Raw genomic sequence first — 57671 nt, 5'->3', positions numbered from 1 at the left:
TTGGCTTAAGAAGGTTTTGATACGGCGACTGCTGCTGCGCATGCTTTTCAGCGGTAAAGCGAGTGCCTTCCAAATAGTTCAGCAGGGTAAAAGGCTGGCTCAATAACTGTTCACAAGATTTACGCGCTTCTTCCATATCTCGATATTTAAGTTCAGGATTTTTCGCGATTTGTTCTTTGCTGTGTCGTTTCATCATTGGAAAGCCTAAAATTTTAAAAGCTTGTCCAACAAATGGAATGAAAATGAGTTCCCATTTGGTGAAGAAACGCGTCAGTGGCATACGGGTTAAACCAAAATATTGGTTAACTGTTGTATCGACCCAACTCTGATGGTTACAGGTCATGAGATAGCGACCATGCAAATTTAAGTCGAGGCCTTCATCGATGGTGATATCCCATTTTGTGTTGGGTAAAACGTGATCAATTAACCAGTTATTGACCGTGAGCCAACTGTTGGTAATTTTTATGTTGGTTTCATCAACCTTTTTTGATTTTTTAAAGAGTTTGGTTAGACCAAGGGCTAGTACAGGAGGACCATGGAAAAAAGTACTGCCTGTCATAACTGAACCGACGGTAAGTCCTTTGCTAATTTTTTTTAGTGTCGGTTGCTTATTTGTTTGAGATGACATATAAAAAGTCCTAGCGGAAATTGTCCAAATAATGATTGATTCTAATAAATATAGTTCGAGTTGATTAAATAAAAAAGGGCATCTGCAGAACTGTGAAGAAATTGTGATGGAATTAACAAATAAATCTCGTATTCATATTACAAATTGTAACTAAACGTTTTATTATTAACAAAAAATCAATGGTTCAGCCATTTGTTTTACTTCATCATTTCAACCATACAACAAAACACAAAGAAGGAGGCATGCAATGCGTGCACTAGTAATTTCGGCAGTAGTTGGGGCAATGGCACTTACTGGTTGTCAAAACATGGAATATGACAAAGCAGCAATCGGTACTGGTCTAGGTGCTCTTTTAGGCGCTGGTATTGCTTATTCTAATGCTGATAAAGACAAAATGGGTCAAGCAGCAGCAATTGGTGCTGTAGTTGGCGCGGGTGCTGGTCTTCTTCTTGATAAGAAAGAACAACGTCTTAAACAAGAATTGGCTGGTACTGGTGTTGATGTAGGTCGTAATCCAGATGGTTCGATCAACCTTGTTATGCCATCAGTAACTTTCGCAACTAACTCTTCAACTATTCAATCTCAGTTCCAATCTGCGTTGAATGACGTTGCTAAAGTATTGCGTGAAGACGGTACTGCAAACAAACTTGCAATCGTTGTACACGGTCACACAGATAACACAGGTTCTGATGCGATCAACAACCCACTTTCTCAAAACCGTGCAAACTCAGTGAAAAACTACCTAGCGTCTCAAGGTATTTCTTCAACTCGTATTACTGCACGTGGTTACGGTTCAACTTCTCCAGTAGCGGATAACTCAACTGCTGCAGGTCGTGAACAAAACCGTCGCGTAGAAATCTCAGTTTACGAAACTAAATAAGTTTTAGTTCGAAACGAAAGGCCACCCTTGGGTGGCTTTTTTTATGGCATTTTTAATGACCGATAAAATACATTTTGCATTAGGCAAGATCGTTTCAGATGACTATAATCATCCTCGAATTAATAAGAGGAAAGACTATGTCACTGGCAAGTCAGTTGAACGACAAGCAACTTGAAGCAATGAAATACACTCAAGGACCCTTGTTAGTACTTGCAGGGGCAGGTTCAGGCAAAACATCGGTGATTACCCGTAAAATTGCCTATTTGGTGAAGCATTGTGGTATTCCTGCGCACCGTATCACCGCGATGACCTTTACCAACAAAGCTGCGCGTGAAATGAAAGAGCGTGTGACGAAGCTGATGAGCCGTGAAGAGGCAAAAGGGCTGTCGGTTTCTACATTCCATAACTTCGGGCTAAACATGCTCCGTTTGGAATTAAAAAATACACCACTAAAAAATAACTTTTCTATTTTAGATGCAGATGACTGCAAACGCATTTTGATGGATTTAATGCATCGCGACAATTTATCCGGTGCAGAAAGTAAAGAGCTGATTGCCAAAGCCATGAAAATGATTTCAGATTGGAAAAACGATCTGATTCCACCTGAGCAAGCGCATACCACCTGTGAAACAGCAGAAGACGTTCAGTTTGCACATCTGTATCAACTGTATGAGCGTAATTTACGTGCATACAATGCTGTGGATTTTGATGATTTGATTGTCATGCCGACGCGCTTATTACAAGAAAATGCAGAAGTGCGTGATCGTTGGCAAAATCGAATCCGCTATTTATTGGTCGACGAATATCAAGATACCAACACTGCGCAATATATCTTGGTGAAATTACTCGTGGGTGTCATGGGACAGTTCACTGCGGTAGGTGATGATGACCAATCGATTTATGCATGGCGTGGTGCTAAGCCTGAGAATATGGCTTTATTGAAGGAAGATTTCCGTAATCTGAAAGTGATTAAGCTTGAGCAAAACTATCGCTCGACCAGTCGTATTTTAAAAGCTGCCAATACAGTTATTGGCAATAACCCACATATTTTCGATAAAAAGCTTTGGTCAGATAAAGGCCATGGTGAAGTGATCCGCGTGATTACTTGTCGTAATGACGATGATGAATCAGAACGCGTCGTAAAAGACTTGATTACGCACAAGCTGATGAACGGTAAAAATTGGAAAGACTACGCCATTTTATACCGTGGTAATTTCCAAGCGCGTGCTCTAGAGACACAGCTACGCCAAATGCAGATCCCGTATAAATTATCGGGTGGTCAGTCTTTCTTCGCTCGTGCTGAAATTAAGGACTTGATGAGCTACTTACGTTTGATCATCAACCCTGAAGATGACAGTGCATTTTTACGAATTATCAATACGCCAAAACGTGCGATTGGTCCTGTGACTTTGGAAAAGCTTGGCTTATTTGCGCAGGAAAGTAATTTATCCTTACTCAGTGCAGCAGGGGATCAGCGCTTAAGCATGGCGATTCCGAAAAAAGCCACAACCCAATTGGCCGAATTTGCGGACTTTATTTCGACCTTTACTCGTGAATTATTAGAAGATGATGAACCTGTTCCGATCATTCGTCGCATGATGATTGAAGCAGGTTATATCGACTATGTTAAAGAATCTGCAGCTACTCCTGCGCAGGAAAAAACCAAACTGGATAATATTGAAGTGCTATATAGCAGTATTCAAAGTTTGATAAACCGCGCTGAAGATGTAGATGAAAAGAACATTGAAAGTGTGATTCGTAAAATGGTGCTGCTCGATATGTTAGAACAGCAACAAGAAGAAGAAGACACCGATAAAGTCAATTTGTTAACACTTCATGCGTCGAAAGGTCTGGAATTTCCATTCGTTTATTTGATTGGTCTGGAAGAAGAAATTCTACCGCATAAAAATTCCATTGCTGCCGACACGGTCGAGGAAGAACGACGTTTGATGTACGTGGGGATTACTCGTGCACGTCAAGGCTTAACCATGACTCTAGCAGAGCAACGTAAAGCCGGTGGTCAAATGCGACAAATGACACCAAGCCGTTTCTTGGACGAACTGCCACAAGATGAATTGGAGTGGTTAGGGCGCAAGAAAAAGCTGGCTGGGGATATCGATCCTAAACAGCAAGCACAGCATTATTTAGAAAATTTACGCGCGCTGATTAAGCGTTAAAGCTTAATGCGTAGAATATTTTATTTATTTTTTTGAAATTCGTTTTATTGAAACAGGAATGAACCATGAAAGTTCAAGTTAAAGTTCTCGACACACGTTTAGGTACGGAATGGCCAATGCCAACTTATGCAACAGCAGGTTCGGCAGGTCTAGATCTCCGTGCATGTGTAGAAGAAACCACCGTAATTGAACCGGGTCAAACTGTTCTGGTAAAAACAGGCCTATCGATTTATATCGAAGATACGCAGTATGCAGGTTTAATTCTGCCACGTTCAGGCTTAGGTCATAAACACGGAATCGTGTTGGGTAACTTGGTTGGTTTGATTGATTCAGATTACCAAGGTGAATTGATGGTATCTGTTTGGAACCGTAGCCAAACTGCATTTAGCCTAGAGCCGGGTGAGCGTTTAGCACAATATGTTTTAGTGCCAGTTGTACAAGCTCAGTTTGATATTGTAGATGAGTTTGAAGCCACTGAACGTGGTGCAGGCGGTTTTGGTCATACAGGTAAAAACTAATCAGCGCGAGACTTTTGATCCAGTGTGTTGACAAGTAAATGCCTAAAATCAAGTAGCTAATAAAAAACCATCCTCGTGATGGTTTTTATTTATATCATTTTATTTAAATTTTAATTTATTCAAATTCAAATCTATATTTAGAGTATTTTGGATCTTATTAGGATTTTTAATTCTGATGAGTTTACTTGGTTTATATTTTAGGGGTGAGGGTAAAGAATAATTAGAATTTTGTGTATTGGTTTAAATTTGATCGATTTACTATATTTATACACATTTAAATAAATAATCAAAAATATTTGAAAAGTAAAATATTTAAGACTAAATGATAAATTGATATTTTTATTAATGTAAGGTATTGATTTAATTTTAAAAATAAATTAGTGGATAAATGTGAGTGTAATTTTTAGATCAGTATTTAAATATTATTAATTGATTGTTAACTAAATTTGTTATAAAAAAAGCTACACTTTTTTTCAGGATTTTATCCTTTAATTAAAAGCTTAAATTCTCAATAGAATTTTAGATTTTTTAATTAATAAAGATGTAATTAGAAGAACATAGTATGGGTTCACTGTTTAGTCACTTTCCGCAACATATTTTTCGTGCATATGACATTCGCGGGAAAATATCGCTCTTAAATGCTGATTTAGTTCAGTCAATTGCTTGTGGCTTAGTCAAACAATATTTAGATGTAGGGCAAAAGAGACTTGCCATTGGCTATGATGCGCGTTTAACCAGTCCAACCTATGCAAAAATAATTCAAAAAGTCTGCCATGATGCTGGCCTTGAAGCGGAAATTATTGGCTGCTGCTCAAGCCCGATGTTGTATTTTATTGCGGGACAATTTCAAGGCAATGGCATTATGGTGACGGCGAGCCATAATCCAAAATCAGATAATGGTATCAAGTGGATTATCAAAGGTGAGCCACCTTGTCCGGAGATGATTCAACACGTTGCAGTCGAAGCACGAAATTGTTTTTCATCGGAACGCGTGCACTTGATGACTGAACTTGAGCCACACGAAATCAAACCTGAATATTGTTTGGCCTATCAGAAATTTATTTTAGATGACATTCATTTACAGCAACCGCTTAAAGTTGTGATCGATGGCATGCATGGTTCAGCTGGGCATTGTGCAGCCTTATTATTAAACAAATTAGGCTCTGATGTTTTGGCATTACGTTGCCAAGCTGATGGCCATTTCCCTGATCATGCTCCAGATCCATCACAGCTCAAACATTTAACTCACCTTCGCCAAGCCATACAGTTGCAAAAGGCCGATATTGGTATTGCGTTAGATGGTGATGGTGATCGTTTAGTACTGATTGATGAAACTGGCAAAGTGGTTTCTGCAGATCGATTATTATGTTTATTTGCTGAAATTTGTTTGACTCAAAAACCACATGCAGAAGTGGTATTTGATGTGAAATGTTCAACGATGATTCGCGATACTGTGTGTGATCTAGAAGCACAGCCTGTGATGATTCGAACAGGTAGTAGTTTCTTGCGAAAATATATTTCCCAATCTAAAGGCAAAGCGGTTTTTGGTGGTGAATACGCAGGGCATTATGTTTTTAATGATGGTCGTGGTGGTGGCTATGACGATGGTCTATATGCTGCTTTAAGGGTCTTAGAATATATTCAAGCTCAGGGACTGACATTGTCACAAGCTTTGGCGAAATATCCAGAGCGCTTTAGTACCGAAGATTTATATGTCAGTACGCATCAGCATGATCCAGCGGAAGTTTTAAAGCAGGTTGAAGCTAATTCTGCGCGAATTCCGGCACAAATCAGTAAAATTGATGGAATACGCCTTGATTTTGATGATGGATTTGGCATCATTCGAGCATCGAATACAGGTGAGTATTTCACTTTACGCTTTGATGCCAACTCATCAGCACGCTTAAAAGAAATACGAGATCTGTTTGTTTCCATGTTAGTTGAGCACTATCCAGACATTGCTCATGACATTCCAGATGCTCAATAAGGAGAGGCAAATGCCACATCAACATACTGGCATCGACAAAGCACAAATCCTGACGGAAGCTTTGCCGTATATTCAACGTTTTGCGGGTAAGACGCTGGTAGTGAAGTATGGTGGTAATGCCATGACCGATCCTGAGCTTGAGAGCTCATTTGCACGTGATATCGTACTGCTGAAAACGGTTGGTTTAAATCCGATTGTGGTACATGGCGGTGGTCCACAAGTGGATTCATTCCTCAAACAATTAGGCCGTGAGTCTGATCGTATCGACGGTATGCGCGTGACTGATCCTGCAACGATGGAAGTTGTCGAGATGGTCTTGGGCGGCAGCGTGAACAAATCGATTGTGAACTTAATCAATAAACACGGTGGCCGTGCGATTGGTTTAACCGGTAAAGATGGTAATTTGATCCGTGCGCAAAAATTATTGATGGAAAAAACTGCCGAAGATGGTTCAGTAAAACAGATTGATTTAGGTCTAGTTGGCGAAGTGGTTGGTGTGAAAACTGACGTACTTGAAATGTTCACCCAAAGCGATTTTATTCCTGTGATTGCACCATTAGGTGTAGACGAAGACGGCAATACCTATAACATCAATGCTGACTTGGTTGCAGGTAAAGTGGCGGAAGCATTGGGTGCGGAAAAGCTAATTCTATTGACCAATATCACGGGTGTTTTAGACGAAAATAAAAATCTGCTGACTGGGTTAACCACCCAAGAAGTCGATCGTTTGATTGAAACTGGCGTGATTTACGGCGGCATGATTCCGAAAGTTGGCTGTGCATTAGATGCAGTCAAAGGTGGCGTAATCAGCGCACATATTGTTGATGGTCGTGTACCTCATGCAACATTACTTGAAATCTTTACGGATCATGGTGTGGGTACATTAATCACCAATCGAACCAATGTGAAAAAAGCTTAAGATACTTAGCATTTTTTGATATAAAAAAGCCTCTTTTGAGGCTTTTTATTATTTATCAGTTGGCTAAGTAACTTTTGAAAAGATCAAATAATGTATTTGCCCTGTTGGATTATAAAAACTCTTATAATGGCGCCTATTTTAGATTTACAACAACTAAAACTGTCATGCACAATAGAGAAATCATAGATTTACTGCTGAAATGATCAATATGTGCCAGCTGCTCGGAATGAATTGTGCGACTCCCACCGATATTACTTTTTCGTTTCGGGGATTTTCGCAGCGAGCAGGAATTACCTCAGATCATTGTGATGGCTTTGGTATCGCTTTTTTTGAAGATAAAGCATGTCGTTTATTTGTCGACAATCAATCTGCTGTAGAGTCTCCGATTGCTGAGCTGATCCGAAACTACCCGATTAAATCTCGCAATGTGATTGCACACATTCGTAAAGCGACACAAGGCAAAATTAATCTTGAAAACTCACATCCATTTAGTCGTGAATTGTGGGGCAGACAGTGGATTTTTGCACATAATGGCGACCTACATGGCTTTCAGCCTGAGCTCACAGGGCGCTTCAGCCCCGTCGGCAATACCGACAGTGAATTGGCCTTTTGCTATTTGCTCGAGCAAATGGTGAAACGTTTTGGTTATACCGAACCTACACTCGATCAGGTGTTTGATCTGTTATTAGAAATTTCTCCGAAAATTGCAGAACATGGCACCTTTAATTTTTGTTTGTCGAATGGACAGGCGCTATTTAGTTATGCGATTACCAAGCTGCATTGGCTGGTTCGAGAGTTCCCATTTCAACCTGCACAGTTGATTGATATTGATGTTGAAGTCGATTTTAGTAAAGTCACCACGCCTGAAGACCGTGTTGCCGTGATTACCACTGAACCCCTAACGCAAAACGAAGTTTGGACAGCATTTGAGCCGGGTGAAATGATTTTATTTCAACATGGCCGTCCGATACGTGCTGCAAAGACGGTTGTTGAACGTTTAGAACGTGAGCGGCTGGACCCATCTTTAAAACGCGTCACGCGTGCAGATCAGTATTAATTTTGAATGAAAGATATTCATTATAAAAATGAATATCTTACACTTTATTGAATTAAGGGTGTTTTCTAAGATATTGAATTGATTAAAAAATATCTTAGCTTTATACTCGGGATTAAATAAATTAACATAATAAAAACAATTGATTACAATATAAATGGCAGTATTTCAATTAAAACCAACCTTTTTACTTCATTTTTATTTAAGTTCTTTAATTATATGATGAAATTTACGTGATAAGTCCTTCATATTTATAGGTGGTCGTAATGAAAATGAAATGGGTTCCAGAATACAATACTGGTATCGATGTGATTGACGATCAACACAAACGGATTCTTGACTACATCAATGAAATTGATGGCATTGACGCAAATACAGATCGTGATCGTGTAAAACAAATTCTGGAAAACATTATTGATTACACGCAATCACATTTTACCTTCGAAGAATCTTTACAAGAAGAAGCGGGTTATAAATATCGTGTGCCACATAAACGCGTACATGATTTATTTATTAAAAAAATTGAATCTTACCGCGACCGTTTTGAAATGGGGCATGCGATTGAAAATGAATTACATGAAGTGCTTTCAAAATGGCTGATTAACCATATTCAGCACGATGATGCTGATTATGTCGGTGCGGTTAAAGAAAATATGATGGGTATCATCAAAGAAAAAGAAAAGAAAAAAGGCAAAAATTGGTTTGCACGTTTCTTTTCATAACCTCAAAAAATGAAATAAAAACAATTAAATTCTAATAATATCATTTGCGCAGCAAATCACCTTTAAGGTGATTTGCTTTTTGTTTTTGATTTTCAAGGCACAGCAAGGCAAAATAGCGCTAGAATTTTCAAAGGAATTTGTCATGCAGGACAATGCGATGTCGAAATGGTTATCGCCACTGATGGCGTTCTGTCTATCTTTTATCATTATTGCAACTTTAGCACCGGTAACAGGTATTCAAATTGAACGTCAGCTAGATTTCTGGCTGTTGTGGCTAGGTACAATGCTTATTTTAGCTTTACCGCTATGTTATTTGGAAATTGCTTTAGCAAAACGTTCAAAAATTACAGCAGTTCAAGCACTGTCTTCGCTAACACGTGATGCAGATGCTTCGCCAAAATGGCGTTTGGTGGGTTGGCTTGCCGTAGTATTTATTCCATTCCTCGCAGGTGCCATGCTTTCAGCCGCATCGCAATATGTGGCAAGTTTTACAGCCAATGGTTTTGCTTATAGCGTGATTTTAGCTGTCCTTGCAGTGATTGCATTTGCATTGTCGTTTGTACCACGCCAATTTTTAGTGATCTTGACCACTATAGGTGTGATTGCTGCAGTGGTCTTGGCGAATGTTATGGGAACGGCATTGCCAGAATGGAAAATGACTGCGCTCGAATTTAGTGAGTGGGGCAATGCAACAGTCTTGGCGCTCGTAGCAAGTGGTTTGGGGATGGGCTTGTACTGGCAGTCAAGTTTACCAGCCGTGAAGCAACAAGAGATTGCAAGCAAAACGGTATTTCCAATTTGGATCGCTCAACTTTTGGCAGTGATTGCTTTTGCCTTTTTCGCAGCAAAAGCACAAGTATCTGCTTTAGCACTGGTTGTGGGTTTAGTCGCAGCTTCAGCATTGCTGATTCAAATGGCACGTGAACAATTACAACAACGCCAATTGGCCGTAGTAGTGCAATGGGCGATTTTATTGGTTGCGGTTTTTGTATGGGCACTGAGCACTGTTGTTCCAGTATTTAATATTGCCTTGTTGATTTGGGGCTTAATTATTTGTCTGATTTATGCGATTTTCGCAGGGTGGATTATGAAGATTAGTCATCTACGTAAGTCAATGAACTTCAGTCATGAAACCTTTTATAATATTTGGCGTATTGCCGTACGTATCGTAGTGCCCTTGTCAATAATATTGGCATTGGTGGCTGTGATTGGGCAGTTATTCTAATGACAGCTCAGTTACAAGTATGGGTCGCTTATGCGAGCGTGGAACAGCAGATATTAATTCCGCTGAGCTTTAATCCCGGTATGACGGTTGAAGATGCTATTGTGCAAAGTGGCATTCGAAAACAAGTGGATTTACCCGAAGAATTAACACTAGGAATCTTCGGGGCGCGTGTAAGCGATTCATCTCAGTTACTTGAAGCAGGTGATCGCGTCGAAATCTATCGTGCATTAACCATTAATCCGAAAGATATTCGTCGTAATCGCGCCAAGAAAAATCCCGTCGGCCGTTATTGTCGAGGCAATCGTTTCAAGCAATTGTACTTATAAAAAAAACCCCTAAATTTAGGGGTTTATTTTTATCTTAAAGCGATTATAGTGGTGGCGCAGTTAAAATCGCTTCTTTAGAACCTGGTAAGCCCGGTTGAGACTCTGGAATGGTTTCTAAGCCTTCAATTTTTTGAACGATACCGTTTTGGTCAAAGAAGATTTTTAAGTGTTGACCATGTGCAGCAGGAATCTTGGCTTTTTTAGCATATGTTCCTGGGGTATACTTATAAATGTAGTCCCAACGTAACGGATTCATTGGATCGGCAACAGTTGGACTACCTAGCAAAAAGCGAACTTGTTGGTGGCTCATTCCCACTTGAATTTTAGCCGCTTGTGCTTGAGTTAAAGGTGTACCTTGTGGAATATCAACTTTATAAACGCCCAAGGTTGAACAGCCTACGAGCAATGAAGTGACGAATAACGTCAGCATGATTTTTTGCATTTTGCTAAACTATCCCAAATTAATTATGATGCATTTGATCCAAGGATAGATCATACTGCATCTACACTTTGTTGCATATTCCAACTTTAATTTTGTTGAGAGACCTTTTTTCATGCCTATTTCAAATCAAGATTTACGTAAAGCTGGACTTAAAGTTACACTTCCACGAATTAAAATATTGGAATTGCTTGAAAATTCAAGACAACATCACTTAAGCGCAGAAGATATTTATAAGACTTTACTTGAACAGGGTGAAGATGTGGGTTTAGCAACTGTGTATCGCGTGTTAACACAGTTTGAAGCTGCAGGTATTATTCAACGCCATCATTTTGAAAACAATCATTCTGTTTTTGAGATTATGCAAGAAGATCACCATGACCATATTGTGTGTCAAAACTGCAATAAAGTGGTGGAATTTACTAATGATGTGATTGAGCATGAGCAACATCAAGTGGCAGAAAAATTTGGTTTCCAACTTACAGGTCACTCATTAAATCTTTATGGCTATTGTGATGCGCCTGAATGCCAAGAAGCATATCGTAAAAAATAATCCGATACGGATGAGAATGAATAAAAAAACAGACTTCATGTGAAGTCTGTTTTTTTATTTCCGAAAGCGTTTAAGCAAAATTAATGTTGACCATCAAAGGTAATATTTGAATTTGCACGCAGTAAATGCTCACCGCCTTCTTCAGACAATTTAATCTGTAGACGCAGGTCATTCGGTGAATCGGCATGTTTTAGCGCATCTTTGTAGCTAATTTGCTTGGCTTTATAAAGGTCATATAAGGCTTGGTCAAAGGTTTGCATACCTAGTTCACGAGAACGCTTCATCAGGTCTTTAATTTCATGCACTTCACCCTTACGGATTAAGTCTGAAATTAAAGGTGAGTTGATCAAAATCTCAATGGCAGCACGACGTGAATTACCATCAATGGTTGGAATCAATTGCTGCGCAACCATTGCTTTTAAATTCAAAGACAAGTCCATGAACAGCTGACTATGACGATCCGCTTCAAAGAAGTGAATGATACGGTCGATGGCCTGGTTGGCGTTGTTGGCATGCAGAGTAGCAAAAACTAAGTGACCCGTTTCAGCAAAGGCAATCGCATAGTCCATGGTTTCACGTGAACGAATCTCACCAATCAGAATCACGTCAGGTGCCTGACGTAGCGTATTCTTTAAGGCAACTTCGAAAGAGTCGGTATCAATACCCACTTCACGTTGGGTAATGATACAGCCTCGGTGTTGGTGTACAAATTCAATCGGGTCTTCAATTGTAATGATATGACCTTTGCTATTTTCATTACGATAGCCAATCAAAGATGCCAAAGAGGTTGATTTACCTGTACCCGTTGCACCTACGAAAATGATAATGCCACGCTTGGTCATCGCTAATTCTTTTAAAATCGGCGGTAATTTCAACTCATCCATCGTTGGAATAACGGTTTCGATACGACGCAGAACCATACCTGGCTGGTCACGTTGTTGAAAGGCGCTGACACGAAAACGAGCAGATTTACTGGTATTACTAATGGCAAAGTTACATTCGCGCGTTTCGGCAAATTCCTTACGCTGTTTGTCAGACATAATCGAATGTAAGATTTGACCGACAGTCGGGCCCGGTAGCTTAGTCGAGCCAATTGGCAAAATTTGCCCATTGATCTTAATCGAGGGTTCAACATCGGCTGTAATGAATAAATCCGATGCTTTTTTCTCCACCATATAATCAAGTAAGCCGTTAAAATCCATAACGATCGCCCCAAAAAAATAAAAAATTACAAGAAAGATTCGGGTTGCTTCGCTGCAGTCCGTGCAGTCTGCGTACTAATAATGCCTTTTGCGACAAGATTTTTTAGGCTTTGATCGAGTGTGGTCATACCGTAGTTGGCACCCGTTTGAATCGCAGAATACATTTGCGCGACTTTGTTTTCACGAATCAAGTTACGGATCGCAGGAATACCGATCATGATTTCATGCGCAGCCACACGACCGCCACCATTTTTCTTGAGTAGGGTTTGTGAAATTACGGCTTGAAGTGATTCAGATAACATGGCACGAACCATGTCTTTTTCTTCAGCAGGGAATACGTCAATCACACGGTCAATGGTTTTTGCGGCAGAGGTTGTATGGAGTGTACCGAAGACCAAGTGACCGGTTTCAGCAGCTGTCAGCGCCAAACGAATGGTTTCAAGGTCACGCATCTCACCGACTAAGATAATATCCGGGTCTTCACGCAGTGCGGAACGAAGTGCTTCGTTAAAGCCGTGCGTATCACGGTGTACTTCACGTTGGTTGACCAAGCATTTTTTTGATTCGTGTACAAATTCGATCGGGTCTTCGACCGTTAAAATATGGTCATAACGGTTGTCGTTGATGTAATCAACCATCGCAGCAAGCGTGGTTGATTTACCCGAACCTGTTGGACCGGTCACCAATACGATGCCACGTGGATATTCACAAATATCTTTGAAGATTTGGCCCATGCCAAGATCTTCAATGGTTAGTACTTTTGAAGGAATGGTACGGAAAACGGCACCAGCACCACGGTTTTGGTTAAATGCGTTCACACGGAAACGAGCCACACCAGGTACTTCAAATGAAAAGTCAGTTTCTAATTTTTCTTCGTAATCACGACGCTGTTTATCGTTCATGATGTCGTAAACCAATTTGTGCACTTCTTTATGTTCAAGAGCAGGAAGGTTGATACGACGAACTTCACCATCCACACGAATCATTGGTGGCATACCAGAAGATAAATGTAAATCCGAAGCGTTATTTTTGGCAGCAAAGGCCAATAGTTCTGTAATGTCCATAAAATCCCCGAGATAAAAATTAAATCTTAATTATTTTGATAGAATAATAAGGCTTTCCCACAGCTTAACCAACACTTAGTTGCAGGGCAATGCAAAAAAAGATGAATGAAATGAGAACCCCGTCAATGAATAAACTTCAAGAAGCACGAAATCAAGTCTTGCAGCAAATTGAGCAGGCTTGCCAACTTGCGGGTCGACCACAGCAGTCGGTTGAATTGTTGGCTGTATCTAAGACGCATCCTGCTGAAATGCTAAGAGAAATGTATACAATGGGGCAACGCTCATTTGGTGAAAATTATCTGCAAGAAGCGCTTGAAAAAATTGAGGCTTTGGCAGATTTAGAGATTGATTGGCATTTCATTGGTCATGTACAGCGCAATAAAACCAAACATTTGGCTTCAAACTTTGCTTGGGTGCATGGGGTAGACCGTTTGATTATTGCGGAGCGTTTATCAAGCCAGCGAGAAGCGACTCAAGCACCTTTGAATATTTGCCTACAAGTCAATATTGATGCGCAAGATACGAAGGATGGCTGTCAGCCGAATGAAGTAGCAGATTTGGTCGCACAGATTTCTACGCTACCGAATTTACGCTTACGTGGACTGATGGTAATTCCTGCTCCAAACAATCCACAAGCTTTTGTTGATGCCAAAGTGCTCTTTGAGCATGTCAAAGCACAGCATACGAAACCTGAGGATTGGGATACCTTAAGTATGGGGATGTCAGGTGATATGACAGATGCGATTGCTGCGGGTTCAACGATGGTTCGCGTGGGGACAGCATTGTTTGGTGCGCGAGATTATTCAAAATAGGACAGAAGATTCAGCCTGCTTTCCAAAACTAGGCTTATAAAGTGTAAGCACAGCAGATAAATTTTCACAATAGATGAAACCTATGGGTTCAAAGTGAGCCTTTTAATTTGAACTTTCCATTAAAGTTGAGTACAAAATAATCAGGATGTTTTTGATATTGAAGTAATTCACACTTGGACAAATAGGGAAGTTCATGACGGCATATTATCAGTTGATTCAACGCGACGTAGATGCGCAAGGCTGTGTCACGGCACATTACCATTCGACCAATTTAGCACAAGGTGCATGGAATGCACATGAGCAACACATGGCACCAGCTACAGGCATTATTTGTGCTGAATTAGACCGTTTTTCACCACGTCATGATATGCGTATCGGGCGCATTAGCCTCGATATTTTGGGCTTAATTCCTGCTGGCGAGTTTGAAATAATCACGCAAGTGATTCGTCCGGGAAAAACCATTGAACTGATTGAATCTGAAATGCGGGCTCAGGGCAAAACCTGCATTGTGGCACGCACTTGGCGCATGATGACGCAAAATAGCCAGTCCGTGAAAGGTTTGGAGGATGCTGATGTGACTGGGCCAGAAACTGCGCCGATTTGGGACGGTATCCGTCAGTGGCCGGGGGGATATATTCAGTCGATTGAAGCAAGAAGCCATGGGCGCCGTGCAGGTCAAGGCATTGTGTGGCTGAGAACACAGCATGACATGGTTGAAGGTGAGCCGACTGCTGATTTTGTCCGTTTAATGGGCATGGTTGATACCGCCAATGGTATTGTTCCGCGTCAGGATTGGCCATTTGGCTGGGGCTTTCCAAATCTGGATCTACAAATCCATTTGCACCGTTTACCACAGGGACAGTGGTTAGGTCTGGAAACCGTGCAGCAGTATGGAGCGGATGGTGTTGGTTTGAGTAGTTCTGTATTGCATGATGTCCATGGCCCATTTGGGCGTAGTGAACAGATTTTAACGCTACGTCCACTCGGGACGTAATGATCTAGAGAATCAAAAATTATAAAGCCTGCTTTAAGCAGGCTTTTTTTAAGATACGATTTGGATGGTGCTTGCACCTGCTCCGACAGGATTGACTTGAATTTGCACAGGGATTCGTTCGTGCATTTCTTGAATGTGAGAAATTAGCACGACTTTACGCCCTTGGTTTTGTAGCTGATCCAGAGCATTCATCACCATGTGCAGACTTGAAGCGTCTAGCGTACCAAATCCTTCGTCAATAAATAAGCTTTCAATTTTTGTTGTACCTGATGCCATGCTCGCAATGGCTAAGGATAAAGCGAGCGCGGTTAAGAAAGACTCACCGCCTGAAAGCGAAGAGACCGAGCGGGTTTCACCATCCATATCATGATCGACAATGGCTAGGCTTAATGAGTTTTCAAGGCGCTTTAAGGTATAGCGCTGTGAAAGCATCGCCAATTGCTGATTGGCATATTCAATTAAAATATCGAGGTTATATTGCTGTGCCAAATCACGGAATTTCTTGCCCGTTGCATCGCCCATTAAGCTCGAAATCTTATTCCAACGATGTTCCTCAGATTGGATCTGTTGAATCTGATCGGTAAATTGCTGCTGTTTTGCTACATTGCGTTGATGTACTTCGAGTTTGAGTTTCACTTCATCACGCTGTTCCATCACTTGGGTTATTTGTTCAACCAAACTTTGTAATTGTGAGAGTAATGCTTCAAATTCGATTTCAGGCTGCAGCATTAAGTGCTGCTGTAGTTGCTCATCCAATGTTTTCTTAGCAGACTGAGCATCGCTATATGCACGTTCAGCCGAGCTAATTTGCTGTTTCAGTTGCAGCTCTTGCTCATGTGTAATTTCACTGAGCTGCTGTAACAAGGCGTCATTAAAATCAATATGCAGCGCTAACCACTGTTGAATACTCAACGCGGCTGCATTTTGTTGAGTTTGCAACTGTAGTTGCTGTGCCTGATATTTTTGCAGTGTTGCTTGTGCCGTATCAAAGGCTTGGCGTCGCTGCTCAAATTGTTGACGTACCGTATTAAACTGAGTCTGCAGCTGTTGTCGGTTTTGCTCAAACTGTAATAACCATTCATGCGGTTTTTCAACAGTTACTTGAGTCATGGTAAAAATAGCTTGGATTGCAAGATCGCTATTTTGTTTACCTTCTTCTAACAGTGTCGAAATGCGTTTTTCAGTTGCAGCAATATTCTCTAGACTGAATTTACTGCGCTGTTTTGCCTGTTCCAGCTGATGTGTTATTTGATTCAGCTGAGCATTTAGTTCATTACGTTGTTTTAAGGTGTTAAGACGTTGCTGTAATTGAATATAAATTTCTTCAGCAGCGGTGCGGGTTGACTGCTGCCATGCGTATTTTTCAGTGTCATCCAATAAAGACAAAATAGGTTGAATATTTTGTTCCGCATGCTGTATTTCTGTCAGCTGCTTTGTCGTGTGCTGAATGTATTGAGTCAAAGTATGGCTGTTTTGCTGCGCCTGTTCATGGGTTTTTAAATCAGCTTCTGTTTGCTGCAAAGATTGCTGTGTTTGTGCAATATGATGTGTTATAGCCGTTTCAAGCAAGCTCAAATCTGAGTGCAAATCGTATGGAATATTCAGTGCATTAAGTGATTGCTCAAGCTGGGTTTGGGCATTGCTCTGTTGCGTGCTGATTGCGGTGAGTTGCTGTGCATTGGCTTCAAAGGCAGTGGACTGCTGTGTGCATTTTTTTTGCAGTTGCTGCCACAGATCAAACGTTATTTTTTCATGCGCTAGTGCTTGCTGTTCCTGCTGTACTTGCAGTTTCAATAGTTCATGGGAAAGCACATCTTGGTTATATGTATAAGGGTGCTCGGTGCTGCCGCAGACCAAACATGCTTCACCTGCAACCAGATTTGCTCTGAGCTGTTCAATATTTTCTGCATGCAGTAATCGCTGCTGCTGCAGTACAGTTTGCAAATTCTCTCGAGCTGCTTTTTGTGCATGAAATTCAGTTTCAGCCATGCTGCATTGCTGCTGATTCTGTGTGAGATCACTTTGCAGTTGGTGCTGGTCTTGCAATTTTTGCTGATGTTCAACATGAATGGCGTGGTAATGCTGCCAATGACTCTTGGTGATATCTAATTGATTGATGCGATTTAATAAGTCTTCACGCGCTGTACGCAAGCCCGTAATTTTCGAGTTAAGTGCTTGGTCTTGCCCAAATTGCTGAATGAGCTGGTCAAGTTGCTGTTGTTTTTGTGCCACTTGTTGCGTGGCTTGAGCGACATCACCATATTGCTGCTCAAATTGCACATAACTTTGAATAAAACGCTGTAAAGGGCTGAGATGTGCAGACAGTGCTTCATCCAAAATTTGAAAATGTGCTGTTTGCGAGAGTAGGGTATTTTGCTGCGCTATATTTTGTTCTAACTGCTGCTGTACTTGTAACAATTGCTGTTCGGCTTGAAGCAGCGGGGCATGCTGATCTTGCAGTTTTTTGAGTTCATCTTTTACAGCAATTAGCTGATCGCCTAGCACTCGGCGGTCGGCAATTCGCGCACGTACTAAATCAATTTGATCTTGATGATCAACTTCAAATTGGTGCTGCTGTTTTTGCTGTAGATCAAGTTGTTTAAATTGAGTTTTTTCATGATTAAACTTAATTTCAATTGCGCTGAACTGCTGCTGTGCTTGAGCCAATTGAGGCTGCAGCGTTGCTATTTCAGTACTTAAATTCTTGCGTTGAATGATGCTTGGACGGATTGAGGCGAATTTTTCCAGTTGCTGCAATTGCTGCTTCTGCGGCTGCAGTGCATCGAGTTGCTGCTGTTGAACAGCCAAATATTGCTCACGTTGCTGAATATCCGCAATCAGTTTATCTTTGTGTTGAAACCATTGCTGCTGTTTGAGCAATTGCTGCTTTTCACTTTCGAATTTTTGGTAAGACTCTGTATGACTTTGAAAATTCGCCGTGTATAAGGCAAGATCTTCATCCGATAAAATTTCAATATCACCGAGTCGAACTTCCAAAGCCTTACGCTGATTGGCAATTTGCTTGGTTTTTTCAAAGGCCAATTGACCAATTTTCCCGAAAATACTGGAATTGGTTAGATACTCCAATAGCTCGCCACGTTCATTATCACGCGCTTTTAAAAAAGCGGTCACTTCTGACTGAGCCAGTAAAACGGCACGGGTGAACTGTTCAAAACTGAGTTGAGTAATGCGTAAAATTTGGCTCTCAACCGCTTTGGTTTTATCCGCAACAACAGTGCCATCTGTTAAGCATTTCAGTGAGCGCTGTACGCTTTGCAATTTACCGTTTGGGTTTTCACGGGCACGTTTAATTTCCCAACGTGCAGAATAGACTTTTTGGTCTTGAGCAATAAAACTGAGCTCGGCAAAGCCTTGGCCTGTACCACGGCGCAAGACTGTTTGCGGTGAGTTGGTCGGCAGCTCTGAACCATCTACATCGATGAGTTTGCCATCGCTGTCTTTTAAGCGCGGCACACGGTTAAACAGCGCCAAACACATGGCATCTAAAATAGTCGATTTACCAGCACCTGTTTTACCAATAATTGCCACTAAGCCTGCACTTGCTAAGGGTTCAGATTCAAAATCAATAAAATGCTCACCCGCTAAAGATGCCAAGTTTTTAATGCGTATAGATAAAATTTTCATGGCAATTCCTTAAGTGTTCGCATCATCTTCAAGTGATTTTTGTGCTTCATCGACCAAACTTAAAAAATCTTTCATTACGGTGTCATCAGCACCGTAGCCCTGTTTTTCCCAAAGGTTTTGGAATAATTTTTCAGGCGTAGGCGGATCAAGGTTGATTGCGGCTTGCTGCGGATTATTTTGATCTGAATTTAAATAACGGCGGCTGATGCGCACCAAACGATAACGGTTTGGCGCTAGCGCTTCTTCAAATTGCTGTCGTAAATTCGGTGCAGGCGGAGTGTCGGTATGATATTCAATTTCGACATATTCACGCTGATCAATATCTTCAATTTCACCGCTCGGCAAAGCGGATAATTGTGCCAAAACTTCTGGAATTGTGCCTTTGATGCGATGCAATTGCACGCTGCGCGGAATCGCTAAGGACTCTATTTGAAAGCGTGATTCATCGCTTTGAGTCGGGTCAATACTGATATCAAGCACTTGATGCTTATAATTGATTTCACTAAATGACAGGGGAATCGGTGAGCCGCTATAACGGATATGAGTTTGTCCAACTTTTTGCGGTTTATGCAAATGCCCAAGAGCCACGTAGTCAATTACATCATCAAACAGGGCGGTTGAAATTGCTTCTTCATTGCCCATAATAATCGGGCGCTCTGAGTCTGACGTTTCACCGCCTTGCATGTGGGCATGGGACATTAAAATTAAGGCTTGATCTAGAGTTTTACGTGCATTGGCTTCAGCAATTAATTGTTGATGTACATAGGCAATGGCATTTTGACTATTGGTGGTTTGATCATTGAAACCGGTGATCTCGGCAGCACGTAGAAAAGGTAAAGTCAGGCACCATGCCACTACATTTTTGTGTTCATCATAAATAGGTACCAGCAGTCGGTCTAAATCGAGCTGACCTTCGGTATTTTTATGGACCACGCCTACAGCTTTGGCATGGTATTTTTCTAATAAAGGCTCAACTTGTTCAATACGGTAGCCTGAGTCATGGTTGCCTGCGATCATCAGGGTTTGCATGTGCGGAGCCCGCTCATGTGCATCTGCTAGAAACTGATACAACTGTTTTTGCGCTCTGGAAGCGGGGTTGATCACATCAAAAACATCGCCTGCAATGAGCAGGGCATGTGGCTGTTTTTGTGCTATTTGTTCAAGCAGCCAATTGAGAAACTGTTCATGTTCGTAGTCACGTGAGTGGTTATAGAAAAATTGTCCTAAATGCCAATCTGAAGTATGAAAAAAACGAACAGTCATGCAAGCACCAAAAAATCAAAAAATTGATTGGGCTATAAAGTATCACATATGGTTATGTTTACGAGGGAGATTAATCATTCATCAGTCCAGCTAAGTCGTTTTTGACAGTTACAAAGTATCCAATCTAAACTATGCCATAACTGCATTAATGTGCATTTGCATCCACTTGCAGGAGGCAAAAAGTATTATGGGCTGGATCTATGAAATAGCCTTGCCAGTATTATCCAAGTATCACAAATTTTTCTATAGCAATTTGGCCATCTTGTACCAGATTTTTCTTAGTGATTTGGTCGAAATCTTTAACTTCAAAACTACGAGTAAATGTATTGGTAATGCAATGCATCGGTGGAGTCTGTACAGAGCATTCTAAGAGGTCACCATGAAGTCTGGGGTTACTGATTAGGGAATCCTGTAACTCGTGTAAATGACCAACCAAAAACGGCAGAATAATACACAACTTAAAGCTTGGTATCATAACTTTGAATTTCAAAATAGTAGAGCTGGTTCATTGTAATTATATTTTCTTTGATGGATTACACATTTCAAATAGTAGAGATCTGAAATTAGGTTAAAAAATACCAAGAACTAGGAATATAAAATGTTGTTCTAATCCTGTATATAGGTGAATTATTGTACAGCAGGTGTATTACCTGCATTTGGGGTAGCAGGAGATGCAACATGCCAAATAATCCTTTTGACGAAGAAAAACTTGCAAATAGTATGGTGTATAAGACTTTATTAGAGTCTACATTAGCCATTCCTTGGTGTATTGATTGGGACAGTAAAACATTTAGTTATATTGGACCGCAAATTGAAAAGTTACTCGGTTGGAAACAAAGTAGTTGGAAAACGGTAGATGATTGGGCATCACGTATGCACGAGGAAGACCGTAATTATGTACTGAATTATTGTGTTTCACAGTCGATGGCTGGTATAGATCATGAAGCAGATTATCGTGCACTTAAAGAAGATGGTTCATATCTTTGGATACGTGATGTTGTGCATGTCGTGCGTAAACCAAATGGTGATGTAGATTGTCTTGTCGGCTTTATGTTTGATATTTCCGAGCGGAAAAAACAAGAGGAACAACTACAAAAATTGCAACGTCAGCTCGAAGAATATTCATATAAAGATGGCTTAACTGGTATTGCAAATCGACGTTTGTTTGATGACTTTTACCAGCGTGAATGGTTAAACGCAATCCGCACGCAAAAGCCGCTGAGTCTAATTTTGATCGATTTAGATTATTTTAAACAATACAATGACTTGAATGGTCATGTGATTGGGGATACATGTCTGCGTCAAATTGCTAAAAGTTTGGAATCTTGTTGTACACGACCTCGTGATTTAGTTGCGCGTTTTGGTGGCGAGGAATTTGCTTGGATTTTACCAGAGACCAATCAGGCAGCAGCAGCAATGATGGCCGATAGAATTATGGATGCCGTGCGTGCTGCACGATTACCGCATAAAGCCTCAGCAGTGTCGGAACTCGTCACACTCAGCATGGGGGTAAAAACCATTATTCCTTCAGATCTGGATAATCCAATGCAATTTCTGGATCAAGTTGATAAAAACCTCTATGTAGCCAAAAGACAGGGGCGTAATCGCTACTGTGCTGCATAACATAGATTTACAGTTGTGACTTATTTTAAAGTTGCATAGATTTTTCAGTCAGTCGATATTTTATCGGCTGATTTTTTTTGGGTGTAGAATATAAGAATAAAATTCGATGCTAAATGCATGAGGCACAAAATAAAAGACCGACGATTCGAGTGATGATGAAATCGTCGGTCAAAAAATCGATTTCAAATTTAAGTGATGGCTGCTGTTCATACTTAAATTCAAAATGAAACTTATTGCTTTTAAAAAGGTCACCGAAACATTGTGGATGCCGTCCAAATCATCGGTTGCTACAGACCTTGTACCCTATATAACGTAGCCGATTACAGATTGGTTGACATGAAAATGAAAAAAAATGCATTTTTTTTTATACTAGGTGTCAACTTCTTCTTGGGTTAGGGTCATGGTGTCTTTAACACGTTATTTTTTATTGTTTTTTTTCATTTGTTTAATCATGACTTGTATTTGCGGTGTGATCGCTGCATTATTGCCACAGGGTGTAGGTGGTATTTTAACGGTCATACCCTACCTGATTGCCATGATCGTGGTGTTATTTCGGTTTTTAAATAAAAATCAGAGAGCACCGACACAGGCAGAGCATAAAAAATTTACCTTAGGTTTTAGCCTGATTTTTTGGTTATATAATTTAGCTTTTGTACTTTTGGGTATCGCAATTTTTTCAAGAAAAGATCCTGAAATTTGGCAAAATTTAATGCTTTATGTTCAACTTCCTCAGTTTATGAGTTTAATGGTGATCATGTTGTTACTGATGGCTATCCCTTTGTATTTAATCACCTATTGGTTTTATGGTCCGCAAGCACAGCGGATGGCTGCTCAAAAGTTTGGTGCATAAAGCTTGATCGTTTGGTGATCTTGTTCTATAGATAATAGTATTATTTCATATAGATAAGAACAAATTATGCATCAGCCCACAGTACTGATGACGGGTGGCAGCGGTTTTATTGGCACACATCTCATCAAGGCACTTTTAGCTGCGGATTATAAAGTGATTGGGCTCAGTCGTAAGGCTGGGCGTATTTCTAAATCACCACATTTAACTTGGGTACAGCAGCTCGATCAAATTCCTCATGACAGAATTGATTATGTGATTAATCTTGCAGGTGAAAGTATCGGCAAAGGTCGCTGGACAGAGACGCGTAAACAGCAATTATTAGAAAGTCGGGTCAAAACCACAGAAGCGCTGTATCAATATTTACGTAAACGTAAAATTTTTCCGAAATGCATTATTTCAGGTTCGGCTGTTGGCTATTATGGTATTGATATTGAAGAACAATGGACAAAAGTGTGCGATGAAAATACTGCACCACAAGCCATTTTTATGTCAGAGCTATGCCAAAGTTGGGAGCAAGTCACACGCCAATTTCCTGAACAAAATACCATTATCACACGACTAGGTGTGGTCTTGGCTGAAGGTGGCGGGATCTTACCGCAAATGTTGCGACCGATTCAGTTCAATTTGGTCAATAAAATAGGTTCTGGTCGGCAGCCTTTTGTGTGGATACACATACAAGATGTGATCCGAAGTATGCTGTTTTTAATGAAACAAGCAGAGAAAAAACATGCATTGCTTGAACCCACGCCAATCGATCCGCATATTTTTAATTTAGTTGCGCCTGAAAAATCGACGCAGGCTCAGTTTGCGCAGATTGCAGCACGTCAATTAGCGAAAAAGCCATGGCTCAATGTGCCTGCAATTGTTTTTAAAATTTTATTGGGTGAGCAATCGCAATTAATTTTAAATGGTCAATTGGTTCAGCCAGCCGCATTATTACAGCAAGGCTTTGAGTTTAAATTTCCGACGTTAAAAGAAGCCTTGCAGGATTTATTGGCTTAGTTGAATTTGACGGATTGACCATTATTCGACGCTTAACAATGCATCTTGAAACAGGCGACTCGGACTATAGTGGTCTGCATTGAATGAAGGCGTTTCCCCAGTCATCAGTTCAGCCAATAGCTGAGCTGAAGCTGGTCCCATGCATAAACCATTTCTAAAATGCCCAAAATTTGCCCAAAGATTGTCGAAATTTGGCATCTGCCCAATATATGGAATCCCTTCAGGCGAAGATGGGCGCAGGCCAGCCCAAGATTTCACAATTGGAAAGTTGGCAAGCTCTGGTACCATGTCAAAGCAGGATTTTTGAATATGCTGTAAGGTTGCATCTGTGGTCTGAATATCAAAGCCACATTGGCGCATACTTGAGCCACAAACCACATGACCGTCTTGGCGTGGAATCAAGTACATCACCTTATTCATGCACATGGTCGGCAACCAGTTCTGCGGAGTTTTAAAGAGAAGCATTTGTCCCTGCACGGGTTGTACGGGTATCTCAATGTCTAGTTGTTCACTCCATGCGGCTGACCAAGCGCCCGTGGCAATAACGAATTGATCTGCTGTATGTTGCGTACCATCTGCGGTGGTGATGGACTGGATATGATTGTCCGAACGGTTTAATTGGCGGATCGGGCAATGTTCATAAATCTGAACTTTAGGATGCTGCTGTAAATAAGCTGTTAATGACTGCAAAAGTCGCGGATTACGGATGTTGGCTAATTGCGAAAAATAAATGCCATGTGCAAAGCGTGCTGAAATGTGAGGATTAATCTGCTCAATTTGCTCGGATTGTAAATATTCCGCCTGTTGCATTGGGTCTTGGTGCAAACGGGCATAATCTAAGCCGATTTCAAAATCATCTTCATCAAAAATCAACATGCCAGTTTCATGAATTTCAAAATCAATCCCAGTCATAGGTTTTAATTTTTCATTCCATTTTTGGTAGCTCTGCTTGCCATAACGTGCGAGCGCATTGACTTCATTGGGATATCGCCAAGGATACATCGGGGAGAGGATGCCACCACCAGCCCAAGATGCGGCAGAACCTGTGCGTTGTTGGTCGAAAATCGTCACCGTACAACCGCGTTCAACGAGTTCCAATGCGCTGAGTAAACCACTAATACCCGCCCCAATAATGGCAATATTCATGTTCTTTTAACCGATGAATGTATGAGTTTGATCTTAACTTCAGCAACGCCGAAGTTTTTCTTCCAAGACTGTTTTTTAAATTTTACAGATATAAAAAAGCCTTCCTGAACGTTACCATTTCAGGAAGGCTTTGCAGGTTATTTCATGTCTTTCAACATGAGTGCTGCATCTTCAGCAAAGTAAGTCCAGATCCCATCTGCACCTGCACGGCGGCAGCTCATAAGCGATTCGATAATCACGTTTTCAGATAGCCAACCATTTTGAATGGCACCTGCCAACATGGCGTATTCGCCACTCACTTGATAGACAAATGTTGGAACACCGAAATTATCTTTGACTTCACGGACGATATCTAAATACGGCATACCCGGTTTTACAATCACCATGTCGGCGCCTTCTTGAATATCGAGTGCGATTTCATGTAAAGCTTCAGCACGGTTACCGATGTCCATTTGGTAATTGTATTTATTGCCACCTTTGAGGTTGCTTGAAGAACCTACCGCATCACGGAATGGCCCGTAAAAGCTAGACGCATATTTTGCAGAATAAGCCATGATGTTGGTATAGATATGGCCATTGGCTTCAAGGGCTTGGCGAATTGCACCGATACGACCATCCATCATGTCACTTGGTGCAACCACATCTGCACCCGCTTCAGCATGGCTGAGTGCTTGTTTAATTAAGCATTCAACGGTTTCATCATTCAGTACATAGCCGGTATCATCAATGATACCGTCTTGACCATGTGTGGTGTATGGGTCGAGAGCACCATCAGTGATGAGAACCATTTCTGGTAGTTCTTTTTTTAATAAGCGGATGGTGCTTTGGACTAAGCCATCTTCATGCCAAGCTGCTTCAGCCGTTAAGCTTTTATCTTCCTGTGGTGTAACTGGGAACAAAGCTAATTTTGAAACACCCAATTCGAGTAAACGTTCTGCCTTTCTTAGTAACAAGTCAGCAGATAGACGCTGTACGTTTGGCATGCTTGGAATATCTTGAGTTTGTTGCTGGCCTGGCAACACAAATACTGGATAAATGAGATGATCAGTCGTCAGTTGAGTTTCACGCACCATAGCGCGAAGCTGGTCATTTTTACGAATGCGACGCATGCGAGTGGCAGGAAAAGCTGGACGATTGAACGTATAGGTCATAACAATCTCATTGATCAGTATTAAACTTTGACTATTGTAGACGCATAATGAGGGTTTGGCGCACCCCGTATTATTTTTTTATTCAATGACAGCGATTCGAGTAGGCTATGACAGATGTAAATAAGAGTTGGACCGGTAATATTGACCTAAACTCGAAGAATGAAATCGATACTTTATTAAATAACATTGCTCAAGCATTTAACAGCTCCCCATTTTTTGTACACAATGCCATGAAAATGACGGTGATTGATGGTCAGATCGAAGCACGTGTCGACATGGCCAGTAATCTAATTGGAAATGTCGCATTCCAAATTTTACATGGTGGTGTTGCGGCAACTTTACTCGACAGTATCGGTGGTATTTCAGCGATGGCTGAATTGTATAAAAAGGCCACAGCTGAAGATCTAGCAGAAACGAGTAAAAAGGTATCTCGCTTAGCGACCGTCGATATGCGTGTGGATTATTTGGCGCCAGGACGTGGACAGTATTTCGTTGCACGAGCTGAAACCTTACGTTTAGGTCGTAAGGGCTGCACCATGCGTATGACCATGGTCAATGATGAAGGTAAAGCGATTGCAACAGCGATTGCATCGTATGCTTATTAAGCCATTTTTAAGTTAACACATTCAAAATGATGAAAAAATAAAGTCCAGCATTGGCAGCAGGGCATGATTTTATCCTGTTGCCGACGAAAAAAAGACTGACGAGTTACATTTTCTATTCTCAGGATATGATTTTTTAGCTTTAAAATGCCGGAAAATTGAAGAAGATAGACTTTCTCACGACACCATTATCTGACAGCAAAGTTGACATGCTTTGCAAAGCTCATGATGCCATGACCAAGTCTGCTAGATTTAGGACAAATCTATGACAGATACCGTTAGTAACCTGCCAGAAACCCCATCTACAGAGCAGCCCACCGATCAGGAATTAAAAGCACGCAGAAAAAAAGGCCTTGGTATAGTGGCTGTATTGATCGTGATTGCTTTGGTGATGTATTTGATTTGGTCAATATTTCTAAATCATTCCGTCAGTACCGATAATGCCTATGTCGGTGCAGAAACAGCGTCGATTACCTCGATGGTCACGGGGCAAGTGGCAGAGGTTTTGGTGAGTGATACGCAGCAAGTGAAAAAAGGCGATGTGCTTGTTCGCATTGATGCTCGTGATGCTGAAATTGCCTTAGCTCAAGCTCAGGCTGAATTACTTAAAGCAAAACGCCAATACAAACAAACAGCGGCGAATAGTAGCTCTTTAAACTCACAAATCTTTGTCAGTGATGATGCGATTCATAGTGCAAGCGCACAAGTGGCCAAAGCACAAGCCGATCTGAATAAAGCACAAGATGAATTACAACGTCGTCAACAATTGGCTGCTTCAGGTGCGATTTCTAAAGAAGAATTAAGCACAGCGCAGAGTGCTGTGAATACCGCTAAAGCCAGTTTTGATGTGGCTCAAGCAGGACTCGCTCAAGCCAAATCTAGTCAAAAAGCGGCACAAAGTAATAAAGCGGCGAATGATGCATTAATTCAAGACAGCAATGAAAACTCAACCCCAGATGTTTTAGTTGCGCAAGCACGTCTACAACAAGCTCAGTTGGACTTAGAACGTACACAAATCAAAGCGCCCTTTGATGGTGTAGTGACACGTCGCAATATTCAAGTTGGGCAACGCATTGCACCGGGAACGTCATTAATGATGGTGGTGCCTGTCTCTCAGTTATATGTCGATGCCAACTTTAAAGAAAGTCAATTGGCAGGGGTGCAAGCGGGTCAAAAAGTTGAACTGACGTCTGATCTGTATGGTGACAAAGTTAAATTTAATGGCACAGTAATCGGTTTTTCTGGGGGTACAGGTTCAGCATTTGCCTTGATTCCTGCACAAAATGCCACAGGAAACTGGATTAAAGTGGTTCAGCGTTTACCTGTGAGGATTCGTTTGGATCCAAAAGAGTTGGCAGAACACCCTCTCCGTGTGGGGCTGTCTATGGAAGCGACGATTGACCTGAAATCGAAGTAATTGCCTATGAATCAGCAAATGCAAATGACTGACCTGAAAGGTGGTCGTCTGATTCTCGCTGCCTTGGTCTTGGCATTGGCGAACTTTATGGTTGTGCTCGACATGACTATTGCCAATGTATCAGTGCCGCATATTACCGGTAGTCTTGCAGTATCGGCATCCCAAGGGACATGGGTCATTACCTCCTATGCTGTGGCCGAGGCGATTTGTGTGCCATTAACGGGTTGGCTCGCTGGGCGCTTTGGTTCTGTACGGGTTTTTGTGATCAGCCTGTTTGGCTTTACTGTATTTTCGATACTGTGTGGTTTATCGACCAGTTTAGAAATGTTGGTGTTTTGCCGAATTGGGCAAGGTTTGTTTGGTGGTCCGATTATGCCACTGAGCCAAACGTTGTTAATGCGCATTTTCCCTCCTGAAAAGCAATCCCAAGCCATGGGGATGTGGGCAATGACCACTGTAGTTGGCCCTATTTTAGGTCCAATTTTGGGTGGTACGATCAGTGATAATTTATCTTGGCATTGGATTTTCTTTATCAATATTCCTGTCGGAATCGGTTGTGCTATCGCAGCGATGCGCTTACTGAAAACGGCTGAAACTCCAACACAGAAATTGAAAATTGACCGCGGTGGCTTGCTGCTGTTGGTGTTATGGATCGGTGCCTTGCAATTGATGTTGGACTTGGGCCATGAACGAGATTGGTTTAATAATCCATTTATCGTGGTGCTGGCACTGACGGCATTTGTTGGGCTGATCGTTTTCACGATTTGGGAGCTGACTGAGCGGCATCCAGTGGTGAATATACTGCTGTTTAAGTACCGAAGTTTTACCATTTCGGTCTTGGCTTTGGCGTTTGGTTTTGGTGCCTTCTTTGGCAGTATTGTCCTGATTCCGCAGTGGTTACAAATTAACTTGGGCTATACCGCAACGTGGGCCGGTTATCTCACGGCAACGATGGGCGTCGGTAGTTTGACCATGTCGCCAATTGTTGCAAAGCTTGCAACCAAATACGATCAACGTGCTTTGGCGAGTTTTGGTTTAAGTATCTTGGGCGGAGTCACCCTTATGCGCGCCTTTTGGACCACGGATGCAGACTTTATGGCTTTGGCTTTACCGCAAATATTACAAGGTTTTGCCGTGCCATTTTTCTTTATTCCCTTGTCAAATATGGCCTTAGCATCTGTACTGCCACAAGACATGGCATCTGCAGCAGGTTTGATGAACTTCTTAAGAACCATGGCAGGGGCAATTGGAGCCTCGATTGCAGTAACCATTTGGGATGATCACACCAAAGTCGCACGCAGTGAAATGGTCAGTAATTTACATGTTACTGAGGTACAAAACACCTTGGTGAATCATGGAATGAGTTCAGAAGCTGCTTTGGGATATATCTCCAGTTTAGTGGATAAGGAAGCCTTAACGCTTTCAGCCAATCATGTGTTTTTAGTTCTGGCAGGTGTTTTCATATTCGCTGCACTGATCATTTGGCTCTGTCCACGACCTAAAGCAGGTGTAGGTGGCGGTCATGCACATTAAATAACATCAAGTATAAAAAACCGCTCATTCGAGCGGTTTTTTATTGCATACGGCGTTGATTGGAAAAAATTAAAGGTCCGAGCGCGCCCGTTTAAGTGCAGATTGCCACTGAGCCAAATGAAATTCACGTTGATCAGCATTCATTTTTGGTTCAAAAGCACGTTCTAATTGCCATGATGCGGCAATTTCATCAAGATTTGAAAACACACCCGCTTTGAGTCCGGCCATCGCGGCAGCACCCCATGCAGTTGATTCTAAAAGTTTAGGACGCAGTACAGGCACATTTAAGATATCGGCCTGAAATTGCATCAGCATATCATTGCTACTGGCACCGCCATCGACTCGGAGTTCTTTAAGTGGACTAGACAGGTCGGACTGCATGGCGGTCAATACATCCGACACTTGAAAGGCAATGGCCTCTAGGGCGGCACGAGCTATGTGGGATTTATTTGTACCACGTGACATTCCACAGAGGAGGGCACGGGCATCACTATCCCAATGCGGAGCGCCTAGCCCAGTAAAGGCAGGAACCAAAACCACGCCATCGGTATGCTCCACTTGGCACGCGAGTTTCTCAACATCACTACTTTTTTGAATAATCCCTAAACCGTCTCTTAGCCATTGCACGATTGCGCCAGCCATAAACACACTGCCTTCTAGTGCATAATGGGCTTGACTTTGAGCTTGCCATGCAAGGGTTGAGAGTAATTTATTGTGGCTATATTGAACTTCAGTGCCGGTGTTAAAGAGCATGAAACAGCCGGTACCATAGGTATTTTTTGCTGTTCCTGCGTCAAAGCATGACTGTCCAAATAACGCAGATTGCTGATCACCTAAAATGCCGGTAATGGGAATGTTTGCGCCAAGTAAACCTGTAGCGGTATCTGCAATATATTCATCTGAACTGATGATTTTAGGGAGGACCGACAGGGGAATATCGAATAATTCTAAGAGTTCTTCATCCCAAGCTTGTTGCTGTAAGTTCATCAGCATGGTTCGTGAGGCATTGCTGGCTTCAATCACATGCTCTGCACCTTGCGTCAGGTTCCACACCAACCAACTGTCAATCGTGCCAAAAGCCACATGACCTTGCTGAGCGAGTTCACGTAGACCCTGAACGTGTTCGAGTAACCAGACCAATTTTCCCGCACTGAAGTATGGGTCTATACGTAAACCAGTTTTTCTATGAATGATGTCATTTAGGTTTTGTTGGGTCAGTTGATTACACCATTCAGTGGCACGACGGTCTTGCCAGACAATTGCAGGGGCAAGGGGTTGTCCACTTCGTTTGTCCCACACGACGGTGGTTTCACGTTGGTTGGTTAAACCTATGGCTTTAATGTCTTTTGCTAGGATACGAGCAGAAGCGAGTGCTTGTTGCACGACGGCAATTTGGGTACTCCAAATTTCTTGAGCATCTTGCTCCACCCAGCCCGAATGAGGAGTTTGAATGTGGGTTTCCCGTTGAGCTGTAGCTTGAACTTGTCCATGTTCGTTAAAAATGATCGCACGACTTGAAGTCGTTCCTTGATCGAGTGCCAATAAATAGCTCATATATTTTTCTTTTGCGGTCTTGAAAAATAAAATATTAACGCAATTATGTAATTAAGCGCAGATCAATGTGTAATTGTTTCGAAATTGCATCGCAATTTTTTGAAGTTATGCTATGATGACGCTACTTTGGGGATGTTTCTGGCTTCGACGCTGGTGATGAAACTCATAGATGCATGTCGAGAGCGCATTTTCTCTCGTAAATCAAATTTGCATATTTTAGTCGCAAACGACGAAACTTACGCTCTAGCTGCCTAAGGGCAGCTTGTCCGCATCCCTGAATACTTGTGGTTAGGGGTCCCGACTGAAGCGAACGCACACAAGTCCGTATAAGATCAAGCCTTGGGGTCTTATACTAAATCTTAAAGGATCGCGATTTGTACCCTGTTCGTCGGGTCACAAAGAGCTAAATCAATAGACGATATCTAAGCATGTAGTATTCTCGAGCGTAGTGCTGGCGGACGCGGGTTCAACTCCCGCCATCTCCACCAAAATTCAATTCAGAGATGTTCGTCTGAATGTAAAAAAGCCCTTAAATTCAATGTTTAAGGGCTTTTTTATTGGTTGTATTGTCCGATTCTGTCCTAAGCTGTGTGACCCAATTTTTGCCTTCTGCGGGTAATTATTGGGAAAATTTCCCCAATTATTTTTAGTCTAGATAAAGGGTATATGCAGATGAAACTCACGGATACTGAATGCAGAAAAGCACAGCCCCAAGATAAGCGTTATCGTATTTCAGATGAAAATGGTTTGTCATTATTGGTGACACCTGCAGGGCAAAAATACTGGAATGTACGTTATACCGTTCATGGTGAGCGTAAGTCGGAGTCACTCGGTCTATATCCAGACATGAGTTTAAAGAAAGCAAGGGAGCTTGCACTTGAGCTGAAATAAATGTATTACAAGTCAGTCTATTACAAATATATCAAGCTTTTTTTTAAAGTGGTCGTTGAGAATCAAAGAATAAATAGTCATGATCTAAAAATGATAATCTGCTTTATTCAACACTCTTGAGATAACAGTGCAATCTTTAATCCCTTAGGAAAATTCGGTTCAAATTGGATGGTATAAGCATATTGTTGCAGCATTATTTTGACCAAAGATAAGCCCAGTCCATGACCTTTCTGCTGAGACGATTTACGCCAAAAACGTTGCCCTAAGTAACGAATGTCTTCGGCATTTAAATGTCGGCCGTTATCTTGAATGTGTAAAGTGTTTTTCTGCATGCTCACCTCAATCACATCAGCGTTTGCATGCAATAAGGCATTTTCAAGCAGATTTTTAAGAACAGAATACAAGACAAATTCAGGTAATATCAAATCACCAAGACTGTGCCAATCGACCTGAATTTTAGCTGTTGCTTCAGGATAAATTAGTGCTAAATCATCAAGTACTTTGGCAATAATGGGCTGTACCTGAATGCTTGCTTTGATCTGTTCAATAGATTGATCGGTATTCGATAACATCAGTAATTGCTCAAGTAAATCAGCATAGCGACGGACACTTTGATTTGCTTGATCCAAGCTATATTGCAATTTCATATTGCCGTCCGTTTTCGCTATCAGTTGTGCCAATTGCACATTGGTTTTAATTGCGGTTAAAGGACTCCGTAATTCATGCGCAGCGTATGCACTAAAGACTTTTTCATTTTCAAGACTTTGATGCAGTTTATGGACTAAGCGATTCGAATTTTGCACAAAAGGGTAGACCTCTGAGGGCATGGTATTGGCATCTAAGCTCGTTAAATATTGGCTTGCTTCATTGAGCGATAAATTAGACTGACTTAAATCGCTTACAACCTGATCCAAGGCTTTAAATTCCCGACGAATAATCAAAACAATTAAGCCGATACACAACAATAATGACAAGATCAGCGGAATTAAGACCGATTGCAAAATCTGTTTTAGCAAAGACTCCCGCAAAAACATACGCTCTGCAGCCACCACTTGAATCTCACCACGGCGTAACACATAACTGCGCCATTGCGTCTCACCTTGTTGCCAAGTACTAAAACCAACTGCTTGCTGACTTAAATCTTTCGGTGCACCGCGTGTTTTGGCAATGACATGCTGTCCTACACTGATGTCAGAGCTAAATAATGATACTTCGCACGCGATCAATTGTTCTTGGTCTGTGGAATGAAGTTGTTGGGCTAAGGCAGACTCATCCAAGCTTTGCACTGGTAATTGTTGAATTAGCCGTGCCACCATTTGTGCGGAGGCATGTAGACGTTGATCTAGAGTCTCCTGTAGACGTTTTTGTAAGTCGATATACAGCCAAACAAATACTACACTCCATAAGCCGATCATCAAGGCCAAAAGACTGCTGACCAAGCGCCATTTTAAGCTGTGTGATTTTTGCATGGGATTGACTCAGCAATTCTAAACATATAACCGACACCACGAATGGTTTGAATATAGTCCGCATTCAATTTTTGCCTTAGGTGATAAATATGGACATTCAGGGCATTACTTTCAATGCTATCTTGAAAGCCGTATAACTTGTCTAACAGCACTTCGTTTTTAAGTACTTGATTTGGATGGCTCATCAAGGTTTCAAGCAAACTGTATTCACGGCGTGAAAGCTGAATCATCTGATCTTGATAATGGACTTCTTGAGTGTCTTTATTGAGCTTTAAGTGGTCAAATTGAATGACATTCGATGAAAAACCGCGGTGACGTCGGGTGAGTGCATGAACCCGTGCAATTAGTTCATCCAGTTCAAAAGGCTTGGTTAAATAGTCATCGGCACCGACATTTAATGCCTCAACACATTGTTGGGTCTGTAACCGTGCGGTTAAAACCAAAACAGGGATATGGATCTGATCTCTGCGCCATGATCGCAGTAAGTCTAAACCATCTTGGTCAGGTAAGCCTAAATCCAGCAAACATAGATCGACCGCACTGTGGCGGATAAAATAATCTGCATCACGCGCATGACTCACATGTTCTACTGAAATATTTAAAAAATCCAATGTGGCACAAATACTTGAGGCAATATATGGATCATCTTCAACCAAAACAACAAACATAGCGTTTTCCTGACTTCCTGCCTGTATTTTATAAATGATTTATCTTGTTAATGCTCCCTTAATTTATGCTTTTGCATAATCAACTGAAATAGATTTATGTCGGGTATTAAAGTCATCTATGCGTATAGGGTTAGTAGGGTTGTGTGGAATATTCAGCATTTTGAGTATGCAAAGTGCATCCGCTGATTTTTTACCTCCTGATCAAGCATTTTCTTTTCAGGCTGTATCCACAGCGCAAGACCAAGCCAGCTTCACGTGGCGTATTGCTGATGGATATTATCTGTATCATGATCAGATTAAAGTCATTGAAAATGGCAAAGCATTATCACTGCAACTGCCTCGTCCACAGCAAAAAGATGACCCTAATTTCGGCATGACTGAAGTACATTATGGGCAAGTGCAAGCGACTGTCGCCATGCAACCCAATCAAAGCTATAAAATTGAATGGCAAGGCTGTGCCGAAAGTGGCTTATGTTATCCAGTACAGCGTACAACCATTCACACCGATGGCGATGGATTATTGCCTGAAAGCAAGCTGAGTCAGCAAAGTACAACGCAAAAGAAATTATTAGATGCAGTCACATCGTCGTCATTACCCAATACTGCAATACCTGTAGAACTACAGGCGAAAAACACTGAAACTGTAACCGTTGTAACGCCAGCAAATACAGTAGAAATCAAAGAAGATGAAAATGGTTTAAGTCCCTCTTCTGAAGTGACTACTTTAACAGAACCTAGCGAAGCCAGTACGCCAGAGCTAGACGATGCCTTGATGATGCAGGCAAGTTCTGAATCTGTGACTACAACGAATGCTGAACAGCGTACGAAGCAGGCCGATTGGAACAATGATCAGTACTTCTTTTATTTACTTTCAACAGACAATATTGCACTGAATCTGATCATTTTTTTAGGTTTAGGTGTATTGCTCGCATTCTTACCTTGTTCCTTACCATTGATTCCGATCTTATCCAGTATTTTAGTGCAACGTCATCGTGGCTATCGTGCCGGCATGATTGCAGGTGTCTTTGTGGTCGGAATGGCATTGATTTATGCCTTGATGGGTTTAGCTGTGGCTGGACTTGGCTATAACTTCCAACGTTGGTTACAAAGTCCCATCTTTATTGGGTTATTTGCCGTGATGTTCGTGCTGTTTGCATTGAATTTATTTGGCATATTCCAGTTGTCTTTACCACAAGGTGTATTACAGCGTTTAGATCAATGGCAACAACGACAAAAAGGTGGAACCTTATGGGGTTCATTCATTATGGGCATGATCTCTGCGCTAATTGTCGGACCCTGTATGAGTGCGCCATTGGCAGGGGCTTTGCTGTTTGTTGCGCAATTGCCTGAACCGTGGATGGGGGCTAGTTACCTGTTTATTCTAGGTCTAGGTGTGGGCTTACCATTGTTGATTGCCTGTGTGTTTGGTGCACAGTACTTACCCAAACCGGGCGTGTGGATGGATCGTCTGAAATTCACTTTCGGTTTTGTCATGCTGTTGTTGGCGGTGTATTTCCTGCGTCCTTTACTGCCGAGTGTGGTTTATTTGACGTTGATGGGACTCTTATTCATCAGTATCACGGTTTACATTTTATGGAAGATTCGTCCGCATATTTCACAAATGCCGACGCAACTGCTGTTCATTGTTATGAGCTTAGCGACCGCAATATCGGGTGGATGGTATATCACGCAAGCATGGTCACAACTGAGTACGACACAAGCCACATCATTAGTCGCATGGCAAAAAGTACGTACCCAAGCCGAGCTTGAACAGGCACTCAATCAAGTCAAAGGAGAAGCAGTACTCATAGATGTGTATGCTGATTGGTGTGTGGCTTGTCAGCCGATTGAAAAAGAGGTGATGCCTCGTGCCGATGTACAAACAGCTTTAGATGCTGTTGCTCGAATCAAACTCGATTTAACCGAATATGAAGCAAGTCAAGATATTGTGCTGAAAGACTGGCAGATTTTAGGACCTCCAACCATGATTTTCTTAGATGTACAGCATCAAGAACAGCGTAATCTACGTTTGACGGGTACCTTTAGTGCAGAGCAACTCTTGAGCCGATTAAACCGAGGTACACCGCCATGATTTCGAATGAAGCACTGCATCTTGGACCCTTGATGTTGCCATGGGCATTATTATGTTTGGTGTTGGCTTTGCTGATCACTGCCATGGTTGGACGAAAAATCGGGCAACAAGCACAGTGGTCAACCGAAATCCAACAGCGTTTCCAAGATTCGATTTGGAGCAGTGTTTGGATCGGATTACTTGGTGCACGCTTGATCTTTATTGGATTGAATATGGAGTCTTATCTCGCATCGCCCATTGATATGCTGAAAATTCAAGACAAAGGTTTTCATCTAATAGGCGGTGTGCTGACAGGAAGTGCGTGGTTTTGGTGGAAAAACTCAGCCATGACAAAAAAAGCCAAGGCCATTTTATTACTGATCTTTGTCATGCTTATGGGGGTAGGATGGACAGTACAAAAAATCATGTATCAAGATAGCCATTATCCAAGTTTGAGTTTTCCAAGTCTGAAGCTTGCCCATCAAGATCCGTCAGAAATCATTGCGCTAAAACAATTTCAAGGTCAGCCCACGGTTGTGAATTTATGGGCGAGTTGGTGTCCGCCGTGTCATCGTGAAATGCCTGTATTACAGCGTGCGCAGGATCAATATCCTGAGGTGCATTTTGTCATGCTCAATCAAGGCGAAGAGGTCGATACCGTCCGTGCTTATCTCACAAAACATCACTTCAGTTTTAAACACGTTCTGCTGGATGCACATGGTGAAATGCCACAGGCACTGAACAGTTTTGGTTTACCGACCACTTTATTTTTTAATGCACAGGGACAGTTGGTTGAGCGTCATCAAGGCGAACTTAGTCAAGCCATGTTGCAACAATATCTCAAGAAAATTAACCCATAAATTTATTATAGAATATGTGTCATGAAGACTTTACTTAAAACCAGTTTACTCATCGGAACACTGTTGATGGTGGCATGTGGTGTCAGTGCCAATCCGAATGCAATTAAAAAACAACTAGAAAAAGAAGGCTTTCAATTTGTCAAACAAATTCCTGCACCTGAAGGTTTAAACGGTTGGGTGGGGCATGAAGACCAATATTCCAATACTATTTTTATTTCCAATGATGGCAAGTATTACATCAAAGGCGAGTTGTTTGATGCTCAAGGCAATAATCTTTCAAACACCCAAATTGAAACGCATATGAAAAAAGCCATTTTGGATGATGTATGGAAAACATTAGAAGGTTCAACTTGGATTCAAGATGGCAAAAGCGATGCACCACGTATCGTCTATGTGTTCTCTGATCCCAATTGCCCGTATTGCCATAAATTTTGGCAAGAAGCACGTCCTTGGGTAGAGTCAGGCAAGGTTCAATTACGTCATATTCAAGTGGGTGTGATTCGTGAAGAAAGCCGTGCTCAGGTGGCAACTTTACTCATGTCAAAAAATCCAACAGCCGTATTTAATGACATTAATATCAATCGTGGCAAAAATCGTCTTAAACCAGCTGAAAATATTCCTTTAGAGATTGCAGAAAAAATTGATTTTAACCAAAGCTTAATGGGCAAATATGGTTTCTTCTCAACACCATCCATTGCTTGGCGTGATAGCAAGGGTAACTTCCAGTCTGCACAAGGGATGCCGAGTGATCTCAAAGAAATCTTTGAAAAATAAGGAAAATAGATGCTCACCAAGCCAACACAACAGCGCGTCTAAGATCATGCTAAGCTCAACGTCAACGACTTAAACATCAGGGGGCGCAATGTCAAATTTACAAGATCCACGCGTATTGTTCGCTTTGGAACGTACAGCATTGGCATGGAACTGCAGTGGTTTAGCCCTGATAGCCTTTGGTTTTGTGATTGAAAAATCAAATGTATTGCTACAACTACTGCACCCTGAGCAATATCAGCACAAAATTATCTATGGACAGTGGCTTGGCATTGCCGTGATTGTATTTGGTTTATTGGTGAACTTTGCCTCAATTTTGCAATATCGTCGAGGATTGAGCTCATTAACCGAACAGGAATTTATTGCGGATTATCAGACCCAACATCCCGTGTGGCTGAATTTATTGACCATGCTGACTGGGTTTTTACTGATCATCTCATTTTGGATTTACTAAACTTGGTTGAGCTTCCATACAAAAGCATGCACAAAAATGTTTATTCCTGACAGTACAATTGATACAGCGTTTGCATAATACCCAGCACTTTAGGGTCTGCTAATTGATAATAAATTTGTTTGCCTTCGCGACGTGTCGAAACAATTTTATTGTTCCGTAAAACGGTCAATTGTTGTGATAGGGTCGGCTGATGAATATCGGTACATTCCTCAATTTGCTGAACATTTAATTCGCCATTGATCAACACACATAAAATTTTTAAACGGTCCGGATTTGATAACACTTTCAAACAATTGGAAACGGTATCAACCTGCGTAAATTCAATTTTTAAGTTATCGAATGCGATGTTCATAACGTCTAACCTGAATCATAAAAAGCAAAAGGAGCAAAGTATATCGAGATAATAACATAAAATGACTTGATTAATATATAACATTATATAATATAAGTTTAAATATTGTTTTATGGCGCATTAACTATGCATGATTTTGTGACAGCGTTTCTTGGTGGTGCTCTGTTGGGTATAGCAGTGGTGGGTTATTTGTATGTCCATGGGCGTATTGCAGGCATCAGTGGCTTGATTGCGCAGGTACTGAATCCACAGACGATTTTTAAAACGCCTGCAGTGTGGTTTCTTTCAGGCTTGATCATCACGCCATTTATTTATGGTCTTTTTGTACAACCAGAGATTATCGTGTCTGCTAGCCCAATAATGATGATTATTGCTGGTTTACTGGTGGGTTTTGGTACCCGCTTAGGTTCTGGTTGTACCAGTGGTCACGGTATTTGTGGGATCAGCCGATTATCTAAACGTTCCATCATTGCAACTATGACCTTTATGTTTGCAGGCTTTATTGCTGTATATGTCGTTCGTCACTTGATTGGAGCATTCTAAAATGAAAAACTTTTTAGCTTTTGTATTTGGTTCGCTTTTTTCAGTGGGTTTGATGTTCTCTGGCATGTCTAATCCGCAAAAAGTGATCGATTTTTTAGACATATTTGGTAATTGGGATGCAAGCCTTGCCTTTGTCATGATGGGGGCAATTGCTGTGGCATTTATTCCATTCCAAAAAGCGGTACGTAGCAGTGCACCAACCACAGTATTTAATGAGCAGATTGATTTACCAAGTAACAATAAAATTGATTCAAAGCTTATTATCGGTGCCTTAATATTTGGTGCAGGATGGGGGATTGCCGGCATTTGCCCAGCGCCAAGTTTCACCTTAATTGGCTTAGGGCATTATCAAGTTTTATATTTTATAGTGGCGATGCTTGCAGGCGTGTTGATTCACCGTAAATGGTCAGGAGCTTAACTATGCAACAACCGATTGTTCAGGATTTTTTTGATCAAGCGACCAATACATTTAGTTATGTGGTGAGTGATCCGGTAACCAAGCGCTGCGCTATCATTGACAGTGTTTTGGACTATGATGCGGCTTCGGCAACCACCTCGACAACCCATGCTGATGCAATCATTGCATATGTCAAAGTGCAAGATTTAAAAGTAGATTGGATTTTGGAAACCCATGTGCATGCCGATCATTTGACTGCAGCACAATATTTAAAATCTGTACTCGGTGGCAAAATTGCCATGAGTCATCATATTGCCTTGGTGCAAGAAACCTTTAGTGCCATTTATAATTTAGATATCAAGCAGTTTAATGCTCAACAACCATTTGATTATTTATTTGATGATCATGAGCATTTTCATATTGGTGAGCTAGAGGCATATAACATCCCGACACCAGGTCATACGCCTGCATGTTTAAGTTATGTAGTGGGTGATGCAGTCTTTGTCGGTGATACTTTATTTATGCCAGATTATGGCACAGCACGTTGTGATTTTCCGCGTGGTAGTGCAGATACCTTATTTGATTCGGTGCAAAAACTGTATCAATTGCCAGCGTCCACCCGGGTGTTCTTGTGCCATGACTATTTGCCAAAAACGCGTGATGAATATCACTGCCAAACCGATATTCAAACGCAAAAAGAGCACAATATTCATATTCATGAGGGAACTACAAAATCTGAATTTGTGCAGATGCGTCATGAGCGGGATGCAACATTAAGTATGCCTAAACTGATTTTGCCGTCGATTCAAATCAATATGAAAGCGGGCCAATTTCCCGAACCTGAAGAAAATGGGGTGTCGTATTTAAAGTTACCGCTTAATTTTTTTAAAACCTAAAAATATTGTATTTCAAATTATTAAAGACTTATTTATGTCTTTATCTTAAAAATTAATATTTATATCTTTAAAGTGAATATTCACTTTAAAGATCTTGGTATTTTAGGTATATTTATTCTATAAAGCTGACTTGTATGATCGGATTTCAAGCCAGCACTGCCTTTTAAGTATTTTTGCTTTCGTTGGCATCTGTTGAGAGAATATGTTGCTAAGACAGAGTGGACTGTTTTTTGCAATTTTAACTTTAGTTTTGCAAATCGCAGTATATTTACAACCGCTATTACCCGAAGAATTTCAAATTGCTCCGGTATGTCTCTCTATTACACATAATTTACTGTCCCCAGAAAAGCACAAACACGTACATGAGACGTATAACGAACTTGTTCATCATCTGACCCACGATCATAATCACGACGATCACAATGGACATAACCATCAATGCCAATACTGTACCGTCTATGGTGATGTTGTCCTACCTTTTGATTTTGAGATAGTTGAAATCATCGATAAGATTCAAGTCCGTCTAAGTTTCTATAAAGATGCTTTCCGACATGTATATTTCTCACTGCAAAGGCTTTACTTACTTCCACAAGGTAGGGCACCTCCACACACACTTTAAATCCTAATCAGACCAACAATTTGAATTGTTGATTTACCTCGGTATTTAAAGAGTGATTTTATGAAACTTTATATTTTTGCACCGTTTAGCGGATGCGAACAGAATCGGTTCGCCTATATCATTAGGCTAAAACAATTGATCAAATCCCAACAGATTCACAACAGTCTGCGTCATCGTACTGATCTATCTTTCCTAAAGCAGTCCCGAAATTATGGGCCGTTAGTGGTTCACCGCATAATTCCACAATAAGGTGATAGACATGGATTTAGGTTTGACAGCACTTGAATTGGCGCGAATTCAATTCGCTTTTACAGTTTCTTTTCATATTATTTTCCCTGCAATTTCCATTGGGCTAGCAAGTTTTCTTGCGGTCTTAGAATGGCGTTGGCTTAAAACACAAGATCCCGTTTACCGAGATCTGTTCCAATTTTGGATCAAGGTGTTTGCATTGTCTTTCGGAATGGGAGTAGTTTCAGGGGTAGTCATGAGCTACCAATTTGGCACCAACTGGAGTGAATTCTCTCGTATTGCGGGTAGTGTCACTGGCCCCTTACTCAGTTATGAGGTCTTGAGTGCCTTCTTCTTAGAAGCGGGTTTCCTAGGCATTATGCTGTTTGGGTGGGGAAGAGTGGGTCCTAAAACCCATTTCTTTGCCACACTGATGGTGGCAATTGGCACCTGTATTTCCATGTTTTGGATTTTATCTTCCAATAGCTGGATGCAAACTCCACAAGGCTTCAGCTTTGAAAATGGCATTATAGTGCCGCAAGATTGGTTTGCTATCGTTTTTAACCCATCATTCCCTTATCGCTTAGCGCATATGGCTCTAGCAGCATTCCTTGTATCTGGCTTATTGGTCGCTGCTACTGCAGCATGGCACTTACTCAAAGGTCGCCGTGATGCCTTAGTAAAAAAATCATTTTCTATGGCGATGTGGATGATTCTCGCACTTGCACCTTTACAGGTATTTGTGGGGGATATGCATGGTCTAAATACTTTAGAACATCAACCTGCGAAACTTGCTGCAATTGAAGGACATTGGGAAACTAATAAAGATCATGGCATGCCGTTATATTTGTTCGGTATTCCTGATATGGAGGCGGAAGAAACCAAGTATGCAATTGGCATTCCGAACCTCGGTAGTCTGATCATGACGCACACCTTAGAGGGAGAGGTGAAAGGCTTAAAAGAATTTGCCCCTGAAGATCGACCAAACTCGCTCATAGTATTTTGGAGCTTCCGCATTATGGTCGGTATGGGAGTCTTGATGATTTTGCTTGCTCTGATGGGTGCATGGTTGCGTAAAACTGGGAAATTTTATGAGTCAAAATGGCTCCACAAATTTGCCTTATGTATGGGACCTTCAGGCTTTATTGCCTTGCTTGCTGGTTGGTTTACCACAGAAGTCGGTCGTCAACCTTGGGTCGTGTATGGCGTACTGCGTACCAAAGACGCCTTGTCACCAGTATCGGCAGAACAAGTCGGTTTAACCTTAATAATCTTTGTGATCGTGTACTGCATCGTATTTGGTATTGGGATTTATTACATGCTCAAATTGATGGTTAAAGGACCACAGTTCATTCATTCTCAAGCCCATAGTGATGGTGAGGTCATTCGTGCATCAAATCGTCCAATGAGTACGATTGATGAGTCGCTTGAAGTACAACCACAGGAGAAAAACCATGATTGATTTATCCTTAATTTGGGTAGTAATCATTGCTGTAGGTGTGCTGATTTATGTGGTACTCGATGGCTTTGATTTAGGGATTGGTATCCTTTTTCCTTTAGTAAAAGATCGCCAAGAACGCGATGTGATGATGAATACCGTTGCACCAGTTTGGGATGGCAATGAAACTTGGATGGTTTTAGGTGGTGCAGGCTTATTTGCGGCATTTCCATTAGTGTATTCGACTGTGCTTTCTGCGCTGTATATGCCGATTATCTTAATGGTCATCTCACTGATTTTCCGTGGTGTCGCCTTTGAGTTTCGTTTTAAAGCGAACCGCACCAAACATTTATGGGATCAAGCGTTTATTTGGGGCTCGATCTTGGCATCATTTTTCCAAGGTATGATTTTAGGTGCTTATATCCAAGGGATTGAAACCACCAATGGTATTTATAGTGGTGGCGGATTGGATTGGTTGACCCCATTTTCAATTTTTACCGGCATTGCTGTAGTGGTGCTGTATGCCACCTTAGGCTGTGGTTGGCTGATTTTTAAAACTGATGCACGTGTTCAAAATCATATGTTTAGCCTCATGCCCAAACTGATTATCGCCTTATTTGTGATTTTTGCTGCAGTGAGTATTTACACCCCATTGGTACATGCAGAGATTGCAAATCGTTGGTTTAGCTTGCCGCAACTGTACTATTTTAGCCCTGTGCCGATTTTAGTATTGATCTTCACATTATTGGCTTTACGTGCCTGTAAAAGACGTCAGGAATTTGCGCCATTTATTTATACACTTGTCTTAGTTGTGCTGGCATATACAGGGTTTTTAATCAGTCTATGGCCAAATATCATCCCACCATCCGTCACCATTTGGCAGGCAGCAGCACCGCAAAGTAGTCAATTGTTCGCCTTGATTGGAGCATTGGTGCTGATACCGATTATTTTGTTCTATACCGCACTGTCGTATTGGGTGTTCCGTGACAAAGTTCGTGTCGGCGATGATGGCTATCATTAAGGAGAATCATCATGAAACTGAATCAAGCAGGCTGGTTTATTGTGCTATGGCTTGGTGGTGTCTTGAGTTTGGCGCTTCTCGCAGGGTTCTTTAGACTGCTAGTGCAGTGGGCTTACTAGAACCTATGCCTTAAATCTGAATCCACTATCTTGCCGGGTAAGATAGTGGATTTTTTTGAGGGACTAAAGGTGAATTGAGTAGGTAGAATATGACAATTTAAAGTGTCGAAATACATAAAATATATTTTTTTTATATTCAATACTTCTTTTGAATGATTTTTCTGTTTTTTTAGCTTCTATATTGTTAAAACTAACATGAAGCATGAAAAAATCTTAAGGAGCGTGAGTGGAACTTAAACAGCTCAAATATTTCATCACCATTGTAGAATCTGGAAGTTTAGGCAAAGCTGCACAAAAACTTGAGGTTGGCACATCGGCACTCAGTCAACAAATTGCAAAACTTGAAGATGAACTTTGCACACGTTTATTACAGCGAAATTCTACAGGTGTGACGCCCACGCCAGCGGGTTTAGCATTTTTTAAGCAAGCTCAACTTTCTCTACGTCATGTGCAATATGCCATTGAGGCGGCGCACTCATCTCGTCTGACGGGTCATGTCAGCGTTGGATTTTCACCCAGTATAGCGTCAGTTCTGGGCATACCATTTATGCAGCTCATGTCAGAGCGTTATCCTGATATTAAAATTCATTTAGTTGAAAGTCTCTCGGGAAATTTAACCAATTTAGTCAACTCAAGACAGCTCGACATTGCCATTATTTTTACCCAAGATGTCGATGCCAATTGGGCAGTACAACCGTTATTAAAAGAACAAATGTTTCTTATGGCAAATCGTTCTTTACTGAAAGAGTATGGCTTTGAACACTGCATTGAAAATGGAAAAATTGATTTAGAAAATGTGAATCGTTTGCCTCTGGTATTACCAAGCCAACGACATGGACTACGTAAATTCATAGATCAAAAGGTTGAGGGGCTGGACGTAAATTATGAAGTTGATGGTTTACACTTACTCATGAACTGTGTCAGCAACTTAAATATGGCGACCATTCAACCTGTCAGTGCACATTTTGATTATCTCAAATCAGATATTTGTTTACTCAAAGTAGTCGAACCAGTGCTGGATCGAATTAATTATCTTATTAGTATTGCAGAAGAAGAGCTTTCTCCTGCAAGTCTCGCCACCAAAGTAGCAATTAAAATTTGTGTTAAGCAGCTGATCAATAAAGGATTATGGTCAAGTGCAGAGCTATTAGACTTTTAGCCTATTTAATTTTACTAAACACCTATTTAAAAGTTGCCTATCACAGCGCTAGGCAGTTTTGGTCTTAAATTACATCAAATTCGAAAGGGAAGACATCGAATGCATGATGTAATTGTAATTGGCGGTGGGAATGCCGCTTTATGTGCAGCACTGACAGCAAGGGAGGCTGGGGCTTCAGTTTTATTGCTAGAAGCAGCACCAAAGGAATGGCGCGGTGGAAATTCACAACATACCCGTAACCTGCGTTGTATGCATGATGAACCTCAAGATGTATTAGTCGATGCCTACCCAGAAGAAGAATATTGGCAGGACTTACTCAAAGTGACTGCAGGTAAAACCAATGAGCATTTAGCGCGTTTAGTGATTCGCACGACGGCAACTTGCCGTAATTGGATGCGTCAACATGGGGTAAATTTTCAACCACCGTTATCAGGTGCCTTACATGTAGCACGGACCAATGCTTTTTTTATGGGCGGTGGTAAAGCTTTGGTAAATGCCTATTTTAGAAGTGCAAAAGATTTAGGGGTCGAGATTCGCTACAACACAAAAATCAATGAACTGATTATTGAAGATGGGACATTTATTGCTGCAATTGCTGAAGATGGCACGCGTTTTGACGGCGCTTCATGTGTATTAGCTGCAGGTGGATTTGAATCCAATCGCGAATGGTTAAAAGAAGCGTGGGGACAAAATGAAAATGGAGAATGGCCTGCAGATCATTTCATTATACGAGGCACACGTTTTAACCAAGGCAACTTATTAAAGTTCATGATTGATCAGGGTGCAGATATTATTGGCGACCCATCTCAATCACATTGTGTCGCAGTTGATGCCCGCGCACCGCTCTACGATGGTGGCATTTGCACCCGTATTGACTGTGTTTCGCTTGGTATCGTGGTTAATAAAAATGCGCAACGTTTTTATGATGAAGGCGAAGATTTCTGGCCGAAACGTTATGCCATTTGGGGGCGTTTAGTTGCAAAACAGCCAAGTCAGATTGCGTATTCAATTATTGATTCAAAATCGGTTGGGCGTTTTATGCCACCAGTCTTTGAAGGTACTAAGGCAGATACGATCGAAGAGTTGGCAGAAAAATTAAATCTAGATGTTGCGACTTTAGTTCAAACAGTGAAGGACTATAACCAAGCCTGTGTAGCGGGTGAGTTTAATCACACCGTACTGGATAATTGCCATACCGAGAATTTAACGCCCGCAAAAACACATTGGGCTGTTCCTTTAAACCAACCGCCATATTATGCCTACGCATTACGTCCAGGCATTACTTTCACCTATCTGGGCTTAAAAGTCGAAGATGATGCCGCTGTGCGCTTTGAAAATGTCGCGAGTCCAAATCTATTTGTTGCAGGCGAAATGATGGCAGGCAATGTACTTGGGCAAGGCTACACAGCCGGTGTAGGTATGTCGATTGGAACGACATTTGGTCGGATTGCAGGAAAAAATGCGGCTCAAGCTGCATTTAAACTGGGAGTTTAAAGAATGAATGCAAATGTTAAAAACTTAATACCAGTTGTGCAGCTCTCGGATCATGAACAGCAAGTAAAACAGGCTTTACAGATTTGTAATGCATGTCGTTACTGCGAGACATTTTGTGCGGTTTTCCCTGCAATGACCAAAAGACTTGAGTTTACGCAAGCCGATATTCATTACATGGCAAATTTATGTCACAACTGTGGCGCATGTTTACATGCCTGTCAGTATGCGCCTCCGCATGAATTTGGCGTCAATATTCCTCAAGCCATGGCACAAGTTCGCCTAGAAACCTATCAAGAATTTGCAGTTCCTGCATCTTTTGGTGCGATTTATAAAAAGACCGGAATTCCGCTAGTTTCTGCGATGTCGGTATTTTTTGCATTACTGATGCTCTTGGGTGTTTGGCTCAATGGCACCAATATCTTTGGTCAATATCAAGGGAATTTTTATGCAATTTTTCCGCATAACTTTCTTGCCGTGTTATTTGGCTCTGTATTTATCTTAGCTTTTATGCTTTTGGGCTTGGGAATAGCAAAATTTTGGAAACAAACTTCAAAAATTATTCCAGAAGGCGTTGCTCAACCCGATATCTTACAAGCGTCAAAAAATGTCCTGACCTTAAAATATTTAGATGGTGGACATGGTAAAGGCTGTAATGAGGAAGATGATCGTTATACACAAATCCGCCGTGTTTTCCATCACTTTACGATGTATGGATTTTTACTTTGCTTTATGGCAACCAGTGTCGCGACGATGTATCACTACTTTTTAGGCTTAGAAGCACCGTATGCCTACACCAGTTTACCGGTGATTTTGGGTACATTGGGCGGTATTGGTCTGATCATTGGACCGATCGGGCTGCTTCATCTCAATATTAAACGACATCCGATGCATGGTGATGCAAAACAAAAACCAATGGACCGTGGTTTTATCTTCCTGTTATTGCTGATCAGCATTACAGGTCTGGCGTTATTGGTATTTCGCGATAGTTCCGCAATGGCTCTCTTGCTGATTGTTCATCTTGCAACCGTTATGACTTTCTTCTTGACGATCCCTTTTGGTAAGTTTGCGCACGGCTTTTACCGAAGTGCCGCATTACTAAAATTTGCCGTCGAAGAACGTGTCGCAAAACTTAAAACGAATTCAAAAACCAAGTAAGCACCCAAACCACAACCGGACCATGGAGGTCGATGATGGCTATAGGTAAGAAAATTGAATTTTTAAATGGACTACAACGTTATAAGGATATTTTAACAATGAAGAAATTAAAATGGTTAGCCGTCGCTTGCACCAGTATTGCTGTCGTTGGCTGTGGCACAGGCAATGCCTTAAAAGATCCAGGTCATCCAAAACGTGCAGAATGTATTGCCCCTGCAAAGCCGGGCGGTGGTTTTGATATGACCTGTAAGCTGATCCAATCCGGCTTTAAAGAAACAGAAGTATTAAAAGACCCCATGCGTGTGACCTATATGCCAGGCGGCGTTGGGGCCGTTGCTTACAATAAAATTGTGAATAATGATCCAGCAAATAACAATGCGGTCATCGCATTTTCAACTGGTTCTTTACTGAATTTGGCTCAAGGTAAATTTGGTAATTTTACCGAGAAAGATGTGAAGTGGCTTTTGGGTGTAGCTGTTGATTACGGTTTAGTGGCAGTGCATAAGGATTCGCCATTAAAAACACTGGAGGATCTGATGAAGGCGCTAAAAGAAAATCCAAAAGGGATCAGTTTTGGTGGTGCTGGCAGTGTGGGTGGTCAAGATTGGATGCAAACGGCAATTTTGGCTAAAAAGGCTGGGGTAAATCCTGCCAACTTGAGTTTTGTAGCTCTCGAAGGCGGTGGCGAAGTATTAACAGCCTTGTTAGGTCAACATATTCAAGTGGGCGTGGGGAATGTGAGTGAAATTGGCTCGCATCTCGAAGCGGGTAATATCCGCGTTCTAGCAGTGTTTTCAGATAAACGTTTAGCGGGTAAATTTTCTAACTTATTAACCGCGAAGGAACAAGGTTATGACTTGGAATGGCCTGTGATTCGTGGTTTCTACATGGGGCCAAAGGTCAGTGATGAGGCATATGCATGGTGGAAAAATGCCTTTGATAAAATGATGACCAATCAAAAATTTGATGCCGTTCGAGAAAATCAGGATCTGTTGCCATTTGAATTAACAGGTGAAGAAATTAGTGCTTATGTCTATAAGCAAACGGCTGAAATGCGTCAATTATCAGAAGAATATAAATTATCAAAATAACAAATACGCTGAGTTGAATGCCTTTTCAACTCAGTTTTTTGTTTTCGAGGATAGATGATGAAATCTGAACGGATTCTTACGGCCATCATTGCGGTCTGCGGCTTTTTCTTATTAATTTACGCATGCAATTTTGAAGCGCCTATTTCCTACGATCCTGTAGGACCGAAAGCCTTTCCAATTTTACTGATGGGCTTAATTACAGTGAGTGCCATTTATTTGACTGTGCGCCCAGCCATGATGTTTGAACCTGTTGAACTAGGTTGGAATAAGCATTTAATCGGCAAACTTGTTCTATGTACATTGGCATTGTCACTGTATGCGCTTTGCTTCGAATGGTTGGGATTTATCGCAGCAACGCTACTGATGACCATCGCGGTTGGGAAACTTTTTAACGGGAAAACAGTACCAGTTGTTATTACGGGTTTGGTGCTGAGTATGAGTACCTACTATCTGTTTGACCGTGTTTTGGATGTGCCATTGCCACTAGGCTTCTTGGGTTAGGGATGACAACGACATGGACATATTTAATTTCTTAATGACAGGTTTTGAAGTTGCCTTACAACCACAAAATTTACTCATTGCTTTTATTGGTGCATTTATTGGAACGATTGTCGGACTGTTGCCGGGATTGGGTCCAATCAATGGTGTTGCCATCTTATTACCATTTGCTTACGCCTTAGGATTACCCGTTGATAGTGCTTTAATTTTATTGGCAGCAGTCTATCTCGGTTGTGAATATGGTGGACGAATTTCTGCAATTTTGCTGAATGTACCGGGCGATGCGGGTGCAATTATGACCACTTTAGATGGTTATCCTTTGGCTCAGCAAGGTAAGGCAGGTATTGCTTTATCCCTTTCATCTTTTAGCTCATTTATAGGTAGTACGATTGCCTTTATTGGGATTGTTTTATTTGCTCCGATTTTGGCACGATGGGCGGTTTCCTTTGGACCAGCGGAATACTTTGCCTTGATGGTTTTTGCCATTGTTTGCCTGACGGGTTTAGTCAGCACGCAACCATTTAAAACGTTAATCATGGCGCTGATCGGTCTGGCAATTTCGACCGTGGGTATGGATGCGATTACTGGTGTTTATCGTTTTACCTTTGATAGTGTGGGTTTAAGTGACGGCATTGCCTTTACAACTGTGGTGATTGGTTTATTTAGTATCAGTGAAATTTTACTGCTGCTTGAACGGACCACGATGGGCAAAGTGGTTTTAGAACAAGGAAAACGCTCATTATTTAATGTCAAAGAGTTTCTGAGTGCTTTAGCCACCATGATTCGTGGATCCTTGATTGGGTTTTTCTCAGGGATTTTACCGGGTGCGGGTGCCAGTGTGGCGAGTGCCATGGCGTATACCACTGAACGGAAAATGGCGGGTGACAGTAGTCAATTTGGTAAAGGTGATCTACGTGGTTTGGCCGCGCCAGAAAGTGCTAATAACGCGGCAGCATGTGGTTCTTTTGTCCCAATGTTGACTTTAGGTGTGCCGGGTTCTGGAACAACTGCGGTCATGATGGGGGCTTTGACCATGTATAACATTACTCCAGGTCCGCAGTTATTTACGGAGCAACCAGTTTTGGTTTGGGCATTGATTGCATCCTTAATGGTGGGAAATATTATCTTATTGATATTGAACTTACCTTTAGTTGGCTTCTTTGCGCGTTTACTTTCGATTCCAAGCTATATTTTGATTCCTATTATTGCAACCGTCAGCTTTGTTGGGGTATTTGCAATTCATAGCACTGTTTTCGATCTTGTGCTTTGTATGGGGCTCGGTATTGTTGGATATATCCTTCGAAAATTTGATTTTCCATTGGCACCTCTGATTCTTGGTTTTGTACTGGGTGAATTGATGGAGTCAAATCTACGACGTGCACTCTCCATTTCTCAAGGTGAGCTCAGTATTCTGTGGAGCAGTAACATCAGTATGGGACTATGGGTCATGTCAGCACTGTTGTTGATCTTTCCAATCGTCCGTAAATATCTATTCATTAAGAAGCAAAAAGCTTAAATGGAGAAGCAATGGTCAGCGAGTCTGACCATTGCTGTTAGATCATATGGAAATCATAAAATTAAATGCCAAAGGATTGGTATGCGCACTGATCGGTGCGCTCATCGCAAATTTACTTCATCTCCCTTTACCGTGGTTGCTCGGGCCATTACTCGCGGCTTTATTGTTTGGTTGTATAGGCCAACCACTCACATGTTCACCGCATTGGCGTAAAGTGGGACAAGTCATTATTGGTATGGTTTTGGGACTATATTTTACCCCAGCGCTAGTCCATGCTATTTCTGCCTATTGGATATTTATCGTACTCGGCATCTTATGGTCATTGATTTTGGGAACACTTATCGCAGGATTACAATATCGTATCAATGGTTTAGATTGGGCAACGGCGTGGTTTTCTTCTGCAATCGGCAGTGCCAGTGAAATGGTGAATATCGCAGAACATCACCATGCGCAAGTAGATAAAGTCGTTGCTGCACATAGTTTAAGAATTGTGGCACTTGTGGTGCTTGTACCAATCGTTTTAGCAGCATTATTTGATATTCATTGGGTGAGTCTAGACCAACATATCATTGAACACTTTAGAATTGCCCAAATTCTTCTTTTATTTGCTTTGGCCTGTTTGATAGCGAAAATATTTCAAAAATTCAATGTATTAAATGCGTGGGTTCTCGGACCATTAGTTATGGTGGGATTTCTTTCATTTTTCGGAGCATTGGAATTAAAATTCCCGACGTGGTTTACGGCCTTTGGACAAATATGTATAGGTTGGTCATTAGGCACAAAGTTTCCTTTTGGCTTTTTAAAAAGCCATAAAAAATTCATCGCCATCACGACCATTTTAAATTTGTTGGCATTAGGATTATCCATCCTGTTTGCATTGTTCTTGGTGTATATCAGTCACGCCAATGGAAAAATTTTAGTTTTAGGCTTATCTCCCGGCGGCATTGCAGAAATGTCTTTAATGGCAAAAGCTCTTGGATTAGCTGTGCCTATCGTGGTTGCGTTTCAACTATCACGGCTGATTTTTGTGATATTGACGACCAATTATTTTTATCAATTGAGCAAAAAAATATTTTTTAAAACAACAGATAAGCCTTAATTATCCCCAATTCAATCTTTGATTCAGATGAATTAAATAGAATACTTTCTATAGCTTGGCATTTAAATACAGCGGAGTAGAAGTTAGAAAAATATGAGATTAATGAAAGATAGTTGAGAAAGCGGTCTTAAATGATGGTTTGAAAGTGAAGATGAGTAAGTGAGATCAATTTGATTCAGGACTGCTTTCGTCAGTCCCTTATTATTTTAATGCCGTTTTAGAGCAGTAAATTTTAAATTTCATTATTATGCAAAATTCGAAGATTTAACGTCAAAATTAAATTTCGCGCCAAACATCATTCTTATCTTTGAATGAAATCATAAAGTTAAATTTGTCATCATTACTTACCAAAAGGCCTTCTGGCGTTTGCATAATCACTTTTAAAACGGTACCAGTTTCAAAAACCAAAGGACTGCAATTTTCTTTATTTAATGTAATTGGTTTGAGTAATTCAACAATTGCACTTTCCATTTTACTTCCCCAAGCATCGGTTGTTAATTGAACTTAGCATATTATTGGTGAAGAAACAGGTTTTGTAAATGACGTGAGCTACATCGCAGAAAATATTTTAGAATTTTCCATAACTTAAGTTTAAATAATGGTTAAATAAATTAAGGTTTTTTAATCTATTGATATCAAAAATAATTTTAAAATATGACAAACTTTTTAACTGTAATTATATGTCCTAAGGTGTGTTTTTTGTTCCACAAACAATGACCAGATCATCGAAAGTGCATGATCAATAATGAATTTAAGGTGAATTTCAATTTTCATGCTTAAGCTAACAGAATGATGTGTCGTCTTGTATTTGATTGTTAAATTTCAGATTAAACAGCGTTAAATATTCAATCTGAACAAGAAAATTAATGAAATAAAACTTATCATCAGCAACTCAAACTAAAAACAAAGATTCAGGGAAATGTAGGACCAATGTTTAAATCTTTTTTTCCAAATCCAAAATGGTTTTTTGGATCATTCCTTATATGGTTCGTCATCAATATTGTCTTGTGGTATAGCGGTGGCAATAGTTGGGGTACGATGTTTGGTTTAGCTGCAAATTATCATCAAGCAGAGCTGCCTATTGGTATTAGCCGATTTTGGAGTCCCAAATTTTTATGGTTCTATGCTTGGTTTTTTGTAGCAACGGCGCTTTTTGCAGCCTTTTGGAAGATTAAATCAGATAATCCTTGGCAACGATGGTCTGTGTGGGGAACCGCATTTATCCTGTTTAATGTTTGGTTTAGTGTGGAATGTAATGTCGTAATCAATGCTTGGTATAACCCATTCTATGATCTGATCCAGAAGATGCTTTCAGGTGGTGGGGGCGAAGTGGCGACGCTATATTCAGAGACGCTGACTTTTCTCTATGTAGCCATGGTATATGTCACACTGGCGGTATTGAACCTGTTTTTCGTTAGTCATTATGTTTTTCGTTGGCGTACCGCAATGAATGACTTTTATACAGCGCATTGGAAAAAACTGAGAACCATCGAAGGTGCCTCACAGCGTATTCAAGAAGACACGATGCGTTTTGCGAGAACCACAGAAGGACTTGGGGTTAGCTTAGTTGAATCGGTGATGACCTTAATTGCATTTCTACCTGTGCTGTTAACTTTATCAACACATGTAAAGAAATTACCTGTCGTGGGGGAAATCGCCTATGCATTGGTTTGGGCGGCAGTCCTTTGGGCAGTATTAGGGACGGTTATTTTAATGCTGGTGGGTTATAAACTACCGGGTTTGGAGTTTAATAATCAAAAAGTCGAAGCAGCATATCGTAAAGAATTAGTTTATGGTGAAGATCATGCAGATCGAGCAGACCCTCTAACATTAAAACAATTATTTGGTAAAGTCCGATTTAATTATTTTAGACTGTATTTTCACTATGCTTATTTCAACCTAGTTCGTATTTGGTATATGCAGCTTGATAATATTTATGGGTTCTTTGTATTGTTTCCAAGTATTGCAGCGGGAACAATCACGCTCGGTATATTAATGCAAATTTTAAATGTCTTTGGGCGTGTACGTGATTCTTTCCAATACCTGATTTCTTCGTGGACAACCATTATTGAACTGATTTCTATTTATAAGCGTTTAAGAGCATTTGAAAAAACAATTAATAATTAATTTTTAATCTTAAAAATGACCTGTAATTAATTACAGGTTTTTTTTATGGTTTTAATTAATGAGAATTACAAATAAATAAAATCAATAAATTAAAGAGGTTAGATCTTATTTCATGATTTTATAAAAAAATGTAAATAAAAATACTTATTATGTAATTTTGGTAATTTTGCGTATGTATATTGTATCCATATCGATGATTAATTTATAAAAATTACATTTTTGTTGAATTTTATCACATTCTATTTGCTTTTTTTTACATTTGAAATGCAAACAAAATCACATATTTTGGGTATTGGTGTGTATTTGTGTGCAAATTCATTCTTTCTGTTTGGTGTGAAGCATCTTAACAATGCGATAAAGAAAAAAACTTTAATATTTTTTTTAACTTTGCTGAACTGTTATATGTCCATTCACATGCCTTTTTATTAGCTAGATAAAGCATGTGATTTAAAAAATTATTTAAAACATATATTTATAAATAAGCCAGAGGGTAATTATCATGTTACAAGTCCAAGTTGTATCAAAAGAACATCATTCTGTTTTAGAAAACATACAAACGAGTAATATTTCATTAAAGGAGGCTTCTGTTGTTGTTATACATACTTCAAAAGAAAATGTTTTAAGTATGGAGAGAAGTGGAAATACTTTAATTATAAAAATGAAAGACGGACAGCAACTAATAATTGAGAATTACTTTACAGATAATCTAAATGAAAACAATGTTGTACTAGAAGAAGATGATAAATTATATCTATTAGAAACAAATCCAAATGAAGCTGGATTATTTGAAATTAACTATAATCCGATCGATGAAATTAATCCTTTACTCTATTCAGATTCAACAGTTGGTTTATGGACGTGGTTAGTTCCTTTAGTTACTGCTGGAGGCATTTTAGCTTGGGCAAATAATGATTCAGATAGTTCATCGGGTTCGGGCGACTCAAATCAAGCACTCGATGCGGCAGAAAAAGCGGTAAAAGCAGCAGAAGATGCAAATAAAGCCGCAAAGGATGCTTTGACCGATGCACAAGCGGATGGATTAATTACCCCTGAAGAAAAGACCAAGCTTGAGCAAGCACTTGCCGATGCCAAAGCCGCTGAAGATGCTGCTCAGAAAGCTGTTGACGCATTAAAAGACAGTACTGAAAAAGACGACTTACAAGATCGTCTCGATAACTTAACGGATATCGTGATTCCACCTGTGACCGATGCAAATGGTAATGGCATTGATGATACGGTGGATGCTCAAATTGCCGATGCAGAAGCGGCAGTGAAAGCGGCGGAAGATGCGTATCAAGCAGCAGAAGATGCATTAGAAGAAGCCAATGCAAACGGCTTAATTACGCCAACCGAAAAAGCCGAACTTGAAGAAGCACTCAAAGCGGCACAAGACGCCAAAGACGCAGCGCAAGATGCGGTCGATGCCTTACCATCGGCACCTGCAGCAGTGCAAGATGCCAAAGATGGCTTCCAAGATCGAATTGATGCGTTGACGGATATCACTATTCCAGCAGTCAACGATGCCAATGAAAACGGAGTTGATGACAGCACAGAAAATCCAGTTGATTTAGCCACAGATCTTGTTGAAGCAGCAGAAGATGCGTATCAAGCAGCAGAAGATGCACTCACTGATGCGAATACAGATGGCTTAATCACAACTGAAGAAAAAGCTGCTTTAGAAGATGCCTTAAAAAATGCGCAAGATGCTAAAGATGTAGCACAAAATGCAGTGGATGCCTTGCCAGACAGTACGGACAAAGATGCACTGCAAGATCGAATTGATGCCTTAACGGATATCGAGATTCCAGCGGTCACTGATACCGATGGCAATGGTATTGATGATGCAGTTGATGCACAAATTGCCGATGCCGAAGCGGCAGTAAAAGCCGCAGAAGATGCGTATCAAGCAGCAGAAGATGCATTAGAAGAAGCCAATGCAAACGGCTTAATCACCCCAACCGAAAAAGCCGAACTTGAAGAAGCCCTCAAAGCGGCACAAGATGCCAAAGATGCAGCACAAGACGCGGTGAATGCCTTGCCATCTGCACCTGCAGCAGTACAAGATGCCAAAGATGGCTTCCAAGACCGTATTGATGCGTTGACAGATATCACCATTCCAGCAGTCAACGATGCCAATGAAAACGGAGTTGATGACAGCACAGAAAATCCAGTTGATTTAGCCACAGATCTTGTTGAAGCAGCAGAAGATGCGTATCAAGCAGCAGAAGATGCACTCACTGATGCGAATGCAGATGGCGTGATTACAGCAGAAGAACAAGCAGCTTTAGAAGATGCCTTGAAAGATGCGCAAGATGCCAAAGATGCAGCACAAAATGCAGTGGATGCCTTGCCAGCAGGAACAGATAAAGACGACTTACAAGATCGTCTCGATAACTTAACGGATATCGTGATTCCACCTGTGACCGATGCAGATGGTAATGGCATTGATGATGCGGTGGATGCGCAAATTGCTGATGCAGAAGCGGCAGTGAAAGCGGCAGAAGATGCGTACCAAGCTGCAGAAGATGCCTTAGCGGATGCTGAATCAAATGGCTTAATTACACCAACCGAAAAAGCCGAACTTGAAGAAGCCCTCAAAGCGGCACAAGATGCCAAAGATGCAGCACAAGACGCGGTGAATGCCTTGCCATCTGCACCTGCAGCAGTACAAGATGCCAAAGATGGCTTCCAAGACCGTATTGATGCGTTGACGGATATCACTATTCCAGCGGTGACAGATACCGATGGCAACGGTATTGATGATACCGTTGATGCACAAATTGCCGATGCCGAAGCGGCAGTAAAAGCCGCAGAAGATGCGTACCAAGCCGCAGAAGATGCATTAGAAGAAGCCAATGCAAACGGCTTAATCACCCCAACCGAAAAAGCTGAACTTGAAGAAGCACTTCAAGCGGCACAAGAAGCCAAAGACGCAGCGCAAGATGCGGTCGATGCCTTACCATCGGCACCTGCAGCAGTGCAAGATGCCAAAGATGGCTTCCAAGATCGTTTGGATGCGTTGACGGATATCACCATTCCAGCGGTCAACGATGCGAATGAAAACGGAGTCGATGACAGCACAGAAAATCCAGTTGATTTAGCCACAGATCTTGTTGAAGCAGCAGAAGATGCATATCAAGCAGCAGAAGATGCACTCACTGATGCGAATGCAGATGGCTTAATCACACCTGAAGAAAAAGTAGCTTTAGAAGATGCCTTAAAAGATGCGCAAGATGCCAAAGATGCAGCACAAAATGCAGTGGATGCCTTGCCAGACAGTACGGACAAAGATGCACTGCAAGATCGAATTGATGCGTTAACGGATATCGTGATTCCAGCGGTAACGGATAGCAACAACAACGGTGTTGATGATGCAACTGAAATTGCAGCGGTAGAAGATTTGGTTGCAGCGGCTGAGGCAGCGTATGCAGCAGCGGATCAAGCCCTAG

Annotated in this window: 50 protein-coding genes, 1 other RNA gene and 1 pseudogene (1 of these 52 running past the window's edge); 39 read left to right on the top strand and 13 right to left on the bottom strand. The window is 41.2% G+C overall.

All coding sequences use genetic code 11. The features are described from left to right. Positions 1–628: the 5' portion of an acyltransferase gene (locus FTU62_RS08325; protein ID WP_180036149.1), read on the bottom strand. Its footprint begins 296 nt before the window's first position; 628 of the gene's 924 nt are visible here — the first part of the coding sequence; the start codon lies at positions 626–628; its stop codon lies off the left edge, out of view. Positions 629–875: 247 nt separating this feature from the next. Here FTU62_RS08325 and FTU62_RS08320 point away from each other — a divergent pair, with 247 nt between their 5' ends. The 9 genes from FTU62_RS08320 (at position 876) to FTU62_RS08280 (ending at position 10436) form a co-directional block, all read left to right on the top strand. Next, on the top strand, positions 876–1508 hold the full coding sequence (locus FTU62_RS08320) for an OmpA family protein (RefSeq protein ID WP_078190036.1): 633 nt from the start codon (positions 876–878) through the stop codon (positions 1506–1508). 137 nt (positions 1509–1645) lie between these two features. Continuing rightward, the gene (locus FTU62_RS08315) at positions 1646–3685 is read left to right on the top strand and encodes a UvrD-helicase domain-containing protein (RefSeq protein ID WP_078193107.1); all 2040 of its coding nucleotides are present in this window, start codon (positions 1646–1648) and stop codon (positions 3683–3685) included. Between the two features lie 65 nt (positions 3686–3750). After that, positions 3751–4203: a dUTP diphosphatase gene (dut, locus tag FTU62_RS08310; RefSeq protein ID WP_078193106.1), complete on the top strand. Its 453-nt coding sequence runs from the start codon at positions 3751–3753 to the stop codon at positions 4201–4203. Positions 4204–4765: 562 nt separating this feature from the next. Continuing rightward, positions 4766–6190, top strand: a complete 1425-nt coding sequence (locus tag FTU62_RS08305) for a phosphomannomutase/phosphoglucomutase (protein ID WP_180102404.1) — start codon at positions 4766–4768, stop codon at positions 6188–6190. A gap of 10 nt (positions 6191–6200) precedes the next feature. Next, positions 6201–7109 (top strand): acetylglutamate kinase, encoded by a 909-nt coding sequence (gene argB, locus FTU62_RS08300; protein WP_078190033.1) that lies wholly within the window; start codon positions 6201–6203, stop codon positions 7107–7109. Between the two features lie 208 nt (positions 7110–7317). Next, positions 7318–8166, top strand: a complete 849-nt coding sequence (locus FTU62_RS08295; RefSeq protein WP_180102455.1) for a class II glutamine amidotransferase — start codon at positions 7318–7320, stop codon at positions 8164–8166. Positions 8167–8429: 263 nt separating this feature from the next. Beyond that, positions 8430–8885, top strand: coding sequence for a bacteriohemerythrin (locus FTU62_RS08290; protein WP_078190032.1), 456 nt, complete (start codon positions 8430–8432; stop codon positions 8883–8885). A 142-nt stretch (positions 8886–9027) separates the two neighbouring features. Beyond that, on the top strand, positions 9028–10110 hold the full coding sequence (locus FTU62_RS08285) for a hypothetical protein (protein ID WP_180102403.1): 1083 nt from the start codon (positions 9028–9030) through the stop codon (positions 10108–10110). Continuing rightward, complete coding sequence (locus FTU62_RS08280; RefSeq protein WP_111885267.1) at positions 10110–10436, top strand: RnfH family protein; 327 nt, start codon at positions 10110–10112, stop codon at positions 10434–10436. Before FTU62_RS08285 ends, FTU62_RS08280 begins: the two co-directional genes overlap by 1 nt. 43 nt (positions 10437–10479) lie before the next feature. Here FTU62_RS08280 and FTU62_RS08275 read toward each other — a convergent pair whose 3' ends face one another. Then, a complete protein-coding gene (locus FTU62_RS08275) occupies positions 10480–10878 on the bottom strand; it encodes an outer membrane protein assembly factor BamE (protein WP_078193102.1) in 399 nt (132 codons plus the stop codon). A 112-nt stretch (positions 10879–10990) separates the two neighbouring features. On the opposite strand from FTU62_RS08275, the gene fur reads away from it, so the two are divergent. Next, a complete protein-coding gene (gene fur, locus FTU62_RS08270; RefSeq protein WP_078193101.1) occupies positions 10991–11428 on the top strand; it encodes a ferric iron uptake transcriptional regulator in 438 nt (145 codons plus the stop codon). Between the two features lie 80 nt (positions 11429–11508). Here the strand turns inward: fur and FTU62_RS08265 are convergent, their stop codons facing one another. Together FTU62_RS08265 and FTU62_RS08260 are read right to left on the bottom strand one after the other, a co-directional pair. Then, entirely contained in the window at positions 11509–12630 is a 1122-nt protein-coding gene (locus FTU62_RS08265; RefSeq protein ID WP_180077385.1) for a PilT/PilU family type 4a pilus ATPase, read from the bottom strand. 26 nt (positions 12631–12656) lie between these two features. After that, positions 12657–13694 carry a type IV pilus twitching motility protein PilT gene (locus tag FTU62_RS08260; protein ID WP_078190026.1) on the bottom strand — a complete coding sequence of 346 codons (1038 nt, stop codon included), beginning with the start codon at positions 13692–13694 and terminating at the stop codon, positions 12657–12659. A 125-nt stretch (positions 13695–13819) separates the two neighbouring features. Here FTU62_RS08260 and FTU62_RS08255 point away from each other — a divergent pair, with 125 nt between their 5' ends. Together FTU62_RS08255 and FTU62_RS08250 are read left to right on the top strand one after the other, a co-directional pair. Beyond that, a complete protein-coding gene (locus tag FTU62_RS08255) occupies positions 13820–14506 on the top strand; it encodes a YggS family pyridoxal phosphate-dependent enzyme (protein WP_180102402.1) in 687 nt (228 codons plus the stop codon). Between the two features lie 193 nt (positions 14507–14699). Continuing rightward, positions 14700–15500, top strand: coding sequence for a thioesterase family protein (locus FTU62_RS08250; protein WP_078193098.1), 801 nt, complete (start codon positions 14700–14702; stop codon positions 15498–15500). A 48-nt stretch (positions 15501–15548) separates the two neighbouring features. On the opposite strand, the gene FTU62_RS08245 is transcribed toward FTU62_RS08250, so the two are convergent. Further along, entirely contained in the window at positions 15549–19145 is a 3597-nt protein-coding gene (locus FTU62_RS08245; RefSeq protein ID WP_180102401.1) for an AAA family ATPase, read from the bottom strand. A gap of 9 nt (positions 19146–19154) precedes the next feature. Then, positions 19155–20408 carry an exonuclease SbcCD subunit D gene (locus FTU62_RS08240; RefSeq protein ID WP_180102400.1) on the bottom strand — a complete coding sequence of 418 codons (1254 nt, stop codon included), beginning with the start codon at positions 20406–20408 and terminating at the stop codon, positions 19155–19157. Between the two features lie 678 nt (positions 20409–21086). Between FTU62_RS08240 and FTU62_RS08235 the strand changes: the two genes are divergently transcribed. From FTU62_RS08235 to FTU62_RS08225, 3 genes are all read left to right on the top strand, one after another. Continuing rightward, the gene (locus tag FTU62_RS08235) at positions 21087–22031 is read left to right on the top strand and encodes a GGDEF domain-containing protein (protein WP_180102399.1); all 945 of its coding nucleotides are present in this window, start codon (positions 21087–21089) and stop codon (positions 22029–22031) included. Between the two features lie 400 nt (positions 22032–22431). Next, positions 22432–22881, top strand: a complete 450-nt coding sequence (locus tag FTU62_RS08230) for an ABZJ_00895 family protein (RefSeq protein WP_180102398.1) — start codon at positions 22432–22434, stop codon at positions 22879–22881. 66 nt (positions 22882–22947) lie between these two features. Further along, entirely contained in the window at positions 22948–23883 is a 936-nt protein-coding gene (locus FTU62_RS08225; RefSeq protein WP_180102397.1) for a TIGR01777 family oxidoreductase, read from the top strand. Between the two features lie 21 nt (positions 23884–23904). Here the strand turns inward: FTU62_RS08225 and thiO are convergent, their stop codons facing one another. Together thiO and hemB are read right to left on the bottom strand one after the other, a co-directional pair. Continuing rightward, on the bottom strand, positions 23905–25029 hold the full coding sequence (gene thiO / locus FTU62_RS08220) for a glycine oxidase ThiO (protein ID WP_180102396.1): 1125 nt from the start codon (positions 25027–25029) through the stop codon (positions 23905–23907). A 137-nt stretch (positions 25030–25166) separates the two neighbouring features. Beyond that, on the bottom strand, positions 25167–26180 hold the full coding sequence (hemB, locus tag FTU62_RS08215; protein WP_111885258.1) for a porphobilinogen synthase: 1014 nt from the start codon (positions 26178–26180) through the stop codon (positions 25167–25169). A gap of 107 nt (positions 26181–26287) precedes the next feature. On the opposite strand from hemB, the gene FTU62_RS08210 reads away from it, so the two are divergent. The 3 genes from FTU62_RS08210 to FTU62_RS08200 all read left to right on the top strand — a co-directional run bounded on the left by FTU62_RS08210 (position 26288) and on the right by FTU62_RS08200 (position 29732). Continuing rightward, a complete protein-coding gene (locus FTU62_RS08210; protein ID WP_180102395.1) occupies positions 26288–26785 on the top strand; it encodes a thioesterase family protein in 498 nt (165 codons plus the stop codon). A gap of 262 nt (positions 26786–27047) precedes the next feature. Then, the gene (locus FTU62_RS08205; protein ID WP_180102394.1) at positions 27048–28199 is read left to right on the top strand and encodes an efflux RND transporter periplasmic adaptor subunit; all 1152 of its coding nucleotides are present in this window, start codon (positions 27048–27050) and stop codon (positions 28197–28199) included. 6 nt (positions 28200–28205) lie between these two features. Continuing rightward, on the top strand, positions 28206–29732 hold the full coding sequence (locus FTU62_RS08200; RefSeq protein WP_180102393.1) for a DHA2 family efflux MFS transporter permease subunit: 1527 nt from the start codon (positions 28206–28208) through the stop codon (positions 29730–29732). Between the two features lie 69 nt (positions 29733–29801). Here FTU62_RS08200 and glpK read toward each other — a convergent pair whose 3' ends face one another. Continuing rightward, positions 29802–31286, bottom strand: a complete 1485-nt coding sequence (glpK, locus tag FTU62_RS08195; RefSeq protein WP_180102392.1) for a glycerol kinase GlpK — start codon at positions 31284–31286, stop codon at positions 29802–29804. A gap of 128 nt (positions 31287–31414) precedes the next feature. Between glpK and ssrA the strand changes: the two genes are divergently transcribed. Both ssrA and FTU62_RS17410 read left to right on the top strand, forming a co-directional pair. Then, positions 31415–31774: a transfer-messenger RNA gene (gene ssrA, locus FTU62_RS08190) on the top strand. 184 nt (positions 31775–31958) lie between these two features. Then, positions 31959–32240, top strand: a pseudogene (locus FTU62_RS17410) (Arm DNA-binding domain-containing protein); the annotation flags it as partial. A gap of 44 nt (positions 32241–32284) precedes the next feature. Here FTU62_RS17410 and FTU62_RS08180 read toward each other — a convergent pair. Further along, a complete protein-coding gene (locus FTU62_RS08180) occupies positions 32285–33646 on the bottom strand; it encodes an ATP-binding protein (RefSeq protein ID WP_180102391.1) in 1362 nt (453 codons plus the stop codon). Next, on the bottom strand, positions 33625–34314 hold the full coding sequence (locus FTU62_RS08175; protein WP_180102390.1) for a response regulator transcription factor: 690 nt from the start codon (positions 34312–34314) through the stop codon (positions 33625–33627). The genes FTU62_RS08180 and FTU62_RS08175 overlap by 22 nt, the downstream gene beginning before the upstream one ends. 166 nt (positions 34315–34480) lie before the next feature. Between FTU62_RS08175 and dsbD the strand changes: the two genes are divergently transcribed. The 4 genes from dsbD (at position 34481) to FTU62_RS08155 (ending at position 38470) form a co-directional block, all read left to right on the top strand. Continuing rightward, positions 34481–36406, top strand: a complete 1926-nt coding sequence (gene dsbD, locus FTU62_RS08170; RefSeq protein WP_257223124.1) for a protein-disulfide reductase DsbD — start codon at positions 34481–34483, stop codon at positions 36404–36406. Then, a complete protein-coding gene (locus FTU62_RS08165) occupies positions 36403–37245 on the top strand; it encodes a TlpA disulfide reductase family protein (RefSeq protein ID WP_180102388.1) in 843 nt (280 codons plus the stop codon). Before dsbD ends, FTU62_RS08165 begins: the two co-directional genes overlap by 4 nt. 21 nt (positions 37246–37266) lie before the next feature. Beyond that, positions 37267–38019, top strand: coding sequence for a thiol:disulfide interchange protein DsbG (gene dsbG / locus FTU62_RS08160; RefSeq protein ID WP_180102387.1), 753 nt, complete (start codon positions 37267–37269; stop codon positions 38017–38019). Between the two features lie 88 nt (positions 38020–38107). Continuing rightward, entirely contained in the window at positions 38108–38470 is a 363-nt protein-coding gene (locus FTU62_RS08155; RefSeq protein WP_180102386.1) for a YidH family protein, read from the top strand. A 40-nt stretch (positions 38471–38510) separates the two neighbouring features. Here the strand turns inward: FTU62_RS08155 and FTU62_RS08150 are convergent, their stop codons facing one another. After that, positions 38511–38822, bottom strand: a complete 312-nt coding sequence (locus tag FTU62_RS08150; protein ID WP_180102385.1) for a metalloregulator ArsR/SmtB family transcription factor — start codon at positions 38820–38822, stop codon at positions 38511–38513. 126 nt (positions 38823–38948) lie between these two features. Here FTU62_RS08150 and FTU62_RS08145 point away from each other — a divergent pair, with 126 nt between their 5' ends. The 13 genes from FTU62_RS08145 (at position 38949) to FTU62_RS08090 (ending at position 52095) form a co-directional block, all read left to right on the top strand. Next, positions 38949–39365: a YeeE/YedE family protein gene (locus FTU62_RS08145; protein WP_180035493.1), complete on the top strand. Its 417-nt coding sequence runs from the start codon at positions 38949–38951 to the stop codon at positions 39363–39365. Position 39366: 1 nt separating this feature from the next. Next, positions 39367–39783 (top strand): DUF6691 family protein, encoded by a 417-nt coding sequence (locus FTU62_RS08140; protein WP_078193079.1) that lies wholly within the window; start codon positions 39367–39369, stop codon positions 39781–39783. 2 nt (positions 39784–39785) lie between these two features. Then, positions 39786–40658, top strand: a complete 873-nt coding sequence (locus FTU62_RS08135; protein ID WP_078193078.1) for an MBL fold metallo-hydrolase — start codon at positions 39786–39788, stop codon at positions 40656–40658. A 205-nt stretch (positions 40659–40863) separates the two neighbouring features. Beyond that, positions 40864–41277 (top strand): DUF2946 domain-containing protein, encoded by a 414-nt coding sequence (locus FTU62_RS17405; protein WP_078193302.1) that lies wholly within the window; start codon positions 40864–40866, stop codon positions 41275–41277. A 259-nt stretch (positions 41278–41536) separates the two neighbouring features. Continuing rightward, a complete protein-coding gene (locus FTU62_RS08130; RefSeq protein ID WP_180035495.1) occupies positions 41537–42967 on the top strand; it encodes a cytochrome ubiquinol oxidase subunit I in 1431 nt (476 codons plus the stop codon). Next, positions 42960–43964: a cytochrome d ubiquinol oxidase subunit II gene (gene cydB / locus FTU62_RS08125; protein ID WP_078193076.1), complete on the top strand. Its 1005-nt coding sequence runs from the start codon at positions 42960–42962 to the stop codon at positions 43962–43964. Before FTU62_RS08130 ends, cydB begins: the two co-directional genes overlap by 8 nt. Positions 43965–44309: 345 nt before the next feature. After that, a complete protein-coding gene (locus FTU62_RS08120) occupies positions 44310–45242 on the top strand; it encodes a LysR family transcriptional regulator (protein WP_180077346.1) in 933 nt (310 codons plus the stop codon). Positions 45243–45341: 99 nt separating this feature from the next. Continuing rightward, positions 45342–46736, top strand: a complete 1395-nt coding sequence (gene tcuA, locus FTU62_RS08115; protein ID WP_180024033.1) for an FAD-dependent tricarballylate dehydrogenase TcuA — start codon at positions 45342–45344, stop codon at positions 46734–46736. A 3-nt stretch (positions 46737–46739) separates the two neighbouring features. Beyond that, positions 46740–47891, top strand: coding sequence for a tricarballylate utilization 4Fe-4S protein TcuB (tcuB, locus tag FTU62_RS08110; RefSeq protein WP_180102384.1), 1152 nt, complete (start codon positions 46740–46742; stop codon positions 47889–47891). Positions 47892–47926: 35 nt separating this feature from the next. Further along, on the top strand, positions 47927–48982 hold the full coding sequence (locus FTU62_RS08105) for a tripartite tricarboxylate transporter substrate binding protein (protein WP_180102383.1): 1056 nt from the start codon (positions 47927–47929) through the stop codon (positions 48980–48982). Positions 48983–49036: 54 nt separating this feature from the next. Beyond that, a complete protein-coding gene (locus tag FTU62_RS08100; protein WP_180102382.1) occupies positions 49037–49483 on the top strand; it encodes a tripartite tricarboxylate transporter TctB family protein in 447 nt (148 codons plus the stop codon). A gap of 13 nt (positions 49484–49496) precedes the next feature. After that, the gene (locus FTU62_RS08095) at positions 49497–50996 is read left to right on the top strand and encodes a tripartite tricarboxylate transporter permease (protein ID WP_180102381.1); all 1500 of its coding nucleotides are present in this window, start codon (positions 49497–49499) and stop codon (positions 50994–50996) included. Positions 50997–51042: 46 nt separating this feature from the next. Next, the gene (locus FTU62_RS08090; RefSeq protein WP_180102380.1) at positions 51043–52095 is read left to right on the top strand and encodes an AbrB family transcriptional regulator; all 1053 of its coding nucleotides are present in this window, start codon (positions 51043–51045) and stop codon (positions 52093–52095) included. A 276-nt stretch (positions 52096–52371) separates the two neighbouring features. Here the strand turns inward: FTU62_RS08090 and FTU62_RS08085 are convergent, their stop codons facing one another. Beyond that, positions 52372–52566, bottom strand: a complete 195-nt coding sequence (locus tag FTU62_RS08085) for a hypothetical protein (protein ID WP_078193067.1) — start codon at positions 52564–52566, stop codon at positions 52372–52374. Positions 52567–53025: 459 nt separating this feature from the next. Here FTU62_RS08085 and sbmA point away from each other — a divergent pair, with 459 nt between their 5' ends. Further along, positions 53026–54222, top strand: coding sequence for a peptide antibiotic transporter SbmA (gene sbmA, locus FTU62_RS08080; RefSeq protein ID WP_180102379.1), 1197 nt, complete (start codon positions 53026–53028; stop codon positions 54220–54222). A gap of 499 nt (positions 54223–54721) precedes the next feature. Further along, positions 54722–57671, top strand: a 2950-nt coding sequence (locus tag FTU62_RS08075; protein ID WP_180102378.1) for a BapA prefix-like domain-containing protein, incomplete at its 3' end; no start/stop codon positions are given.

Origin of the sequence: Acinetobacter sp. YH12126 (assembly GCF_013418745.1) — a bacterium.
Taxonomy (GTDB): domain Bacteria; phylum Pseudomonadota; class Gammaproteobacteria; order Pseudomonadales; family Moraxellaceae; genus Acinetobacter; species Acinetobacter amyesii.
Note: the sequence above shows the minus strand (reverse complement) of the source record. Positions and strands in the feature narration are given on the sequence as shown.

Excerpts from the sequence above, each read along its gene's own strand:
- FTU62_RS08320 (WP_078190036.1), top strand. The coding sequence starts at position 876 with ATGCGTGCACTAGTAATTTCGGCAGTAGTTGGGGCAATGGCACTTACT.
- FTU62_RS08315 (WP_078193107.1), top strand. The coding sequence starts at position 1,646 with ATGTCACTGGCAAGTCAGTTGAACGACAAGCAACTTGAAGCAATGAAA.
- dut (WP_078193106.1), top strand. The coding sequence starts at position 3,751 with ATGAAAGTTCAAGTTAAAGTTCTCGACACACGTTTAGGTACGGAATGG.
- FTU62_RS08305 (WP_180102404.1), top strand. The coding sequence starts at position 4,766 with ATGGGTTCACTGTTTAGTCACTTTCCGCAACATATTTTTCGTGCATAT.
- argB (WP_078190033.1), top strand. The coding sequence starts at position 6,201 with ATGCCACATCAACATACTGGCATCGACAAAGCACAAATCCTGACGGAA.
- FTU62_RS08295 (WP_180102455.1), top strand. The coding sequence starts at position 7,318 with ATGTGCCAGCTGCTCGGAATGAATTGTGCGACTCCCACCGATATTACT.
- FTU62_RS08290 (WP_078190032.1), top strand. The coding sequence starts at position 8,430 with ATGAAAATGAAATGGGTTCCAGAATACAATACTGGTATCGATGTGATT.
- FTU62_RS08285 (WP_180102403.1), top strand. The coding sequence starts at position 9,028 with ATGCAGGACAATGCGATGTCGAAATGGTTATCGCCACTGATGGCGTTC.
- FTU62_RS08280 (WP_111885267.1), top strand. The coding sequence starts at position 10,110 with ATGACAGCTCAGTTACAAGTATGGGTCGCTTATGCGAGCGTGGAACAG.
- FTU62_RS08275 (WP_078193102.1), bottom strand. The coding sequence starts at position 10,878 with ATGCAAAAAATCATGCTGACGTTATTCGTCACTTCATTGCTCGTAGGC.
- fur (WP_078193101.1), top strand. The coding sequence starts at position 10,991 with ATGCCTATTTCAAATCAAGATTTACGTAAAGCTGGACTTAAAGTTACA.
- FTU62_RS08265 (WP_180077385.1), bottom strand. The coding sequence starts at position 12,630 with ATGGATTTTAACGGCTTACTTGATTATATGGTGGAGAAAAAAGCATCG.
- FTU62_RS08260 (WP_078190026.1), bottom strand. The coding sequence starts at position 13,694 with ATGGACATTACAGAACTATTGGCCTTTGCTGCCAAAAATAACGCTTCG.
- FTU62_RS08255 (WP_180102402.1), top strand. The coding sequence starts at position 13,820 with ATGAATAAACTTCAAGAAGCACGAAATCAAGTCTTGCAGCAAATTGAG.
- FTU62_RS08250 (WP_078193098.1), top strand. The coding sequence starts at position 14,700 with ATGACGGCATATTATCAGTTGATTCAACGCGACGTAGATGCGCAAGGC.
- FTU62_RS08245 (WP_180102401.1), bottom strand. The coding sequence starts at position 19,145 with ATGAAAATTTTATCTATACGCATTAAAAACTTGGCATCTTTAGCGGGT.
- FTU62_RS08240 (WP_180102400.1), bottom strand. The coding sequence starts at position 20,408 with ATGACTGTTCGTTTTTTTCATACTTCAGATTGGCATTTAGGACAATTT.
- FTU62_RS08235 (WP_180102399.1), top strand. The coding sequence starts at position 21,087 with ATGCCAAATAATCCTTTTGACGAAGAAAAACTTGCAAATAGTATGGTG.
- FTU62_RS08230 (WP_180102398.1), top strand. The coding sequence starts at position 22,432 with ATGGTGTCTTTAACACGTTATTTTTTATTGTTTTTTTTCATTTGTTTA.
- FTU62_RS08225 (WP_180102397.1), top strand. The coding sequence starts at position 22,948 with ATGCATCAGCCCACAGTACTGATGACGGGTGGCAGCGGTTTTATTGGC.
- thiO (WP_180102396.1), bottom strand. The coding sequence starts at position 25,029 with ATGAATATTGCCATTATTGGGGCGGGTATTAGTGGTTTACTCAGCGCA.
- hemB (WP_111885258.1), bottom strand. The coding sequence starts at position 26,180 with ATGACCTATACGTTCAATCGTCCAGCTTTTCCTGCCACTCGCATGCGT.
- FTU62_RS08210 (WP_180102395.1), top strand. The coding sequence starts at position 26,288 with ATGACAGATGTAAATAAGAGTTGGACCGGTAATATTGACCTAAACTCG.
- FTU62_RS08205 (WP_180102394.1), top strand. The coding sequence starts at position 27,048 with ATGACAGATACCGTTAGTAACCTGCCAGAAACCCCATCTACAGAGCAG.
- FTU62_RS08200 (WP_180102393.1), top strand. The coding sequence starts at position 28,206 with ATGAATCAGCAAATGCAAATGACTGACCTGAAAGGTGGTCGTCTGATT.
- glpK (WP_180102392.1), bottom strand. The coding sequence starts at position 31,286 with ATGAGCTATTTATTGGCACTCGATCAAGGAACGACTTCAAGTCGTGCG.
- FTU62_RS08180 (WP_180102391.1), bottom strand. The coding sequence starts at position 33,646 with ATGCAAAAATCACACAGCTTAAAATGGCGCTTGGTCAGCAGTCTTTTG.
- FTU62_RS08175 (WP_180102390.1), bottom strand. The coding sequence starts at position 34,314 with ATGTTTGTTGTTTTGGTTGAAGATGATCCATATATTGCCTCAAGTATT.
- dsbD (WP_257223124.1), top strand. The coding sequence starts at position 34,481 with ATGCAAAGTGCATCCGCTGATTTTTTACCTCCTGATCAAGCATTTTCT.
- FTU62_RS08165 (WP_180102388.1), top strand. The coding sequence starts at position 36,403 with ATGATTTCGAATGAAGCACTGCATCTTGGACCCTTGATGTTGCCATGG.
- dsbG (WP_180102387.1), top strand. The coding sequence starts at position 37,267 with ATGAAGACTTTACTTAAAACCAGTTTACTCATCGGAACACTGTTGATG.
- FTU62_RS08155 (WP_180102386.1), top strand. The coding sequence starts at position 38,108 with ATGTCAAATTTACAAGATCCACGCGTATTGTTCGCTTTGGAACGTACA.
- FTU62_RS08150 (WP_180102385.1), bottom strand. The coding sequence starts at position 38,822 with ATGAACATCGCATTCGATAACTTAAAAATTGAATTTACGCAGGTTGAT.
- FTU62_RS08145 (WP_180035493.1), top strand. The coding sequence starts at position 38,949 with ATGCATGATTTTGTGACAGCGTTTCTTGGTGGTGCTCTGTTGGGTATA.
- FTU62_RS08140 (WP_078193079.1), top strand. The coding sequence starts at position 39,367 with ATGAAAAACTTTTTAGCTTTTGTATTTGGTTCGCTTTTTTCAGTGGGT.
- FTU62_RS08135 (WP_078193078.1), top strand. The coding sequence starts at position 39,786 with ATGCAACAACCGATTGTTCAGGATTTTTTTGATCAAGCGACCAATACA.
- FTU62_RS08130 (WP_180035495.1), top strand. The coding sequence starts at position 41,537 with ATGGATTTAGGTTTGACAGCACTTGAATTGGCGCGAATTCAATTCGCT.
- cydB (WP_078193076.1), top strand. The coding sequence starts at position 42,960 with ATGATTGATTTATCCTTAATTTGGGTAGTAATCATTGCTGTAGGTGTG.
- tcuA (WP_180024033.1), top strand. The coding sequence starts at position 45,342 with ATGCATGATGTAATTGTAATTGGCGGTGGGAATGCCGCTTTATGTGCA.
- tcuB (WP_180102384.1), top strand. The coding sequence starts at position 46,740 with ATGAATGCAAATGTTAAAAACTTAATACCAGTTGTGCAGCTCTCGGAT.
- FTU62_RS08105 (WP_180102383.1), top strand. The coding sequence starts at position 47,927 with ATGGCTATAGGTAAGAAAATTGAATTTTTAAATGGACTACAACGTTAT.
- FTU62_RS08100 (WP_180102382.1), top strand. The coding sequence starts at position 49,037 with ATGATGAAATCTGAACGGATTCTTACGGCCATCATTGCGGTCTGCGGC.
- FTU62_RS08095 (WP_180102381.1), top strand. The coding sequence starts at position 49,497 with ATGGACATATTTAATTTCTTAATGACAGGTTTTGAAGTTGCCTTACAA.
- FTU62_RS08090 (WP_180102380.1), top strand. The coding sequence starts at position 51,043 with ATGGAAATCATAAAATTAAATGCCAAAGGATTGGTATGCGCACTGATC.
- FTU62_RS08085 (WP_078193067.1), bottom strand. The coding sequence starts at position 52,566 with ATGGAAAGTGCAATTGTTGAATTACTCAAACCAATTACATTAAATAAA.
- sbmA (WP_180102379.1), top strand. The coding sequence starts at position 53,026 with ATGTTTAAATCTTTTTTTCCAAATCCAAAATGGTTTTTTGGATCATTC.